The sequence below is a fragment of the Vibrio sp. M250220 genome (assembly GCF_036533795.1).
Lineage (GTDB): Bacteria > Pseudomonadota > Gammaproteobacteria > Enterobacterales > Vibrionaceae > Vibrio.
This window is the reverse complement of record NZ_JATABI010000014.1, coordinates 1-57,671: the sequence shown is the minus strand read 5'-3', so window position 1 is coordinate 57,671 and position 57,671 is coordinate 1. Positions and strand designations below refer to the sequence as shown.

The 57,671-nt window shown below is 44.5% G+C and carries 49 protein-coding genes, 1 tRNA gene and 1 pseudogene; 34 read left to right on the top strand and 17 right to left on the bottom strand.

The window, feature by feature from the left end; genetic code table 11:
* The first annotated feature begins 12 nt into the window (after positions 1-12).
* Positions 13-1,068, top strand: coding sequence for a 3-deoxy-7-phosphoheptulonate synthase AroG (aroG, locus tag QTN94_RS07575; protein WP_331416847.1), 1,056 nt, complete (start codon positions 13-15; stop codon positions 1,066-1,068).
* A gap of 93 nt (positions 1,069-1,161) precedes the next feature.
* On the opposite strand, the gene QTN94_RS07570 is transcribed toward aroG, so the two are convergent.
* The gene (locus QTN94_RS07570; RefSeq protein WP_331427341.1) at positions 1,162-3,189 is read right to left on the bottom strand and encodes an alpha-amylase; all 2,028 of its coding nucleotides are present in this window, start codon (positions 3,187-3,189) and stop codon (positions 1,162-1,164) included.
* A 441-nt stretch (positions 3,190-3,630) separates the two neighbouring features.
* On the opposite strand from QTN94_RS07570, the gene QTN94_RS07565 reads away from it, so the two are divergent.
* Complete coding sequence (locus QTN94_RS07565; protein WP_331427338.1) at positions 3,631-13,800, top strand: retention module-containing protein; 10,170 nt, start codon at positions 3,631-3,633, stop codon at positions 13,798-13,800.
* A gap of 52 nt (positions 13,801-13,852) precedes the next feature.
* Here QTN94_RS07565 and QTN94_RS07560 read toward each other — a convergent pair whose 3' ends face one another.
* Positions 13,853-14,467: a TetR/AcrR family transcriptional regulator gene (locus QTN94_RS07560; RefSeq protein WP_331417979.1), complete on the bottom strand. Its 615-nt coding sequence runs from the start codon at positions 14,465-14,467 to the stop codon at positions 13,853-13,855.
* Positions 14,468-14,600: 133 nt separating this feature from the next.
* On the opposite strand from QTN94_RS07560, the gene QTN94_RS07555 reads away from it, so the two are divergent.
* Both QTN94_RS07555 and QTN94_RS07550 read left to right on the top strand, forming a co-directional pair.
* Complete coding sequence (locus QTN94_RS07555; protein ID WP_331417980.1) at positions 14,601-14,753, top strand: hypothetical protein; 153 nt, start codon at positions 14,601-14,603, stop codon at positions 14,751-14,753.
* A gap of 142 nt (positions 14,754-14,895) precedes the next feature.
* A complete protein-coding gene (locus QTN94_RS07550; protein ID WP_331427337.1) occupies positions 14,896-16,143 on the top strand; it encodes an MDR family MFS transporter in 1,248 nt (415 codons plus the stop codon).
* 30 nt (positions 16,144-16,173) lie between these two features.
* Here QTN94_RS07550 and QTN94_RS07545 read toward each other — a convergent pair whose 3' ends face one another.
* Positions 16,174-17,271 (bottom strand): mechanosensitive ion channel family protein, encoded by a 1,098-nt coding sequence (locus tag QTN94_RS07545; RefSeq protein ID WP_331427336.1) that lies wholly within the window; start codon positions 17,269-17,271, stop codon positions 16,174-16,176.
* A 194-nt stretch (positions 17,272-17,465) separates the two neighbouring features.
* Between QTN94_RS07545 and QTN94_RS07540 the strand changes: the two genes are divergently transcribed.
* Together QTN94_RS07540 and QTN94_RS07535 are read left to right on the top strand one after the other, a co-directional pair.
* The gene (locus QTN94_RS07540) at positions 17,466-18,128 is read left to right on the top strand and encodes a potassium channel family protein (RefSeq protein ID WP_138972707.1); all 663 of its coding nucleotides are present in this window, start codon (positions 17,466-17,468) and stop codon (positions 18,126-18,128) included.
* Complete coding sequence (locus QTN94_RS07535) at positions 18,125-19,492, top strand: TrkH family potassium uptake protein (protein ID WP_138972708.1); 1,368 nt, start codon at positions 18,125-18,127, stop codon at positions 19,490-19,492. The genes QTN94_RS07540 and QTN94_RS07535 overlap by 4 nt, the downstream gene beginning before the upstream one ends.
* 4 nt (positions 19,493-19,496) lie before the next feature.
* Here QTN94_RS07535 and QTN94_RS07530 read toward each other — a convergent pair whose 3' ends face one another.
* The gene (locus QTN94_RS07530; protein ID WP_138972709.1) at positions 19,497-19,937 is read right to left on the bottom strand and encodes a DUF2850 domain-containing protein; all 441 of its coding nucleotides are present in this window, start codon (positions 19,935-19,937) and stop codon (positions 19,497-19,499) included.
* A 379-nt stretch (positions 19,938-20,316) separates the two neighbouring features.
* Between QTN94_RS07530 and ppnP the strand changes: the two genes are divergently transcribed.
* Both ppnP and QTN94_RS07520 read left to right on the top strand, forming a co-directional pair.
* Entirely contained in the window at positions 20,317-20,601 is a 285-nt protein-coding gene (gene ppnP / locus QTN94_RS07525) for a pyrimidine/purine nucleoside phosphorylase (RefSeq protein ID WP_138972710.1), read from the top strand.
* 293 nt (positions 20,602-20,894) lie between these two features.
* Positions 20,895-21,182, top strand: coding sequence for a hypothetical protein (locus tag QTN94_RS07520; protein WP_331427335.1), 288 nt, complete (start codon positions 20,895-20,897; stop codon positions 21,180-21,182).
* On the opposite strand, the gene QTN94_RS07515 is transcribed toward QTN94_RS07520, so the two are convergent.
* Both QTN94_RS07515 and QTN94_RS07510 read right to left on the bottom strand, forming a co-directional pair.
* The gene (locus QTN94_RS07515; protein WP_331427334.1) at positions 21,163-22,338 is read right to left on the bottom strand and encodes a GGDEF domain-containing protein; all 1,176 of its coding nucleotides are present in this window, start codon (positions 22,336-22,338) and stop codon (positions 21,163-21,165) included. The genes QTN94_RS07520 and QTN94_RS07515 overlap by 20 nt on opposite strands.
* Positions 22,339-22,710: 372 nt before the next feature.
* Positions 22,711-23,781 carry a DUF3541 domain-containing protein gene (locus tag QTN94_RS07510; protein ID WP_331417998.1) on the bottom strand — a complete coding sequence of 357 codons (1,071 nt, stop codon included), beginning with the start codon at positions 23,779-23,781 and terminating at the stop codon, positions 22,711-22,713.
* 47 nt (positions 23,782-23,828) lie between these two features.
* On the opposite strand from QTN94_RS07510, the pseudogene QTN94_RS07505 reads away from it, so the two are divergent.
* From QTN94_RS07505 to gntR, 8 genes and pseudogenes are all read left to right on the top strand, one after another.
* Positions 23,829-24,998: pseudogene (locus QTN94_RS07505) on the top strand (diguanylate cyclase); the annotation flags it as partial.
* Between the two features lie 88 nt (positions 24,999-25,086).
* Positions 25,087-25,521 carry an Mpo1 family 2-hydroxy fatty acid dioxygenase gene (locus QTN94_RS07500; protein WP_331417999.1) on the top strand — a complete coding sequence of 145 codons (435 nt, stop codon included), beginning with the start codon at positions 25,087-25,089 and terminating at the stop codon, positions 25,519-25,521.
* 245 nt (positions 25,522-25,766) lie between these two features.
* Positions 25,767-26,783, top strand: coding sequence for a TRAP transporter substrate-binding protein (locus QTN94_RS07495; protein ID WP_331417989.1), 1,017 nt, complete (start codon positions 25,767-25,769; stop codon positions 26,781-26,783).
* Positions 26,784-26,862: 79 nt separating this feature from the next.
* Complete coding sequence (locus QTN94_RS07490) at positions 26,863-27,420, top strand: TRAP transporter small permease subunit (protein WP_331427332.1); 558 nt, start codon at positions 26,863-26,865, stop codon at positions 27,418-27,420.
* On the top strand, positions 27,413-28,729 hold the full coding sequence (locus QTN94_RS07485; RefSeq protein ID WP_331427331.1) for a TRAP transporter large permease: 1,317 nt from the start codon (positions 27,413-27,415) through the stop codon (positions 28,727-28,729). The genes QTN94_RS07490 and QTN94_RS07485 overlap by 8 nt, the downstream gene beginning before the upstream one ends.
* A gap of 73 nt (positions 28,730-28,802) precedes the next feature.
* Positions 28,803-29,303: a gluconokinase gene (locus QTN94_RS07480; protein WP_331417991.1), complete on the top strand. Its 501-nt coding sequence runs from the start codon at positions 28,803-28,805 to the stop codon at positions 29,301-29,303.
* A complete protein-coding gene (gene gndA / locus QTN94_RS07475; protein ID WP_331427330.1) occupies positions 29,300-30,793 on the top strand; it encodes an NADP-dependent phosphogluconate dehydrogenase in 1,494 nt (497 codons plus the stop codon). The genes QTN94_RS07480 and gndA overlap by 4 nt, the downstream gene beginning before the upstream one ends.
* Positions 30,794-30,912: 119 nt before the next feature.
* Complete coding sequence (gene gntR / locus QTN94_RS07470; protein WP_331427329.1) at positions 30,913-31,914, top strand: gluconate operon transcriptional repressor GntR; 1,002 nt, start codon at positions 30,913-30,915, stop codon at positions 31,912-31,914.
* 286 nt (positions 31,915-32,200) lie between these two features.
* Here gntR and QTN94_RS07465 read toward each other — a convergent pair whose 3' ends face one another.
* Entirely contained in the window at positions 32,201-33,724 is a 1,524-nt protein-coding gene (locus tag QTN94_RS07465; RefSeq protein ID WP_138972715.1) for a DUF3612 domain-containing protein, read from the bottom strand.
* Positions 33,725-33,885: 161 nt separating this feature from the next.
* On the opposite strand from QTN94_RS07465, the gene QTN94_RS07460 reads away from it, so the two are divergent.
* The gene (locus tag QTN94_RS07460; RefSeq protein ID WP_138972716.1) at positions 33,886-34,461 is read left to right on the top strand and encodes a hypothetical protein; all 576 of its coding nucleotides are present in this window, start codon (positions 33,886-33,888) and stop codon (positions 34,459-34,461) included.
* Positions 34,462-34,524: 63 nt separating this feature from the next.
* Here QTN94_RS07460 and QTN94_RS07455 read toward each other — a convergent pair whose 3' ends face one another.
* Positions 34,525-35,229 (bottom strand): MaoC family dehydratase, encoded by a 705-nt coding sequence (locus tag QTN94_RS07455; protein WP_138972717.1) that lies wholly within the window; start codon positions 35,227-35,229, stop codon positions 34,525-34,527.
* 316 nt (positions 35,230-35,545) lie between these two features.
* Here QTN94_RS07455 and QTN94_RS07450 point away from each other — a divergent pair.
* Together QTN94_RS07450 and QTN94_RS07445 are read left to right on the top strand one after the other, a co-directional pair.
* Positions 35,546-35,636: transfer RNA gene (locus QTN94_RS07450), tRNA-Ser, on the top strand.
* Between the two features lie 164 nt (positions 35,637-35,800).
* Complete coding sequence (locus tag QTN94_RS07445) at positions 35,801-37,027, top strand: integrase domain-containing protein (RefSeq protein WP_331427328.1); 1,227 nt, start codon at positions 35,801-35,803, stop codon at positions 37,025-37,027.
* 34 nt (positions 37,028-37,061) lie between these two features.
* On the opposite strand, the gene QTN94_RS07440 is transcribed toward QTN94_RS07445, so the two are convergent.
* Complete coding sequence (locus QTN94_RS07440) at positions 37,062-37,301, bottom strand: helix-turn-helix domain-containing protein (protein ID WP_331427327.1); 240 nt, start codon at positions 37,299-37,301, stop codon at positions 37,062-37,064.
* 102 nt (positions 37,302-37,403) lie between these two features.
* On the opposite strand from QTN94_RS07440, the gene QTN94_RS07435 reads away from it, so the two are divergent.
* From QTN94_RS07435 to QTN94_RS07390, 10 genes are all read left to right on the top strand, one after another.
* A complete protein-coding gene (locus QTN94_RS07435) occupies positions 37,404-37,619 on the top strand; it encodes a hypothetical protein (protein WP_331427326.1) in 216 nt (71 codons plus the stop codon).
* Between the two features lie 3 nt (positions 37,620-37,622).
* Positions 37,623-38,198: a hypothetical protein gene (locus QTN94_RS07430; protein ID WP_331427325.1), complete on the top strand. Its 576-nt coding sequence runs from the start codon at positions 37,623-37,625 to the stop codon at positions 38,196-38,198.
* 74 nt (positions 38,199-38,272) lie between these two features.
* Positions 38,273-38,599, top strand: coding sequence for a hypothetical protein (locus tag QTN94_RS07425; protein ID WP_331427324.1), 327 nt, complete (start codon positions 38,273-38,275; stop codon positions 38,597-38,599).
* 136 nt (positions 38,600-38,735) lie between these two features.
* Positions 38,736-39,215: a RadC family protein gene (gene radC, locus QTN94_RS07420; protein WP_331427323.1), complete on the top strand. Its 480-nt coding sequence runs from the start codon at positions 38,736-38,738 to the stop codon at positions 39,213-39,215.
* Complete coding sequence (locus QTN94_RS07415) at positions 39,212-39,646, top strand: DUF2787 family protein (protein ID WP_331427322.1); 435 nt, start codon at positions 39,212-39,214, stop codon at positions 39,644-39,646. Before radC ends, QTN94_RS07415 begins: the two co-directional genes overlap by 4 nt.
* A gap of 28 nt (positions 39,647-39,674) precedes the next feature.
* Positions 39,675-40,370, top strand: coding sequence for a hypothetical protein (locus tag QTN94_RS07410; RefSeq protein WP_331427321.1), 696 nt, complete (start codon positions 39,675-39,677; stop codon positions 40,368-40,370).
* Between the two features lie 109 nt (positions 40,371-40,479).
* Complete coding sequence (locus tag QTN94_RS07405) at positions 40,480-40,974, top strand: DUF2787 domain-containing protein (RefSeq protein WP_331427320.1); 495 nt, start codon at positions 40,480-40,482, stop codon at positions 40,972-40,974.
* Between the two features lie 97 nt (positions 40,975-41,071).
* Complete coding sequence (locus QTN94_RS07400) at positions 41,072-41,317, top strand: hypothetical protein (RefSeq protein ID WP_265689504.1); 246 nt, start codon at positions 41,072-41,074, stop codon at positions 41,315-41,317.
* A 77-nt stretch (positions 41,318-41,394) separates the two neighbouring features.
* Positions 41,395-42,006, top strand: a complete 612-nt coding sequence (locus tag QTN94_RS07395; protein WP_331427319.1) for a hypothetical protein — start codon at positions 41,395-41,397, stop codon at positions 42,004-42,006.
* A 19-nt stretch (positions 42,007-42,025) separates the two neighbouring features.
* The gene (locus tag QTN94_RS07390) at positions 42,026-42,904 is read left to right on the top strand and encodes an LPD25 domain-containing protein (RefSeq protein WP_331427318.1); all 879 of its coding nucleotides are present in this window, start codon (positions 42,026-42,028) and stop codon (positions 42,902-42,904) included.
* Between the two features lie 55 nt (positions 42,905-42,959).
* Here QTN94_RS07390 and QTN94_RS07385 read toward each other — a convergent pair whose 3' ends face one another.
* The 7 genes from QTN94_RS07385 to QTN94_RS07355 all read right to left on the bottom strand — a co-directional run bounded on the left by QTN94_RS07385 (position 42,960) and on the right by QTN94_RS07355 (position 54,513).
* Positions 42,960-44,162 carry a RelA/SpoT domain-containing protein gene (locus QTN94_RS07385; protein WP_331427317.1) on the bottom strand — a complete coding sequence of 401 codons (1,203 nt, stop codon included), beginning with the start codon at positions 44,160-44,162 and terminating at the stop codon, positions 42,960-42,962.
* Positions 44,159-44,626, bottom strand: a complete 468-nt coding sequence (locus tag QTN94_RS07380) for a Panacea domain-containing protein (RefSeq protein ID WP_331427316.1) — start codon at positions 44,624-44,626, stop codon at positions 44,159-44,161. The genes QTN94_RS07385 and QTN94_RS07380 overlap by 4 nt, the downstream gene beginning before the upstream one ends.
* A gap of 167 nt (positions 44,627-44,793) precedes the next feature.
* Positions 44,794-46,677, bottom strand: a complete 1,884-nt coding sequence (locus QTN94_RS07375) for a hypothetical protein (protein ID WP_331427315.1) — start codon at positions 46,675-46,677, stop codon at positions 44,794-44,796.
* Between the two features lie 5 nt (positions 46,678-46,682).
* Entirely contained in the window at positions 46,683-49,901 is a 3,219-nt protein-coding gene (locus tag QTN94_RS07370) for a type I restriction endonuclease subunit R, EcoR124 family (RefSeq protein WP_331427314.1), read from the bottom strand.
* A 9-nt stretch (positions 49,902-49,910) separates the two neighbouring features.
* The gene (locus QTN94_RS07365; protein WP_331427313.1) at positions 49,911-51,155 is read right to left on the bottom strand and encodes a restriction endonuclease subunit S; all 1,245 of its coding nucleotides are present in this window, start codon (positions 51,153-51,155) and stop codon (positions 49,911-49,913) included.
* Between the two features lies 1 nt (position 51,156).
* On the bottom strand, positions 51,157-53,775 hold the full coding sequence (locus QTN94_RS07360) for a type I restriction-modification system subunit M (RefSeq protein WP_331427312.1): 2,619 nt from the start codon (positions 53,773-53,775) through the stop codon (positions 51,157-51,159).
* 453 nt (positions 53,776-54,228) lie between these two features.
* The gene (locus tag QTN94_RS07355; RefSeq protein ID WP_331427311.1) at positions 54,229-54,513 is read right to left on the bottom strand and encodes a hypothetical protein; all 285 of its coding nucleotides are present in this window, start codon (positions 54,511-54,513) and stop codon (positions 54,229-54,231) included.
* Between the two features lie 586 nt (positions 54,514-55,099).
* On the opposite strand from QTN94_RS07355, the gene QTN94_RS20645 reads away from it, so the two are divergent.
* The 5 genes from QTN94_RS20645 (at position 55,100) to QTN94_RS07335 (ending at position 56,581) form a co-directional block, all read left to right on the top strand.
* A complete protein-coding gene (locus QTN94_RS20645) occupies positions 55,100-55,285 on the top strand; it encodes a DUF805 domain-containing protein (protein WP_443088784.1) in 186 nt (61 codons plus the stop codon).
* Between the two features lie 25 nt (positions 55,286-55,310).
* Positions 55,311-55,457 carry a hypothetical protein gene (locus tag QTN94_RS07350; protein ID WP_265689289.1) on the top strand — a complete coding sequence of 49 codons (147 nt, stop codon included), beginning with the start codon at positions 55,311-55,313 and terminating at the stop codon, positions 55,455-55,457.
* 30 nt (positions 55,458-55,487) lie between these two features.
* The gene (locus tag QTN94_RS07345; RefSeq protein ID WP_331427310.1) at positions 55,488-55,763 is read left to right on the top strand and encodes an HU family DNA-binding protein; all 276 of its coding nucleotides are present in this window, start codon (positions 55,488-55,490) and stop codon (positions 55,761-55,763) included.
* A gap of 65 nt (positions 55,764-55,828) precedes the next feature.
* Positions 55,829-56,266, top strand: coding sequence for a regulatory protein RecX (locus tag QTN94_RS07340; RefSeq protein ID WP_331427309.1), 438 nt, complete (start codon positions 55,829-55,831; stop codon positions 56,264-56,266).
* 111 nt (positions 56,267-56,377) lie between these two features.
* The gene (locus QTN94_RS07335; RefSeq protein ID WP_331427308.1) at positions 56,378-56,581 is read left to right on the top strand and encodes a hypothetical protein; all 204 of its coding nucleotides are present in this window, start codon (positions 56,378-56,380) and stop codon (positions 56,579-56,581) included.
* Positions 56,582-56,781: 200 nt separating this feature from the next.
* Here the strand turns inward: QTN94_RS07335 and QTN94_RS07330 are convergent, their stop codons facing one another.
* Positions 56,782-57,513, bottom strand: a complete 732-nt coding sequence (locus tag QTN94_RS07330; RefSeq protein ID WP_331427307.1) for a hypothetical protein — start codon at positions 57,511-57,513, stop codon at positions 56,782-56,784.
* Between the last annotated feature and the right edge of the window lie 158 nt (positions 57,514-57,671).

Here is a 57,671-nt window from a genome sequence, read left to right as displayed (position 1 = left end):
AAGAAGTAAGCAATGTTTCAGACAGATGATGTACGAATTAATAAAGTAAAAGAGTTATTACCGCCAGTTGCGGTTTTAGAGAAGTTTCCAGCGACTGAATCAGCTTCTTCGACCACGTTTCGCTCGCGTGAAGCCATCTCGAATATTCTAAAAGGCGAAGATGATCGCCTGCTGGTTATTATCGGTCCATGTTCAATTCACGATCCTGACGCAGCAATCGAATATGGCAAACGACTCAAAGTTCTTCGTGATGAACTGGGAGATCGTCTAGAAGTCGTGATGCGTGTTTACTTTGAAAAGCCACGTACAACCGTTGGCTGGAAAGGCTTGATTAACGATCCGTACCTAAATGATACCTTTAAAATCAATGATGGTCTGCGTATGGGTCGTAAGCTACTGCTTGATCTTACGGATATGGGCATGCCGACGGCGAGTGAGTTCCTTGATATGATTTCACCGCAATACGTTGCTGACTTAATCAGTTGGGGTGCGATTGGGGCACGTACTACTGAGTCTCAAGTTCACCGTGAGTTGGCTTCGGGTATCTCATGTCCGGTAGGCTTTAAAAATGGTACAGACGGTAACATTAAGATCGCTTCTGATGCGATTCGTTCAGCAAGTGCATCACACCACTTCCTATCTGTAACTAAGTATGGTCATTCAGCGATCATTGAAACAGCAGGCAACCCTGATTGTCATATCATCCTTCGTGGTGGTAAAGAACCGAACTACAGTGCTGAACACGTGAGTGCAATTAAGCAAGAGCTAGCGCAGTCTGGCCTGCCTCAAAAAGTGATGATTGATTTCAGTCACGCAAACAGCTCTAAGCAGTACCAGCGTCAGATGGTCGTGGCAGAAGATGTCGCTAACCAGATTGCTGGTGGTGAAGAAGCGATCTTTGGCGTCATGATCGAGTCGCATCTGGTTGAAGGTCGTCAAGATTTGGTGGAAGGTGAAGAGTTAACCTACGGCCAGTCTATTACCGATGCTTGTATTGGTTGGGAAGATACTGAAAAAGTGCTTCGTCAATTGGCGGATGCGGTCGCAGAGCGCCGTAACAGCAAGTAGCCATTACTGTATAGTGAGAAAAAGCTCCCGTGGGAGCTTTTTTTGTTTGTTGGCTAATCGTTGCCCGCCAACGTCTGGCTTTAGCTCTAATGACTATCGGCCCATATAGGCTACAATCACCTTATCTTCACCTAAGGTTCTTGAAAATACGTAAGCGTTGTCATTCATAATTTGTAGGTGTTTACCCGCGCCGATGGCAGGATGTTTTTGACGGAACTGACCGAGACTCTGCCAATGAGAAAGCAGTTGTTTTCTTTCACTATCTAATTTCCACACCATGTCAGAGCGAGTGCCTTGATGAAAATCATCCGCATAAGGCCCAAGCTCACGGCCCACTTCATCACCATAATAGATCTGTACCGCTCCAGGGCTTAGCAGGAGAGCATTGGCCGCATTGCGCTGCATGTCGAACGATTTGAAGCGGTTAAAGAACAGCTCGGTATCGTGAGAAGACATATAACTTACAGGGGTGAAGTCTGGCGTTGACTGAATCGAGTCTGCGTAGTTTTGGTAAACCTCCTGCATTTGAGAGAAACATGCTGCACCTTTATCAAGTTTTTTCTGCATATCGAAGTTAATCAAAGCATCAAAGCCTTGGTCAGCATAAGGTGAGCGATAGGCCGAATGACCCCATACTTCGCCCATCATCCAAAATGGCAGACCTTGCTGGCCATTCTGTTCTCTCCATGTGGATAAACCGTCACTCGCAGCTTGTTTGAGCTTGAGCCATACGTCACCCTCTACGTGTTTGACCGTGTCGACCCGAAAGCCATCGATTCCAAAGCGCTTCACCCAGTCAGATTGCCACTCTACCAAGTAGTCAGAGACGGTGTAGTTGTCTCTATTCACCACACGTGTATCTGGATTGTTGAGCAACCACTGAGGCGGGCGAACAAACTTGGAAGACTCGGTGCGAAAATCGGGTAAACCCGCTAGATTCATTGTGGTGTCGCTACTTCCGGGTTGAGAGTAACCAGGCAGTCCTGCTCGTACCCAATCAGGGCCCCACCAATTAATCCACTGATCGCTTTGATAATCGATATGATTGTTGTAGCTGTGCCAATTTTGCTCGGGTTGCGGTTTCCACTCTGCCCAACTATCTGGTAGTGCATCGCTGCGGGTAACCTGCAAGTTGTCGAACTGCATGTCTGCTAGAGTGGCATAACCTGAGTGGTTGACGACCGCATCCAGAAGAACCTTGATGCCGCGCTTATGTGCTTCAGAAACCAGAGTGCGCAGATCCTCTTCACTGCCGAAGTTTTGATCTATTTTGGTGAAGTCGCGCGTCCAGTAGCCATGGTAAGCATAGAAGGGAAAACTACCGCTCTCTCCGCCACCGACAAAACCATGCACTTGTTCAACAATTGGCGATAGCCAAATAGCGTCTGTACCTAAGCTCTTGATGTAGTCTAGCTTGCTAATTACCCCCTTGAGGTCACCACCATGGAAAGTACCCACTTCTTGCTGTTGGTCTTTTTGACGTTGGTAGCTGTGATCATTGTCGGTGTCGCCATTGTTAAAGCGGTCGACCATAACAAAGTAGATATTGGCATTGTGGTAGCTAAATTGAGGTGTGTTCTCGGGAGACACGACAGGCTCTAAGAGGACTAAACCGCCACTGCTCTTAGCTGGTTTTAGAGTGACGGTGTTGCTGGATACTGTCACCATTTTCCCGCTTAATGCATCTCTTAGCTGGGTACCTTCTGCAAACGTATCACCAAGGTTAATGGTGACCTCTTTTCCGGAATACTGACGGCACTGAACATCAGGGATCGGTCGATTAAATGTTTTGTCACTTTTTGTCGCCTGTCGAGCGACAGTCAAGGTATTGAGTTCAGGATCTAAGCTAAAGGCATAGTCGCCACTAAAACGAATATTTAGGGGAAGAATGGTGTCCTTTCCGCAGCTTAGAGACAGTGGGCGACGAAATTTCACTTTTTGATTCTCTGGCGCTTTGCATGTTCCTTCTATGCCGGAAATCGTTAGCTGGTAGCTCTCCTTGTTTAAAGATAAAACGACCGGTTCAGAAGCCGAAAGAGGGACATCTCGACTGGTTGTCGTGGTCGACAACGTAAGCGTAGGGCTGGCGAATACAGGAAAACTGCACAGTACAGCAAGCATAATAGTGTTGGGCACAAATGGGCGTTTCACGTTACATCCTTGAGGTCATCGTATTGGTGGCTAAATACTCTAACCTAGCAAGTTGTGCCTAACATCATTCCCATCATCTACGCCCTAAATTCCGAGAGTGGTCACATTATCTTTTACTAGAGGAGGACATTAGTGAGTCATTCTTATTGGGACGCATGTTGGTAAATGGGAGTATGTATTCTCATTTTTGAAACTTTTGTTAATTATTTGCATGAAAAATAACTATCAATCAGCCCGATAGTCTAAATCATGTACCATAACTTACAATTCGCAATATTACTGTTTATAAATGACTCAATTAATCGCTGGAATCAGCTGCGATTTTTGCTATTTTGTTCGAATAAATAAAATGATACCAAGTGTTTCCATCTCCTTGATATTTCATGAGGGAGATGTAGTGAGGAAGCGTTTATGGACGTGGATGTTTTGCGCCAAGCTGCAGTGATTAAAGAAATTTCTGGTGATGTTGTTATTGTTTCTCCGGATGGGAAAGCACGTAAAGCCGAAGTCGGTGACACGGTTGCTAAAAATGAGATAGTGATTACGGCGAATCAGTCGACTATTGTGATGGAGTCGCCAACGGCCGCATATCATCTCGATTCAAATGCCATCGCTATTGAGCCCGATGTGAGTGAATGGGGGGCGGTTCCTATTGCCGGCGAAGTCAATTTTGAGCTGGCTAACCTTAGTGACGGTGCGTTCGATGAAGCGGAACTAGCCGCCATTCAAGAAGCTATTTTAGCTGGCGCGGACCCTACAGAATTACTTGAAGCGACTGCCGCTGGCGGCGGAGCAGGTTCTGCAAACGCAGGTTTTGTGACCATTGATTATAATGGTGCAGAAGTGCTAGCAAGCACCTTCTTCGAAACCTCTGCTTTTGCGTCCAATAACCTTGATGAAACCGATGAAGAGGATAGACCATTAGTTTTTGCTGCTGGCGGGGAAAGCGTAAGCGAATCTTTGGCTGAAGGATCTTTATCTCAAGGTACTTACCCACAAACGATCACAAGCTCAGCTACGATTTTGGCTGGCGACTTACCGCTTGATCCCACTTCGTTTATTCCCAACGCTATTTCGCTAGCATCTCTTTTAAGTGAGTTGAATAGCGATATCACTTCTAACGGACAGCCCGTTACGTTCAGCTACAACGCCAGTGAAAATGAGATTGTTGGCGTTTTAGGTGGCGAAGAAGTACTCCGCATTGATATCGATACCAGCAATCTTGGTAAAGACGTTGTTCTTGAACTTACCACCACGATTTCTCAGTCAATTGACCATGTTCCTTCTGTTGCTGGCGGTCAGGTTGCTTTCGACAATGATCAGATTGTCGTGTCTTTCGAAATTGAAGGTAAAGATAGTGGCGGCAACTCGATTCGAACGCCAATTGATGCTCAGGTCACCATCGGGGATGGTGCCAATGCTGAATTTACTGCGATTGATAGCGCCAATGTTTTTGAAGCGGGTCTGAATGATGGATCGGGTGTTGGGGCAACGAATACGGAATTTGAAGGGACGCTTAATGGTGCCTTAGGGAGCGACAAGGTAACTGAACTGCAGATTGATGTTGATGCGTTTAATGCGGCGCAGCAGGATTCAGCGATCACCTCGCAAGGTCAAACTATTATTCTGGAAGCCGTTGATGGCCAGCCGGGTGTTTATTCAGGTTATATCTTACTTGAAGGTGTGCGAGTTAATGTACTCAAGATCACTATCGGTGATGTGACAAACAGCAATACGACGTTTAGCGCTGGCTATAAAGTTGAACTGTTGGATGTAATTGATCATAGTCAGCAGGGTATGGATTCGATTTCTATTCCATTGCCCGTGTTTGCTATTGATGCGGACAACGATCAGTCTGAGCGTTCACAACTCGTGATCAATATTGGTGATGACCTACAAGTTGTGACCGACGGCAGTTTAAGTGTCACCGAACCGGATCATATCGGCACCGCAGCCAGTAACCAGATTGATGTGATTATTGAGGCTGGGGCGGATAATGGTCAAGTAACGTCGTTTACGTTCGATGGCACAAAGTATGCGCTAGAGAGTGGCAAAACCGAATACAAAGTCACCGATGGTACAGTAAAAATCAGCGCTGACGGTCAGTTATCCTTTATTGCTGACAGCAACCTCAACCACGCAGCGAGTGAGACGATTCAGCACACCATAGTTGTTACCGTCACCGATAAAGACGGCGACACGCTGACCAGCACCGTGGGTCTTGCGATTGCAGACGGTAAAAATCCGCTGATTAACAGCATCACGTCAGTCGATGTGTTTGAGGCGGGGCTGAATGAAGGCTCACAGGTTGGGGGGACGAACACCACCGCCACGGGCACGATTGACTTTACCACAGGCAGTGACAAAGTCGTCGCGATGGGCATTGATGTTCAGACGTTTAATGATTCATCGACACTTAAATCAGCTGGTCAGGATGTGGTGCTTGAAGAAGTTTCTACTGGCGTTTATCGCGGCTACATCACCACAGACGATGGTAAACAAGTCGACGTACTGTCTATTATCCTCGATCAAAATAAACTTGGTGAGTACCGCGTCACCTTGCTTGAGGAAGTCGATCATTCAACCCAAGGGCAAGACAGTCTAGCAGTCAGCATTCCAGTCTATGCTGTCGACAGTGATAACGATCATTCAGCTAACAGCCAGTTAGTGATAAACATTGGCGATGATCTTGCCAAGATTGATGGCTTTGCAGATGGTAGCAAATTTAAAGTCAACGAAGATGATACCGTGACCGGCTCTTCACCAGATCAGCCTGTCATTACTGGTGAGTTTGAAACAACTCAAGGTGCTGACACGGTTGTTAAGTATGAGCTAGTGAACATTGGCGACTCTCAGAATGGCCTGACATCAGGTGGTTTTGACGTCACAATTCAAGATGTCAGCACACCGACGGGTCCAACGGTATATCACGGCGTTGCCAATGGTATTGTGGTCTTCACGCTTGAATTAGCAAGTGACGGCAGCTACACCTATAGCCAAATTAAAGCGCTCGACCATGCTCAGGGTGAAGATAGCTTAACCATCCCATTTGATGTGGTAGCGATTGATCGTGATGGGGATAAATCCCAACCTATTCGCCTACCTATTGAAGTAACCGATGACAAACCAACTTTAACTGGTACCACTGGTGCTACACAAGTCGATGAAGATGACTTATCTGGAGTAGGCTCAGACCAGAATCACAGCACTCACGTCTCTGGTTCATTCACCGTTACTGAAGGCGCGGATAGCGTCGTTAAATATGAACTCGCTGATGCCGATAAGATACTTGAAGATTTAACCAGCGGTGGTGAAGCTCTTACCTGGCGACCGGTTGCTCAAAACGGAACTGAGTTTAGTTATACAGCGCAAACGGCAAGTGGTGATGCGGTATTTACCATTACGTTTAATGCCGCTGACAATAGCTACCGCTTTGAGTTGCTTAAATCACTCGATCACCTTGCGGGGGCTGGAGAAAACAGTCTTCAGATCAATTTCACTATCAAAGCCACTGATTTTGACGGCGATGAGAGTAATGTGATCACTTTGCCTATTCGAGTGGTAGATGATATTCCGACCTTAACGGGACAGGCGCTTACTGCTGAAGAGGGAGAAGGCTGGAGTAGTACGGTCAATATGTTTGCCAATCAGACTGATAAAGGCGCAGACAATGCCACTCTGACCCAGATAGAAGGGACTCAAGACAGTCATGGTGCACAAATCGTATTTGACGATGGAAATGGCAACTACACCAGCGTGGTAGATTTGAAGCCAGGTGCTCAAAGCCTATTTGTATTTGAACAGACTACAGGTTCAGGTGGTCAGGTTAGCCAACGCCATATCGGTTGGTTAGAGGTTAATTCCGATGGTCAAGTCACGTTCGCAGCGGTTAAAGACCTTGAGCACAGCGGAGATGAAATCAACTTTACAGTCAATATCACGGCAACTGACGGTGATAAGGATACGTCAGTGGTGCCCCTGGATATCACCATCACAGACCATGAAGCTGAACCGATAGCGCTTAAGGTGGTCACTTTCGAGGATGCGGGTCGCGACTCGCAAATCAACTATGCCGCGGGCAATGAGGCTGAGTGGGAAAATCTACAGGATAATCAAACTGGTCTGGCTGACTCACCAGCTAAAGTAGCACTATCGGTTGATCTATTTGATAGAGATAACGCAGAGGATATTGGTCAGTTGACCATTGAGAAGGGTCAGCACCGAGGCACGTTCTACTACGAAGAAAATGGCGTGTTCTACAAGTTACAACCCAACGCTTCTGGAGATATTATCTTTGATGGCTCGGTTCTAAAGCAGAGCTTTACGCAAAATGGCGCGCATACGACGGCCACGATTGACAACCTCTACTTTGTTCCAGATCGTAACTTTTCGACGGGTGGCAAAGGCGTTCAAATCAACTATCAGCTGCAAATTGATAATAATGGCAGCAACGACCATACCCTCGATTCAAGCTTCAATATTGAGATTGAAAGTGTAGCGGATATCGCAACTTGGAATGATGCTAATAGCCAGTATCATTACTCGTTAACCGAAGATGGTGACAACGCTACTCTCGAACTTCAAGCGGTAACCCAAGATAAAACTAGACCAGAGACAATAAGCTATGAACTTCGAGCAACAGCAGGCGAGGGTAAGTTCGAGCTTGTCGACAAAAATGGCCACCCACTGAGTCCGGATAGTAACGGCGTTTATCATGTCTCATCGGCAGATATTAAGACCATTCAGGTCAATCCAGTTGATAACTTCTCGGGTACGATTAAGCTGGAAGCCGTCGCAGTGACCACTGAAACTAGAAACCCATTATCAGGTAAAAAGGAGGCACACTCTGCACCACAAGAATTGATCTTCGATGTCGCACCGCAAGCCGACAAAGGTAGCTTCAGCGTTAATCGTATCAATATCTTCGAAGATAATGCAGCCACTCAGGACACGCTTGATCCGACAACTGATCGTGATCCGTTTACCCTTAATGAAGTGATTACCATGTCACCATCGCAAGACAGCGATGGCTCTGAAACGCTTTATGTGCGCATTTCAGGTATCACTGAAGGTGCTGAGTTGGTTTGGGCAGGGAGCGGTGCTAGCCAAATTACAGAAGTGACGGTTAACGGAATTACTTACAAAGAAATCCCATATGACCAGCTTAACAACGTAGAAGTTGTTCCAAAGCTACACAGCAATAATGACTTCAAATTTGATGTCACGGGTGTTGTGAAAGACAGTGCATCTCTGAGTACCGGTACTCAGGTCAGTGAGCAAGTGTTAGGTACTAAAACGGTTAACGTTGAAGTCAAGGGGGTCGTCGACATTCCAAAAGGCGATACGATCGGTTCCGGCTGGACGAATTTCAGTGAGAATGGCGTTGATGGAGTTGAAATCACCATCAAAGAAGATAAAGCGGCCGAACTTAAATTTACGATCCAGTCTGGTGAGCATGCTGACAATGAGCATGACACTTCCGAATCTGTGACGGTTCTACTATCAAACATCCCTCATGGTGTGGTGCTAGAAGACAGCGATGGCACTGTGATTGATTTGAACTTTGTTGGTTATGAAACCGGACCAGATGGTAAACCAGATACGGACAAGCCTATCTACGAAGCGAACATCACAGGCGATGTTAACAAGACTGGCATTGTGATTAAGCCCGTTGCTTCATCAACAGAGAACATCGATTTGAAAGCCACGATCATCGTGACTGAAAACGATGGTCATAGCCGTAGCTTTGAGCAAATTGTGCGCGTCAATGTTGAGCCTGTCATTGATACCAACCTGAATTACAAAAATGAAACCTCAGTTGGCCTTGAGGACTCCGCTATCAGCATCAACTGGTACCCAGAAGGTAAAGATTATCCAGATAGTGATGAGCACTTTACTTCGATTACTATTGGCGGCATTCAGCCTGGTTACACCGTTGAAGTCGCAGGTCAGCCCGTGGCGGTTAACTCCGATGGTACTCTTGTCATAGAGCCTCGACCAGGACAGTCGTTTGTAGACTTTACCACTGAGGCTCTTAAAGACGGCTTTATTAAAATCACGCCACCGAAGGATTCAAGCACAGACTTCGATCTGACGACTAAAGTTGAGATAGAAGAGCGCGATCATGAATACACCAGCGATAATATTGTTGGTGAAGGTGGTCGTGTAACGGCAACGCTTACTGGGTCGGTTCATGTTGAAGTGCGTCCTGTCGTCGAGCCTGAAAACGCTGATAACAGACTGGTTGTGACCAATGAAGCGGGTGATGCTATCCAGACGGCGATTCAGGCTGATAATAAAGGTCTGATTCGATTTACCACTAACAGTGATAATACGAGTACAAATGGCGAGTACGTAGTTAAGTACCATAACACCGACGCTTCATCGAATGAGTTGGTACAAGATGTGATTATCCATCTTACCGATCAAAACGGTCATACTTTGTCTGAGGCTGTTCTTAGCCAACTGGTGGTGACGGGGGCTGCTTATGAAGGTGATGGTCGTTGGGTGATTGTAAATGAAGACAACTTCAGTATTAGCGCACCTCACGGACTGGATTTTCACCCTGACCAGCCAAATCAACCGAATGTCTACAACAAGCTCACCTTAACGGTCTACACTCAGGTTATTGATGAAGGTGAAGACGCCCATGAAAATTCACTGATAGATCGTCGTGAAACATCGTTAGAACTTTCATTCCCAGAATTGATGAATTCAGGCAATGAGGTGGCGGCTTTCATTAAGATTGATGAACATGCAATTATCACCGGAACTGAGGATATTCAGGTCGATTTAGGTCATCAGCTTAACAGCGTCATTACCCTAACTCCTCCTATTGGAAACGAGTCGGCTGATGAAGTGACTATTATTATCGCGGGTAACGTCATGATTGGCGGACAATTCCCAGTGAATATCAGCGGTGCAGAAGTCGATTTCGTCAATGGAAACTATGTGTTCCAGACAAAAGTCTCTGCTGATGGTACGGTCGAGCTGTTTGATGGTCTAATGCTTAACCTGCCAAAAGACTACTCTGGTGACTTCAAGTTGCCAATCACGGTCATCACTAAAGATACCGCATCAGGCGATGAAAAAACGGACTCTGCACAGATTGTTATCAAAGTCGACCCGATAGCCGATGTGGCTGGCGACAAGCCGTCAGTTAGCGTCGAAGTGACTGGTTCACTAGATAGTGCCGGTCAACTTATTGATCAAAATGGTGATGGTATTGCGGACAAAGTTGGCTATGAAGATAGCTACATTCAACTCGATTTTGATCAACAAATCGGCGATACCAACAACGGTGGTGTAGAGGGCGGCAGTGAAGCGTTTAGCTCTATCACTTTAACTCTCGCTCCCCCTGCGGAAGGCGCTTTCTATGAGAAAGTGGTCGCGCTTGATGGCAGTGTATCATTCAAAGAGCTGGGTACTCAGGTTACTTTCTCTCAGAGTGAGATAGCAGCGCATGCGTTAGACAATGTGTTGTTTAAACCAACGCACAACTACCCTACGAGCAACAATGATAACAAGGTAACGATCAATATTACTGGTACCGTGATTGATACAGTGACCTTTAATGAAACTGGGACATCAACGACGACCGATCATACCGACAACTTTTCAACCAGTGTCGAGTTTGAAGTGGTGCCAGTGGTGGATGAAGTGGTTGTAACTGGCCCTGGAGCGCATCCTGATCAATCAATTGAACTGACGGGTACGGAAGATCATCCTATTTCATTGAGCAGTTCAGGAAGCGTTTCTGTTTCACTCACCGACACTGATGGCTCTGAAACATTTGTATCGATTAAGTTTACTAATGTACCGGATGGATTCCTGTTTACAGCGGATCCAGCCAGTGGCTACACGGTGAAAAACAATGGCAATGGAGAGTGGAGTGTCAAATTGCCTGCCGGTAGCGGTGATAGCCTTGATTTATCACATATTTCGGTAGTTCCACCCAAGCATTTCAGTGGTACTGCTGAATTCGGTATCACGGTATTTACTCAAGAATCACTATTGGGTGTCCCAACTGAAGCAAGTAATTTACCGAAGTTTGTAGTGACCGTGCTACCTGAAGGTGACCTTGTTGATACCGATGTGACTGATTCGGTGACGGGAAATGAAGGAACTAATATCGATATCGCTATTAATGCTTCAGTTGTGGATAGGGCTTTGTCTGCCAATGGTGGTGTGATCCATGAAAATGCACCTGAAACTCTTCGCCTCGAAGTGACCAACGTTCCACAAGATGCATCAATTTTGTATCCAGATGGTACGCCAGCGAGTTACAACCCAGCCACAGGTGTTTGGACGCTTGAGGTGAATGCCCAGCAGTTGGATAAGATCATTTTTAATTCTGGTCAGCACAACAGTGATGGGGGCAATGCATTAGGAATCAATGGACCGATTCATATCTCAGTTCAGTCGGTCGACAATGGTGCTTTAGGGCCTAAATCTGAATTTGACGTTGATTTGGTGATTGATCCAGTCAACGACCAGCCAACTTTCGTCAATGTGATTGATCTTGAGACAACAGAAGATGTAGTGGGTGGCCTTGCGATTAACCAGTTTGGTATTGCTGATATAGATGCGACCTATGATGACCCTGATGTCACGTACGAGTTGACGCTACAAGTGAATTCAGGAACGCTAGAGTTCCTGAGTGATGCCAAGGTTAACTTTACCATCGCGGCTGATGGCAGTCTTGTTGCTAGCGGAAAACTAGCTGACATCAATGCAGCGTTGGCTACTGGTAAAGTCATTTTTAAACCTGATGCAGACTTTAACGGGCCGGTTACTGTGACAGCGACTGTGGATGACGGTGGCAATAACGGTACGATTGATCCGGGTGATAGTTCAACGTCTTCAACCAATCAGACAACCTTTGTGATTAACGTTACTGAGGTAAATGATGCGCCTGTGCCAAAAGACTTTGACTTAGGTGATTTGCAAGAAGAAGGCAGCCTGACCATCAGCGTACAAGACTTGATTGATGGCACTTTTGATAAAGAAGGCAACACAATCAGCGTTGAAAGTCTGACCCTCGTCGAAGGTCAGGGTACCTTAGTTCAACAAGGCGATAACTGGGTGTTTGTTGCTGCGAAAGACTACAACGGCCCGGTGAAGATTAGCTACGTGGTTAAAGATGATGGCACGACCGATGGTCAAGCGGATCATCAGACTGGTAGTGCTGAGATCACCTTCGACGTAACTCCGTTTAATGACAAGCCTATGTTGGATATTAATGACATTACCGCGCAGATTAATGAAGATGTAAACCAACAGCTAAGTGGCATCTCAGTCAGTGATGTCGATTATGTTGGTGCTTCTGCTAATGACCTGATGACGGTCACGCTAAGTGTAGATGACGGTACACTTTCTCTCGTTGCTCCTTCTGGTTCGAGTGTTACTGCGACAGGCAACGGTAGCGGTACTCTGACGTTGTTAGGCACGCTCGCTGATCTTAACGCGTTACTTGATAAACCAAGCAGTAATAATGTTGGTGTATTCATTGATGCGAGTTCTGTGTCAGGAAATAGCGTCGATTTGCAAGTCACAGCGAAAGACAGCTGGAACTCTTCAGGTCTTGCGCTAGAGGCTGATCCAAAGAACTACACCATTACCGTTAATCCAGTCGCGGATGCGCCAACACTAACACTTGATAGCAGATATAGCTTCAACAAGCACATTACTGCAACCCAAAGCGCCAGCACGAGCGGAATTGCGATTGTAGGCATTATGGCGGCACTAACCGATACTAGCGAAGCGCTTACATTAGAAGTGAGGGATGTTCCTGCTGGTGCGATGATTGAGAGCGCTACAGGTTCGGTAACTCTGGTCGGAGACGTATGGCATGTCTCATCGCAGGCAATTGATGGCTTGATCATTAAAGATGTGAGTGACGGAGATCATACACTGCAGATCACCGCGGTATCACAGGAGCTTGCGCAAGATGGCAGCGTCATTGATCAGGCTGTATCAAGCAACCACATCGAAATTAATTTGAATGTGGTCAACAATATCAATGACTTAGATATCAACCGTGCATCGGAAACCGTAGCGGTTCGTCTGGATGGCAGTGGCTCAAATAGCACGCTGACGGGCGGTAGTGGTAATGATTTCCTTGAGGGTGGTTCAGGACACGATGTGTTAATTGGTGGAGCCGGTGATGATCACTTAGAAGGTGGTGACGGTGATGACATCCTTTATGGTGGCTTAGGTTCGGATATTCTCGTTGGTGGTACGGGTATGGATACCTTTGTCTGGGATCATATCGATGGTGGTTCACTCGACACCATCAAAGACTTCAAGGTGAGCGAAGGTGATAAGATTGATCTGCGCGAAGTGCTCCCTGAATTGAAGCAAAATACGCTTGATATGGAGAGCCTACTTGAACATCTTGATGTGAAGGTGGATGGTGACAACGTTGAACTCCATATCCATCCATTAGGTACAGGTGCAGAGGGGCAGTCGATTCTGGTTGAGAACCTCGCCCATCAGTTGGATAGCGACTTCGGTGCATTATCACAAGCTGATATGGTCTCATCACTACTGGAACATGTGATGGTTCACAACAACAGCTAACGTTCAACGCCCCTCAATGAGGGGCGTTTTTCTTGTTACTAAAGCGCTAAGATCATTTGGAACCAATCTGATAAGTGGCGACAAAACTTGCAACAGCCATTCTGACTGCCTGTTCAACTTGCTGACAGGTTGGAGGTGGTAAATGGGCGATTAACTGAGGCCAGAAAACGACAGCCTTGATACTTCCAATATACTGTTCAATAGCCGCTGAAACATCCTGTATGTCAAGAACACCCGCATCAATCCCCTGCTGAGCCCAACGTTGTAAGCCATAAGAATCTTCGATTGACTCAAACTTGGCAACCAACACCTTCGATGTATCCTGACAGCGTATACATTCTGCCATCATTAACCGAGCGGTGATTTGAAAGTCTTCATTACTGATATAGCACATCTGCTTGAGCGTATAATCGAGCAACTGTTGGTCAAGCGGGAGTGTAGGCTCAAACTCGACGGTAGTCTGGTCATCAAAGCGACACATCAGCTTATCAACGATGACGTCAAACAGAGCTTCTTTGTTGGGGTAGTACTTGTAGAGGGTGCGTTTAGAAACACCTGCGTGTTTAGAGATCCCCTCCATGCTCGCCTGATCGAACCCTTTGCTAGAAAAAACTACGATCGCAGACTTGATGATATCTTCTTGTTTTATATCACTTCTTTTAATCATTTAGTGACCCTAACAGCTAAAACGTAAACGACAGTGTTTACTTGTGTCTAAAGTATACACCATCGTTTACTTTTTTGGGGGATTGAGTTAAGAAAAATAGAGCAATTCGTTTGGTGGCGGGATAGTTACATCAATGGAATCAAATTTACCTCGACACCCGCTAACCATAACTCTGGTCGGAGAAACCGTTGAAGGCACTGAGCAGATGAAAACAACGTTTTGGTGGCAAAAGCCTCAGTTAGATGTCGCAAACGTTCAGCTAAATACTCAAAAATCATATTATTAACTTCATAATAAATAATGTTTTATTTATTGTTAGCCTGCTGTTTACAGGCTTTTCTATATTCTCGCTATTAAAACTTTTGTTTCCATTTATTATTTGTATACTGATTGAACAATATGAAACAGGTTGGCTTAGGGAGTAGCACATGGAACAAGAGCAGAGTCTATTTGAATGGCAGAGGATCAAGCGTTTTAACTTGCCTGTTTGGACTGTACTGATTGGCGTGCTTATAGCGAGAACAAGCTACTTCATGGCTTGGCCTTTTTTGGTTGTGTTCTTGTATCAGGATTATGACGCTTCAGCGATAGAAGTAGGGACTATGCTAGCGGCTTCCGCCATGATTGGTTCTGTGACGGGAGTGTACACAGGCTATTTGTCGGATAAGTTTGGCCGTAAATGGTTAATGGTCATCGGCTGTGTGTTTGGATTTGGGGCTTATACTGGCATTGCGATGGCTAGTGAGTTATGGCATTTCAGCCTGCTGATGTTGGTAACGGGCGTGATGCGACCAATGATTGATGACTCGGCCAAAGCGGTGATTGGTGACTCGTTATCTGATGGTAAGGATCGAGAGCTGGCCCTCAACCTGCGCTACTTTCTGTTGAATATCGGAGGTGCAGTTGGACCTCTTATTGGGGTGACTCTCGCATTGGCGGAACCGCAAGGCCTGTTTCTGATTACTGGATTCACCCATCTTTTCTATGCACTGTGGATTCTATTTGGTATCGAACGTAAAAGCGCCAAGGTTCATCAGCACACAGACAAAACCTTGCTTCCCAATTTTAGTCAAACGCTAAGAGTTATAGCCCGAGATAAAGTCTTTGTCTTACTACTGATTGCAAACTTGCTACTGATGTTTGTCTACGCTCAGTTGGAGTCTTCAGTGCCACAGGTGATTGTGCGCAGTGGTGTCGAAGGTGCGGCTAGATTGGTCGCAATGCTAATGGTCGTAAACAGTGCGACGATTATTTTGCTCCAGTTTCCATTACTCAAGATGCTAGAACGTGTACCCCTCTTTTCTCGGACCCGAATCGGGATGGTGCTAATTGCAGCTGGACAACTTGCCTTTATTATTTCACCTAACGACTCAACAATCGGTTGGGCTGTGGCATGTTTTATTGTTAGCTTAGGTGAAGTGATCACCTTTCCAACACTCAATGTTCAGATTGACCGATTAGCGCCTGCACACCTTAGGGGCTCATATTTTGGTGCGACAGCGCTCTATTCACTAGGCTTTGCGTTTGGCCCTATCCTCGGTGGATTTATGATTGAATGGTTCGGCGCAGGGTGGTTGTTTGGCCTTTGTTTTGCGATCTGTTTGACGATGATCTGGCTTTACGCCGTCGCTTCAAGAACAGAAGATCGCGTAGAAAGAGAGGTTGCGACACAGTAGCCCGAATTATCGGGCTACTGAAGACGCTAACTACTTGCTAAGTTGTGGCTCTGATTCGCCAGCGTGTTGCGGTTCCAACTGAATCGTTTGGGTTGGAAAGGCGATATCCGCTCCGTTTTGTTGGATGATATCGTAAATTTGCAGCAATACATCTTGCTTTACTTCGTGGTAGCGAATCCAGTTGACTGTTTTGGTGAAGGTGTAGACCAATAAAGTCAGAGATGACGGCGCAAAACCATTGAAGTTGACGATCAACGTCTGCTTAGTATCGATATCGGGATGCTTCTGTAACATCGATTTGATGTCAGCGACGATCTTTTCAACCTTCGCCCCATCTTTATAGCGGATGCCGATGTTCTCATTAATGCGTCGATTGAGCATACGTGATGGGTTCTCAACCACGATATTGCTGAATACAGAATTAGGGACATAAATCGGACGTTTATCAAAGGTACGAATGATGGTCATTCGCCAGCCAATTCTCTCTACCGTTCCTTCGATTTGACGGTCGGGAGAGCGGATCCAGTCGCCAACTTTAAACGGACGATCGAAGTAAATCATCATTCCACCGAAGAAGTTGGAGAGCAAATCTTTTGCTGCCAAACCGACGATCAGGCCACCCACACCACCGAACGTTAACAGACCCGACAGACTGAGGCCAAACGTCTGCATCACGGTTAATGCGCCTATGACGATAAAGAATAGGCGTGACACCTTGGCAACGGCTTGAACGGTGGTTTCGTCGCGCGTTTTTTTGCTGAGTACATACTCTTCGATATTGTTGATCAGACGCATAGTGATCCAAACAAAGATCGCGATGACCAAAATGAGCTTCAAGGTACTTAGCCAATTGAGTTTCGACCCCATGTAATCTTCGAGCACAAATCCTAAGGAAATGGTCGCAGGCCAGCACCAAATGAACGTGCTTATGGGTGTTTTGAGGGCGTGAAGAGTGAGGTCATCCCAATGAAACCGAGTCTTGTTGACCAAAATTTCTAGTCGACTGTAGACAATGCGCCAAGCAATCCATGCGATGAAGCTGCCGATGGTAATAAGTAATACATTGGTGTCCCAGCTTTGCAGCAGAGTCGCCAGTGGTTGTGGCAAATATGTGATTAACTCGTTCATTTTTGACTCAATATCTTTCTGTTGTGGCATAAGTATAAGGGTTTGCCTATACCCAAACTAGTGACATTATGCTCAGAGGTCTATGAATATAAACATGAAAGTTAAAACGATGTCAGAATATCTGATTCAATTTGATAAGCGAACTCGTCAGGAGCACACTGTCAAATCTAGTCATTACGCGAATAAGGTAAACCATGAAATCAGGTGATAAACAATATGCAGTGATTGGCTTAGGTCGATTTGGCCTATCTGTTTGTCAAGAGCTGCAACAATCCGGCGCCGAGGTTTTGGCTATTGATATCGATGAAGATCGAGTTAGGGCCGTTGCGGGTTTTGTCAGTCAAGCTTTAGTGGCGAACTGTGCGATAGAAGAGACGGTTGCCGAGCTAAGATTGAGCGACTACGACATGGTGATGATCGCAATTGGTTCTGACGTAAATGCCAGTATTTTAACGACTCTCGTAGTCAAAGAGGCTGGGGTAAAAACTGTCTGGGTAAAAGCCAATGATAAAAACCATGCGAAGATACTAAGCAAAATAGGTGCAGACCACGTCATTATGCCGGAACGTGATATGGGGATTCGTGTTGCTCGAAAAATGCTTGATAAACGAGTGCTTGAATTTCAAGAGTTGGGCTCCGATCTTGCCATGACCGAAATTGTGGTTGGCTCACGCTTGTTAGGGAAGACGCTAGGGGATCTTGCTTTATGTAAGGAGCAAGGTGTTGAAGTTCTAGGCTTTAAACGTGGACCGAATATCACCAAGGCACCGGATCTCGATCGAACTTTGGAGATTGGTGACCTGATCATTATCGTTGGTCCTAGTGAAACCTTATCGAGAAAGCTGAGTTCATTATGAGTCCGTTCAGTCGAAGGGATCTGTTTTACGCATTAGACCCCGAGAAAAAACAGAGTAAAGGCTCAGAGCCGAGAGTTATTCTGATCAGTTTTTTAAGTGTGTTGATACCCTCTGCGGTGCTGCTCACTCTCCCCGTTTTCTCGGTGAGTGGGCTTTCAATCACGGATGCACTATTTACTGCGACCTCCGCCATTAGTGTGACCGGGCTAGGCGTCGTCGATACGGCTGAGCACTTTACCCATTCAGGTAAAGTCTTGTTAATGCTGTTGATGCAGATAGGTGGCTTAGGCCAGATGACCCTTTCTGCGGTACTACTTTATATGTTTGGAGTGAGGCTGACCTTAAAGCAACAAGCGTTAGCTAAAGATGCATTGGGGCAAGACCGACAAGTTAACCTGAGACTGCTGGTGAAGCGGATCATCATTTTTGCCTGTATTGCCGAATCGATTGGGTTTGCGTTGCTAGCATTTCGTTGGGTGCCTGAACTGGGTTGGGGAGAAGGACTGTTCTATGCGATGTTCCACGCAATCTCGGCGTTCAACAATGCTGGCTTTGCTTTGTTCTCAGATAGCCTAATGAGTTTTGTTGATGACCCTTGGATAATCTTTACGCTTTCAGCGCTATTCATTCTTGGCGGTTTAGGGTTTACGGTGATTGGTGACGTATCTAGCAATTGGAGAGGTGGCTTTCGCACCTTGCAACTGCATACCAAGATAATGCTAGTCGCAACGCCTGCATTACTCTTGGTTGGTACCGTGCTGTTTTGGCTGCTGGAAAAATCGAATCCAGCAACCATGGCGGATTTGACGCCATCAGGTCAATGGCTCGCAGCGTTTTTTCAGTCAGCGAGTTCTCGAACAGCAGGTTTTAACAGTGTCGATTTGGCACACTTTACTCAGCCCGCTTTGCTCATCATGATTATTCTGATGTTGATTGGTGCGGGATCTACTTCTACTGGCGGTGGGATAAAAGTGTCAACGTTTGCAGTGGCGTTCGTGGCGACTTGGGCTTTCCTTCGTCAGAAGAAGCACGTGGTCATGTTTAAGCGTACCGTTGGCTGGCCTGTGGTGACTAAGTCTTTGGCGATTATAGTCGTGAGTGGTGCGATTTTAACCATAGCGATGTTTTTGTTGATGATTACCGAGCAGGCGAGTTTTGACAAAGTCATGTTTGAAACCATCTCGGCGTTTGCAACGGTGGGGCTTACAGCGGGTCTAACGGCTGAATTATCAGAGCCGGGGAAATACATCATGATCGTTGTGATGATAATCGGTCGAATTGGGCCGTTAACGTTGGCCTATATGCTGGCACGCCCTGAACCGACGTTGGTCAAGCATCCCGAGGGTATGGTGTTAACTGGTTAAAAGATTACTTCTCGCTAAAGTGGTCTGAAAGGGCGGAACGGCGATTCTTCGCTGAACCGCCTCCATCCATATCAATGGTGTTCTCATATCCCTCTTTCACGAAACGCTGAGTAGGGCTGTTTGGCTGGAGACGCCTCAGCTGTGGTGAGTTAAACGTGCCCGCAACTTGATAGACAGAGGTTCCTCCCCCCGTACTGACTGTTATCCGCTTGCCATCAAAGTCAAATTGGGTCGCGATAAGTCGGTCATTTCTAAAGACCCCTTGAGCATTTAACGTCAGAACTTCTGTCTGATAAGGTGGCGCTCCTACTTCAATCCATCGCCCGTAGACATGCTTCGGGTGAACATAGTCTTGGTAACTAAAGTAAAGCAGACTCGAGAATCCTAGAGCGAGTAATACAAAAATAGTTGCAGCGACGGTTTTTATGGCAGAACTCTTGATCATAACAGCGGATAATCGCCTTAGGTATTGATTGAAAACAGCACGTGAGCTTGTAAAGGATAGAGCGTAGCATAATTTTGCATTGTTAATCTGTGAACCTCTGTCCAAAAAACAGTGTACGAATTTTCTGCATATTGCTTACAGTCTAGCCCAACGGTGGATAACCACGGAATTAAGTGAGTTAAGTTTGTTTGTACGCCATTACTAGAGATTTGTTTTACCTATGGTTTATTTGTCGATAATTAAACGTACTCTTTGAGCATATGTTAGTGAGGGAGTCCACCGTTATTACTCTCTTCAATCGGTATAGTGGTTGCTGAAATAGGACAATTCATATAAAACAAGGTTTTGCTTCTATGACGGAATATCGACGGAGAATGAAATGATCAAAGCAAACAGCTATTTTGAAGGACAAGTACAGTCACTAGGTTTTTCTCAACAAGACGGAGAGTCGAGCGTTGGGGTAATGGCTCCTGGAGAGTACACCTTTGGTACTGCTGCGGCAGAGCGCATGACAGTTGTGAAGGGTGCGCTTACCGTTAAAAAAGCGGGTGAAGACGAGTGGGTGACTTATGAGGCGGGTTCATCATTCCATGTCGAAAGTGACTCTTCATTTGACCTGAAAGTTTCTGTCTCAACGGCTTATCTATGTGAGTACTTAGGCTAGTTTTTGTTTGCCTGAGGTTATTAGCACAATGACTTCAGGCCCATTCATTTTGACAATCAAATTGCCCCTTGCACTTGATTGCCTTCTTCTCTTTCGTCCAATCTTATTTAAATCAATATCTTACCTAACTTTGCTCGTCTGGTATAAAACTTGCTGATCATTTATAGCGCTTGTTAAGCCAAGTTTTACGTATAATCAATCGGAAATCTCGAATATAACCTCAGTTATTAGCAATTTTATTAATGTAACTATTGGCTATAATTAAACAAGAATAAGCTTGAGAGGAGGTGCTTATGGCTGTTGTACCAAAACACACTGACTCCCATAGTCGTTACGATCCAAGTAAGGAATTGACGGCCGACCAATTGCATCGCTTTGGCAAGGTTGCTCACAAAGCGCAAAAGCGTCGTGAGGAGGAAGTCGAAAGAGGAACGATTGCTGCTACTGCGAGAGCTGCTCGCGAAGCCGCATTTAGACCTATTGTGACACCAAAACGAGATAAACCTAATACGCTCCGCTATGCGGCTTGGTTGATCGTGGTCATGGCGATATCGTTGTGGCTTATGTACATGACCGGTTAAACTTTTTTATTGGTGTTACCTTAGACAAGTCACCGGTGTGTTCGCCATTGTTTTGAAAGTCATTGTCATAGCCACGATAAAATCGGTATTGGTTTTTGCCTTTATGTTTGGCGGCGTACATCGCTTTATCGGCACAACGAGTGAGTTCGGGAAGGTTAGTTGCATCCTGAGGATAGAGCGCCACTCCTGCGCTGACGGTGAGTTCATTAATGCGTTCCGATGCTTGATAGCTGTCAGAGAACACCTGACATATCCTCTTAAGAATACCCTCCAAATCCTTTATTGAGTTTACATCGTAGAGCAGCAGAACAAACTCGTCGCCCGCAAAACGAGCAATGGAATAATCATGTCTGTCGGTTTGACGATCTTTGTTACGGATGTTGTTTTTGAGCCGATTCGCGAGATGTTGTAAGACTCGGTCGCCAACGTCGTGTCCGTAGGTGTCGTTAATCGCTTTAAAGTTGTCGATATCGAGAAACACCATTGCCGTCACCTTGTTGCTGTTCTTTTGTTCTTCTAGTTTGCCAGCGGCCCAACTTTCAAAGCTCCATCGATTAGCAAGTCCAGTGAGTTGATCCAAATAAGCGAGATCTTCAATCCCTTCTTTATAGAGTTCTTGCACATATTTCATCACTTTAGAGTAATAGAAAGCTGCGACATTGCAGAGTACACAGAGCGCAAGCAAGCTCACTACAAAGCGTCCCTGAGAAGCATCGGTAGTGTAAGGGGAAGCCTGTGCGAAAAGTACCGCGAGAGCAGCAACAACACACAGACCTGAGCTCAAAATCGCGCCAGTTTTGAAGTTGTTGACGAAAATAAGCACCGCAACTATAGGATAAAGCCATAGAATCCGATCTGGCACATGTTCACCATAAATCAGTAATAAAGTGGCTTGAAACAATAATATCCCACTCAAAACCACGTCACAGTGGTTGTGGCGTAGGTGCTTGAATAAGTAGTAGAGATTAACTATTAATACAGTGGCTGAGAAAAAATTTACCGAGGCAAAGAAGTAGTCTTGAGTGGTGAGCCTTAACACACCATAGCTAAGCAAGACCACAATGGCAATAATCGAACAGAGTAGCACAAGCTTGCTCTTGCGCGTTGCTCTGATATCCGCCATTTCAGCTATCTGTCGCCCAGCAAATTGTGGCATATAGTCATTATCCTTTACACATAACCCCTCAAGCAAAGTCTAGAAGAAAAAACAAAGTCTGAACGAGCCATGAAATTCGCAAAAATAAGAGTAATCAGTAATTTATATGCCATTCGGTGCTTATTAGTTGTGAGGTGTATTAGTTGTACTGAGTTTTGACGCATATGTAAGCGACTGTATTCATGCGTAAATTATTTATGGCGGTAGATTATTGACGGATTACAGCGTGATTGATTTTTTTGCAATTGTTATGGAATCGCCGATACTTATAATAAATAAATCTATCACTTTCGGAGGTTTTCGTGCGTAATGTCTCGCCTCTGCGCAGGAAGAAAACCAGCCCAAAGAGAAGGGCTGGCGGATTTAAAGTTGTTATTGCGGGATAAGTCCATACGGGAGGGATGTGAAAACGCTAGGTTGGCCCTTCACTGTTGGAGCCTCATTGACCTTCTGCCAATCAAGCAACATGATCGCTAGGACGTTCCGATGTTCCCCGTATGTGATATCGAAATCTCCAGTGACTGAAGGAATCATCCCTTTCTCACTATCTATCGCTTTTTGGATAGCGTAGCGAGTTTTTTCTACGACCGGATCATCTTCGAGTCCGGCGAGTAGAAACGTGATACCGACTTCCGCGATGACGTCTTCTTTCGCTCGAATGAGAATGGTATCGATGTTTTGGCGGAAATAGTCATAAATCCACTGATGCTGCTTTTCACTTACCAAATGTTGATAGTATTCAGAGTCGCCAAAAATAATATGGGTCATACCATAGAGTTTGTTTCCGTACTGCTGGTTGGACAGTTTTTTGTCTTCTACCTCTGGATAGGCTTGCTTAAATGCGGTTGTAAAACTATCGACGACATCTTGCTCACCTAGCTGCCTTAGCCAGTAGACCTGATTGGCTAGCTGTGCGGCCCAAGCCTTAATCATCTCTTGGTCTGTTGCATACTTGCTAAAGTCATAGCGGCGGATAATTGAACGAAGCATATCGTCTTGTTTGTGTTTTAGACCATACTCGTTGGCGCGTGCCATCGAACCCAGTAAATCAACACCAAGGTAGAGATATTCAGGCATGTGTTTTGTGACGTTATAACGCCTCATGCTTCTTTCATCCGTCTCATCAGTGTAGCCAGAAAGGCGCTTTTCAGAGTAAAGTAAGATTTGTTCTGGGGTATGAACTTCTGCTGCGAAACGATTAAGTCGACTTGCGACACGAGCCATATCACTCCAAACCGCGGCCGAATATTTGTCATCGAGCGTTTGACGGTACATCCTTAAGCCGTAGTGCCCTTCTTTAAAGGCTGGGAGGGTATAGAGCTGACTTTCATACGTATTGCGAATAAGATCTGCGGATGCTTCAAAGCTCGCTGTGTTTGCCGATGCGGTCGGTGTATGTATGAGGATTGCACTAAGGCACAAGCCAATCAGCTTTTTATGCATGGTATAACCTATAAAAAATGGTGTTAGGGTATGGTGGCATAATACCAGTCATTGTGGCTAATGGGTTATCTGCTCTGGTTGCATCTAATCCAGAATTTGATTTTTCAGGATGGGATCTTATCGCATCGAGCATTATACGTAAGAGCGACCATGTTCAATTGCTAGGGCTTGCGCCGAATGATGTCGTTAAATTCGTTTATCCGTTGGAAGGAAACGAAGCGGTTTTAGGATTGAATTATCAAACCATTCCCAATCAATGGCGTTCCGTAAAAAAAGCCCAGAAAATCCAAGACATCTTTATCTCTGGCCCCGTCAATTTGGTACAGGGTGGTAAAGCTCTGATCGCACGTGTACCGATTTTTTCCGATCCTCCTTACAACACAAACTACTGGGGTGTGTGCAGTATGGTGATTTCCTTGGACTCACTCTTTTCAGAAGCAGGTGTTGCCTCGTTTGAGCATCGTTACAATCTAGCGATGCGTGGTGTCGATAGCTCAGGATCGGAAGGTGAGGTGTTTTATGGTTTTCAAACGACGTTTGATCAAGCATTCGCCTCAGAGTCTGTGCATTTTCCATACGGTAGCTGGCAGATCGCTGCATCGACGAAAAGTGACTTGCTAAGTGGAGCTAAGTGGTACCGAGTACACGTGGTTAGACTGCTTGGCTATCCGATGATAATTATGCTTATCTTGGCCTTTATTGCTACCTATCGGCTCTATATTGCGGCGAATGATCGTGTCCTGCGTGATGAACTGACACAGCTACCCAATCGTCGCTACTTTATGTATACCTTTGGTGAGCATTTTAACGCGGTGAAAAAGAATGGGGGCGGTGACTCTTTTGCCATTCTTAATATCGATTTAGATAAGTTCAAAGCGATTAACGATACGTTTGGCCATGCGGCAGGGGACAAGGTACTTGTTGCAACTGCCGAGAGGCTGAAAAGCGTGCTCAGAGCCTCAGACATTGTTGCTCGTATGGGCGGCGACGAGTTTCTGGTGTTGCTGCCGAGAGTCGCAAGCACAGAGGATATTGACGTAATCAATATCGAGCTGCAAAAAGCCGTCTGCCATACACCTGTTATCTATGAACAGCATTTAATTAATCTACGAGTGAGTGTTGGATATGCTATCTATGACCCTGAATTTGAAGACATAGAAGAGATGTTTAAACTCGCGGATTCTAGGATGTACGAAGAAAAACGCAGGCAGATATAAAGAGTTCTCACAAAAAGAGATTATACCGCTGCAATGCTGGTAAACCCATGCTATAGAAATAGTAAAGGAGCATTACAGGTATATGAGTATGAAGGACTTGTCTCAGTGGTTAAATGAGTATGGTGAAAGCCATCAGAATCCGATCAACCAAAAAATTCATAAGGTTGCGGTTCCCGGTATTTTTCTTTCTGTTGTTGGATTGATTTGGTCTATTCCACCCATTCAACTATTTGGTATGACACTTAACTGGGTGTGGCTTGCTGCATTGCCTGTCATGGTGTTTTATTTCAGGTTATCGTTAAGTGTATTCATAATGATGCTCGGTTTTACCCTAGCTTGTATTTCGTTGATTTGGTCATTAGAAGTGTTACAGCTCTCGGTGTTGTTTGTCTCTTTAGTGCTGTTTGCGGTTCTGTGGCTTTTTCAATTTATCGGCCATAAGATCGAGGGTAAGAAACCCTCATTCTTCGAAGACGTTCAGTTTTTGCTTATCGGCCCGGTGTGGGTGTTTAGAAAACACTGAGATCTGATCGATATCCCTATCTATTCACTTGCCCATTACATGTGGGCAAGTTCGCATTTATTCTTTTCATTATTCATTTCTCCTCATTGTTGTTAACAATTGTGACCATAGTCATGGTAAACGGTTGCTTGTTACCGGTAACATTAGTAAAAGTTACCGGTAACATAAAAATTACATCCGGTAGTAAACCAAAAGTCATATAGGCTTGCCTGGACAACTGAAACAAATAAAGGATACCCCTCATTATGAAAGCAATGACGAAAACTCTGCTTGCCACTGCCATTACCGGTCTATTCTCTGTCTCTGCATTCGCGGCAGATTTTAACCTTAAGATTCAGTCGTCAGATCCTTCTGGTGACCTGAACTACAAGGTTCAACAGAATTGGGCGGAACGTGTAGAAAAAATGTCTAACGGCCGTATTGAAATTGATTTGCTGCCAGTAGGTTCAGTGGTAAAGCACACTGAGACTTTAGGTGCTATCAAAATGGGTATCCTTGATGGCCAAGTGACTGCGACTGGCTATTTTTCTGGTAAAGATCCAGCATTTGGTTTGATTGGTAACATGGTTGGTGCGTGGTCTGATACGACTCAGTTGCTTCAATACATGAACTACGGTGGTGGTAACGAGCTAATGACAGAGCTTTACGCTCCGTATGGTGTTAAGTTTGTTGGTGCATCGACCACAGGCGTAGAATCTTTTATCTCTAAGAAGCCAATTGATGGTGTTGATGATCTGAAAGGTCTCAAGCTACGTGCTCCGGAAGGACTTGTGCAGCAGGTATTTGCCGCAGCAGGCGCGACTCCGGTAAACCTACCTGGATCGGAAGTATTTACCGGACTAAGCAAGGGCGTTATTGATGCCGCGGACTACACGGTATTTTCAACGAACCAGAAAGCGGGTATGAATGATATCGCAACGCATCCTGTTCAACCTGGCTTCCACTCATTGCCACTGATTGATATCTCTATCTCACAAAAGAAATGGGACAAGATGCCAGCGGATCTACAAACTATCTTACAAACATCAGTGCGTGATTTCTCTTACGACATGACAACGCAACTGAAAATGGCAGACCAGATTGCGGTTAAAGAAGCGCAGGCAAATCCAAATATTACGATCCACAACTGGTCTGACGAAGAGCGTAAGAAATTCCGTGAGATCGCTAAGACTCAATGGAAAGTATTTGCTGAACGTTCACCGAATGCACAGAAGGTATATGACTCAGTGACGTCTTTCTTAGAGTCTAATGGCCTACTGTAATCATCAGTTTTAAAGCTAACCTTCCTGTTTAGCTTCTCTCTGGAGGGCTTGTGCCCTCCAATTTTTTGGAACATTTGTTATGACTGATAAAACGCCGCATACACCACCTCAAGCGGAAGAGCAGCCGCGAAATATACTTGATCGCGCCATTATAAAAATCAGTAATCTGCTCAGTTGGTTCTTTATCGCCACCGTTCTGATCTCCTTCTATGAAGTGGTCATGCGCTATGCGTTTGATGCTCCAACTACTTGGGTTCACGAAACCGCCTCTTTTATCGGTGGGTCACTCTTTATCGTTGGAGGTATTTATGCCTTTGCTGCTAACAAACATGTACGAGTCGTATTGATCTATGATGCGGTGTCATCGCGTACGCGAAAATACCTCAATATTGTCCATCATGTTGTTGGGTTAGCGTTTGCAGGAATGCTTGCCTACGCGGCATATTCACTAGCCAATGAAGCCTGGTTTACTCCATGGGGCGAACTGCGGTTAGAAACATCGGGTTCTGTCTTGAACGCCCCTTATCCCGCGTTACTTAAAGGCATCATCTTTGTTGTCTTATGTATTCTTGTTGTCCAGTTTGTATTGCACCTGATCCAAGAAATCATGGGGCTAAGGAACAATGATAATGGTTGATTTATCTTCGATAGGCATTGCTTGGGGCAGTGCTCTAATGCTGGCAATGATGATTGGCTTACTGCTGACAGGAATGCAGTTGGCTTTTGTTACTGGCTTTGTTGCCATCTTTTTCACTCTGTTTTGGTTTGGTCCTGACGCCTTGCCTCTGATTGCAAGCCGTACGTACAGTTTCGCATCTGGATATGTATTTCTTGCAGTGCCGATGTTCGTATTGATGGCTGCACTACTGGATCGATCAGGTATTGCAAAAGATCTGTTTGATGCAATGAAATCGGTGGGTCGTAAGGTCAGGGGTGGTGTCGCCGTACAGACGCTTATGGTTGCGGTACTTTTGGCATCGATGTCTGGTGTGATTGGTGGTGAGACCGTGTTACTGGGCATCCTAGCTTTACCTCAAATGCTGCGTCTAGGTTATGACCGTAAATTAGCCATAGGAACGACTTGTGCTGGTGGCGCTCTTGGTACCATGCTTCCGCCTAGCATTGTATTGATTATCTACGGTATGACAGCAAGCGTATCGATTGGCGACCTGTTTAAAGCTTCGTTTCTTCCTGCGTTTATTCTCGCTGGTTGCTACATCGCATATGTACTCATTCGTTGTAAGATCAATCCTGCTTTAGCGCCTATCCCAAGCGATAGTGATGAAACAGAGGAACCACAGGTCAGCTACTTCAAAGCGTTGTTCTTCCCGTTACTGTCGGTAGCCGTAGTATTGGGTAGTATCTACACGGGTGTCGCTTCGGTTACAGAAGCTTCGGCTCTGGGCGTCGTTGGTATCATGATCTCAGCGATTATCCGTGGTGAAATGAATTACACCATGTTGAAGGAAAGCGCGATTGCGACGATGAGAACCTGCGGGATGATCATGTGGATAGGCATTGGCGCCAGCGCACTTGTCGGTATCTACAACCTGATGGGCGGCATCAACTTTGTTGAAGAAGTGATTCTAAGCCTAAGTGGTGGTAGCGCAATTGGTACGCTTCTGATCATGATGGTGATTCTGCTCGTACTCGGCATGTTCCTTGACTGGGTTGGCGTAGCGTTGCTGACAATGCCTATTTTTGTGCCGATTATTACCGGTTTAGGTTTTGATCCAGTTTGGTTTGGTGTGGTGTTCTGTCTCAACATGCAGGTTTCATTTTTGTCACCACCGTTTGGTCCCGCGGCGTTTTATCTAAAATCTGTTGCGCCTAAAGACATTAGTCTTGGTGAAATATTCAGTTCGCTATTGCCATTTATCGGCCTTCAGATCTTGGTGTTAGGACTTGTGATTGTCTTCCCTGAATTAGCGATGTGGTGGAAATAGCCACTAAACGGTATAGAAATTTAGAACTTCACAGCCTTCGGTAAGTTAAGAAGGCTAAGGCTAGTATTGTCCGATGAAAGCAAAAAAAATCTTAGTAATGGGCGTGTCGGGTTGCGGCAAAAGCCTGATTGGCAGCGAGTTAGCCAAATCGTTACAGTTACCTTTTTACGATGGCGATGATTTTCATCCTCAGGCTAACGTGGAAAAAATGCGTCAGGGTATTCCCCTTGATGATGAAGACCGTATCGGCTGGCTTCACACTCTGAATAAACTGTACCGCGACAATGAATGTGCCGTTGTGGCTTGCTCCGCGTTAAAACCAGAGTATCGCGATATTTTACGTAGTGAGAACTCATCACTTGTGATTGTCTATCTGAAAGGAGACTTTGACACCATATGGGCTCGCCACAAAAATCGCGCTAACCACTACTTCAATGGTGAGGCCATGTTGCGCAGCCAGTTTGATACTTTGGTTGAGCCGACTAATGATGAAGCGCTGCATATCGATATTTCTCAATCAGTAGAGCAAGTCGTACAACAAGCATTAAACGCAATTGAGGCGAAAACGGTATGAGCAACGCAAATATCGCAATGATCGGATTAGGAGTGATGGGCAAAAGCCTTGCCTTAAACCTTATCGACCATGGTTTTTCAGTGGTTGGATTTGATATCGATCCGACAAATCAAGCTAGGGCAAAAAGTGAAGCAGAGCGATTGTCACAGCAACCCAAAAAGGGTCGTTATTTGGCCGCTATGGACTTAGGTGAGCTACTGGCCAATCTCGCATCCCCTCGCGTTATTGCACTGTCTGTTCCAGCCGGTTCCATCGTCGATTCGGTGATTGTGGATTTGTTAAACGCAGGATTAAGCCGCGAAGATATTGTTGTCGATACAGGCAACAGCTTATGGACGGACAGCGAACGTCGTGAGGTTGAGTATCAAGGTAAGCTACGCTTTTTCAGTACCGCAGTGTCTGGCGGTGAGATTGGCGCCAGATTTGGTCCCTCATTAATGGCGAGTGGGGACGAGGAAGCATGGTTGCAAATCGAACTGATGTGGCAAGCGATAGCAGCGAAAGTGGATAGCAATGGCATCCCTGTGGGTCAATTTGAAGCTGGAGAGCCTTGCGCGGCTTATCTTGGCCGAGCGGGCGCGGGTCATTATGTGAAAATGGTTCACAATGGCATTGAATATGCGGATATGCAGTTAATCTGCGAAGCGTACCACTTTATGTCTAGTGTGCTGTCCATGTCCGCGCAACAGATTGGTCAAGTCTTTGCTCAGTGGAATCAAGGCGTTCTTAATAGCTACCTGATGGAAATCAGTGCGGACATACTGCAAACTCTTGACCCCGTCACCGGAAAGCCTTTTGTTGAAATTGTCTTAGATAAGGCGGGCCAGAAAGGGACGGGTTTATGGACGGCGGTCAACTCTCTTCAACATGGTGCGCCAGCACCTACGATCGCGCAAGCCGTTTTCGCCCGAGCTCAAAGCAGCCAGAAATCGATGCGTACGAAGGCGGCAAATTGTTTGAGTTCGGATATTGAGCCTGTCGTGGGGCTAGAACAGCAACAGACCATCAGTGAATTGCATGATGCTGTATATTGCGCCAAGTTGACCGTTTACGCGCAAGGGTTTGATTTGCTAAAAGTGACCTCCGATAGGGAAGGGTGGCAGCTCGACTTTGCCAATATTGCCAAAATCTGGCGTGCAGGATGTATCATTCGAGCTGTCTTTCTGCAACACATCACGCAGGCTTATAGGGCTACGCCTGATTTGGACAATCTTCTTTTCGCGGAGCACTTTGCCACTGAGCTTAAATCCCGTTCTTATGGTTGGAGATCAAGCATTGCTAAGTCGGCGATGACGGGTGTCCCGATGGCGGGGATAAGTTCTGCATTAAGTTATTTTGATGCTTTACGTTGCGATGTTCTACCGGCCAATTTACTCCAGGCACAACGCGACTATTTTGGAGCGCACAGTTACTCGCGTATAGATGAAGATGAGGCGGCGAAGTACCATTTGAACTGGCATTTAGAGCCAAGAAATCAAGTTAGGGTATGAAATAAGAGCGTTCACCAAATTGTGAACGCTTTTTTGTTACCTGTAACAATAAAATAATATCCGATGAAAGGTACTATGTTACCAGTAACACAAACAGGAAAATGCATAGAAACTCAGTTATGGCTAATAAGAAGAAAAGACCGACCTTACAAGATATCGCAGATCGAGTAGGGGTAACTAAAATGACAGTCAGCCGCTGTCTACGCGACCCATCACAGGTTTCCGAAGCTATAAAAGATAAAATAAATCAGGCGGTTGAAGAGCTGGGCTATATTCCCAATCGAGCACCAGACATTCTTTCAAACGCTAAGTCCAATGCCATCGGTGTGTTGGTTCCATCTTTAACGAACCAAGTCTTTGCCGAAGTGATAAGAGGTATTGAGTCGGTAACAACTCCTGCTGGTTATCAGACCATGATTGCTCACTATGGATATAGCACGGATTTAGAAGAGCGAAGCATCGAATCTCTGCTGTCATACAACGTTGACGCCATTATTTTGTCTGAAAATGTGCATACCGAGAAAGCACGAAAGATGCTGCAAACGGCCTCTATCCCAATCATTGAAATCATGGACAGCTATTCTCCACGTATTGAACAGGCGGTTGGATTTGATAACGCTCAGGCATCCAAATCAATGACAGAAGCGATTCTGGCCAAAGGTAGGAAGCACATCGCCTATTTTGCTGCTCGTATGGATGAGCGTACGCGTTTGAAAATGGATGGCTATCATCAGGCGATGTCTGAGGCGGGCTTGGAAACCGTTAGCTTGCAGACGGAAGATGCATCCTCTTTTACTCTGGGGGCGAAGCTTCTTGGAGAGTTGGTAGAGCAGTACCCACAAGTCGATGGGATTGTCTGTACGAATGATGATTTAGCGATTGGTGCACTATACGAATGTCAGAGGCGCGGTATTCTCGTTCCACAACAGATGGCGATTGCGGGTTTCCACGGTCATGATATCAGTCAAGCGATGATACCTAAGCTCGCGACAGTGATAACGCCACGTGAACAAATCGGTCATGTCGCTGCGACGCAAATCATTGAGAGATTGAAAGGCAAAGAACAATGGCAGGAGAGCATTGATCTTGGTTACCGGATAGAACTTGGTGAAAGCATATAATTGCAAAATGCAAATGTTAGATTTTGCATTTTGCTCATAATTGCATCTTGAAAATCTATTATGCGCTTAGTTTTTATGAATTAGGTTAAGAATTAAGCAAAAACAAGCAAATATTGGCTTAGTGAAAGTTGGCACGCTTTCTGCTTTATGTAGTTTGACCCTTCTTAAGCCGAGGGTCACCTAGCCAACTGACGTTGTTAGTGAACCTATCTTGTTCACACTTATATATAGCCAATCACCCATATTGTGATTGGCTTTTTTTCTTTTTGAACGCCGTAAATCGAAACTATTCAGCCTCTTGGCACCCACTGTAGCAACTCGGTTTTCTAGGGCACACTGCGCCTCTTGAACAGATCACTCGCGCGTCCGACTCAATACCTCTTTCGATCCAGTTAATATTGAGAATCTTTGCGATAGTCGTAAATTCCTTTCGTATATGGCGTGGTATCGCAGCGCTTCCCCCGTTTCCGACACATAGAGCTTTAAGCTCTTCGGCAATCTCAAGTGAGTTTCCTCCCTGCGCATCAATCGCAGGATTGAGATCGATACCGGCACAAAGCACGCGGTTGTTGCCTGCGGGATCGGTCATATTTACCGACTCACAACAGTAAATTCTTGGCTCGTCACCGACATTCAGAATTGAGATCTGAGCAGAGCTTCCCTGTTGTGGTTCTGATAATTTCCTAAACACCGCCCAGTGCTGACATGGATCGTTAACTTTGCGCATGTTCCCCCAAGGAAGAGGGATCCCGTTGCCTCGGTAGACTGCTTTAAGCTTATTTTGACCATAGGCATCAAAATAGTGCCAGTGAGGGTAAGGAGAAACGACGGTCATTCGTCTCATCGCAACGGAAGGGGAAACGCCCGCTTTTAAGTGTACGTCGATTTCGTACCCGCTGCGGTCCAGTAACTGCCTAAATGGAACCTTAGGGCACAGTAGTGCGCCGGCGAAGAAGCTTGACTCAAAGTCTCGCCAAGCTTGCAAAATGTCCTGTGAGTTAAGTTCAGACGTTGTACTTGATTGGTTGCTCTCTTCCCAACTATTGGCATGGCCAACAGAGAGTACGCTCTTGAGTCCCTCTTTGCTGTGTAAAACACAGTGCCCAATATAAACGGCGAGGTCGTACTTAAGGCGAGTAGGGTACAGCTTTAAAATTTCATTGAGGAAGATGGTACCTGGTGGTTCAAAGAACGAGGTAACCACTTGTTTAGCGCTGACACCCAGCTCGTCAACGACGTCTTGTGGTGGTCGTGAAATCCAGCGGATAGTCAACCCAAGGCTACGAGCGATATCCATGAGATCTTCGGCAGAGAGGTTAAGTCGTTTCAGGCCCACTTCCTCTGCTGCTCTTTCAAGATCAGGGAAATGGTTCTGATTGCTCTCTTGGTGTGCCCGAATCAGTAAATGCGCAAACTGGCGGCCAGTAATACCAGTTTGTGAAAGCATCTCAGGGATAGCTATCTGTAAAATATCGTTTGAAAACAGGAAGCTTGGCTCGAGTGCCATACCGCTGATCCCACCTCGGTTTCCTTTGTCTGGTGTGATATCCGCTTGTTCGGGTTCATCGTCAAGAAACCAAGTCGGATCTTTTTGAAAAACTTCGGCGATCACTTCCAACATATCGATACTAGGGACCCGTTTTCCACGTTCGATCATCGATAAGTAAGAAACCGATGGCGCATACTCGGGATTAACCCTTATGCAACGAGCAGAGAGATCTTCCATAGTTAAGTGGTTGCGTTTCCTAAGATTTCTTATCTTAGTACCTAGAAAATGAGACTGGCGGATCAAGCTTTTTGACACTGGCATTTTGTAAAATTCACACTGTAAAATTTTTGTTGTGAAATTGTAGTAAAAAATTCACTAGTATAGAAAGTAAGCAAAGTCACAAATTCACATATAAACAGAATGGGATTTGAAATATTTGCGCAAGGACAAATAAGTTGTGAAATATCCGCGAGGGAAACACTATGAACATGCTGACAATCGATAAGACTGAAATCCAAGAACAAAATATGCCATTTATCGCTGAAGCAGTCTTCGCGGTAGAGACGATAGACGCTAGCCAAGCAATGGAAAAACAACAAAACGCTAAGCAGTTGCTTGACCGTTTGTTCCCACTAGAGAACGGTTCACATAAAGACGTAACAGCTTACGTAATCGACTACCGTCATGTAATGGCGTACTTCAAAGACGGCAGCCACAGCGGTCTAAAACACTCTAAGCACTTTGTGGCTTACACTGGTGAAAAAGAAGACCCAGCATCAATCCTGTTTAGAGATGGCACAGGTAGCCACGTAGAAGTAACTTTTGGCAATCATAAAGGCACAGGCTGCGTAGAGCTTATCGATATTGAAGATATCCAGCTTGAGACTTGCACCATGTTTCCTACGGCTATGACTGAGATTGCAGCTATGCGCCACTGGATCAGCGTGGTTAAAGGCGACGAAAAAGGTAAACCTAGTGCATGTACTGAGCAGAAAGAGTACACAGCAAAAAATGGTGACGATTACCAACTAGAGCGTTGCTACACAATGACTCGATAACCACAAGCATTACAACGAAAAAAGGATACCTTTCGGTATCCTTTTTTTGTGTTTATCTTGGCGTTAAAAATGAAGTTGTATAACGGATGTTACAACCGCACCTGGGCGACGAACACCTTCAATTTCAACTTTAATTTCACGCTCGATTTCTAACCCTTTACGGATAGGCGTTACTTTAGACAACGTACTAACCGCACGTACGCGGTTATCCGATTTCACCGGGTATGGGAAACGAACCTGATTAAGACCGATGTTGACGACCATCTTAGCCGTTGGGAACAAGTTGTTCTCTGGATCGACACTATCAGTCAACTTAGGCAATAAAGCCAGAGTAAGGAAACCGTGCGCAATTGTAGTCTTGAACGGTGACTCCGTAGCAGCACGTTCTGGATCGGTATGGATCCACTGCATATCTTCGGTCACTTGACCAAACTGGTTAATTCTCTCTTGCGAGATATCCAGCCAGTCGCCAGTATGAATAACTTCACCAATCTTAGACTGTAACTCAAGGTACACTTTTTGAGCTTCGGGCTTTAACTCGATTGTTTGTGGAGTCTGAGTAGTTGGCGTTTCTAGCGGATGGCGTAACTCGTCGTTAACTGCGGGAATGTGAAAATCACGCAGACGAGTAAACAGGTGGCGGTTATGAGCCTTATTAACAATTTCACCCCAGTATTCACGTACAGTAGGAGACATCCACTGCATAAACTCAGAATGCTGCTTAGAAATTGATTCACCACGATGTTTAAATAAGTCAGCGACTTTCATAAAAACCTCAGAAATAGATCATGTTACTCGGTTAATTCCGTAATTTTGAAACAGTTCACACTATTGTGCAACGACTTTCGGGCGTACAGTTGTTGTCTGAAAGTGGTATTTTTTATTTAAAACATTAACTTATAAATAAAACACTATTTTATTGCAAAACTAACAATAGAGCTTTTATCCCATCGATTCCGCCCTTTGGGCTGGCTTTCTGTTGAACACGCCTTCAAAAACTGTTTAGTTTCTCAGCAGTTAAACCATAGTGAGTGAATTAATACTTTACAAGTAGCAGGGCTATACCTAATATACGCCACGCAACGGAGAGATGGCTGAGTGGTTGAAAGCACCGGTCTTGAAAACCGGCATACGTTAATAGCGTATCTAGGGTTCAAATCCCTATCTCTCCGCCAAACACATGAAGAAAGACGTCTTAGGACGTCTTTTTTTATGCCTAAGTTACCGTATTACGTGGTTTGGCTGTCGCTTAACGGCTGATAGCACAGCGACATAACGTGGTGGTAAAGGTACACCCTTGGGTACATTGTCCGTATGTTCAATTTAACGGTGTACCATCATGGCAAAACAAGTTAAACCCCTTACTGAAACCCAACTTAAAAGCGCAAAGCCTAAAAATAAAGAATACATCCTTTCTGATGGAAATGGCCTTCGTCTTAGAGTGAAACCGAACGGCACTAAAACTTGGCTGTTCAACTATACCCACCCTGTACTCTCTAAGCGTGTTAACCTCACGCTTGGCACCTATCCAATGACCTCTCTTAAAGCGGTGCGAGAAAAAACTCGTGAAGCTCGTGGTCTTATCGAGCAAGGTATCGATCCTAAAACTTACCGTGACAAACAGGTACTAAAAGAGAAAATGCGTCTCAATATGACGTTGAAAAATATCACCTTAGAATGGCTTGATGTAAAAAAGAGCAGCGTCACTGAAGATCATGCTGATGATATTTATCGATCTCTTGAGTTACACCTTTTGCCTACACTTGGTGAAGTGCCTATCTCTGAACTCTCCCCACAACTAATGATTCAAGCGCTCAAGCCTCTAGAAAAACAAGGGAAGCTTGAGGTGCTACGCCGAGTATGCCAACGCATAAACGAAATCATGAAGTTTGCTCGCAATAATGGCTATATTGAGGTGAATTGTTTAACTGATATCAAAGAGGCTTTTAAAAAGCCAAATGCTGAAAATATGAAGACACTGCCACCAGAAGCATTACCGGAGTTAATGTCAGCTTTATCAAGGGCTCGTATCTTTAGCACGACTCGCTGTTTGATCTTATGGCAGCTCCACACCATGGTTCGCCCTTCTGAAGCAGCAGGAGCAAGATGGGATGAAATTGACTGGGCTAAAAAGCTATGGCGTATCCCTGCACAAAGAATGAAAAAGAAACGCGAGCATTGCGTTCCTTTATCAACGCAAGTGTTAGCTTTACTCAATGAAATGAAAGCAATCAGCGGATATGGTGTCAGTGAATTTATCTTTGCTTCCCATAAAGATGAATCACGCCCATGCTGTAATGCTAGCGTGAACATGGCTCTTAAGCGTATGGGATTCAAAGGCCGATTGGTATCTCATGGTTTACGCTCATTGGCGAGCACTACCCTCAATGAACAACCTCAGTTTACGGGCGATCTAGTCGAAGCAGCTTTAGCGCATGCAGATAAGGATAAAGTGAGGGCGGCGTACAATCGTAGTCAATACGTAGAGCAACGACGAGAAATGATGCAGTGGTGGAGCGATCATATCGACAGAGCAGCCAATAGGTTTTGTATTTTGCTTACTTAACAAAACCATGAGTCATCAAGTGATGTTGATGACTCTATTCATCAATATCATCAAAAAATACGTTAACATCGACGCCAAGTATTTCTGCGAGATCTTTTAGCATCTCATCGGTTATTCGAATCATTCCAGCTTCAGCCTTCGCCAGCTTACTCCTTGTCATCTCAATTCCTTTTAAGCTACACATACGATCAACGTCTTGTTGAGATAAGTGCTTACTCAACCGGACATATCGAATTTTCCGACCGGTTATGTTTTTAAATGTTGTTTTGCTCATAAATGATACTGCACCTGTTGCGGTGCAATTAAGATATAAGTAATATAGTGCATCGTGTGCACCCATATGGGTGCTTGTTGTATTGATTAGGAGAGTGAGGCTGTGAAAAATATTGTGTTCATATTCTGCACTACCATCTTGATAGGGTGCAGTGATAATAAAGCAAGCGAAGTTGGTCCTGTACCTCCAACAGAGAGCGCTGTCGATGTATGTGAAAACCAAGGTTGTACATTGGATACGCCGATTAGCACTGTAAGCTTAACGGTCTCTAGTGCGCCTATCATTCTGACGACTAATGCGTCTATTACTTTGGAGTAATCAATGAAATCAATGTTAATACCCACCTTACTATTAAGTGTCGTTGCTTGGTCTAGTCAAGCTAGCGTTGTGTTGAAATCAAGTGACGCTGGAACACTATTAGTTAACGAACAAGAAGTAGGCATTAAGCAACACGTTTATGATGCAAACGATACTTTGCTTTCCAATCTTACTATCTTGAGTCAAGACGGTTCAGAAATGAGCGCAATAGTTTCTTTCAATGGGCTTGCTGGTTTATTTCAAATCAGAGCTTACGGTTATCATCAAAGCTCCGGTCCAGGTTATGGTGCGAGCTATATAGTTGATGCGTCTTGCGATGTTATAGGTATTCAGGAAGGCAGTTTTTTAGACCTTGGTTATATCGCCTATAAAGATTCAAATGATGAGGGTGCGTTATATACAGCTAGCCTCATCGAGAAAGCACCTGTGAGTGGGTATGTGGGTTACCCTCTATCACCAGAGACCGATTGCAGCGGTAATGAACCACTCAGTGGTTTAAGAGTCACGCCAGATTCTAACTTGTCATTACAACTGAATGATTTCTTTGATGGGTTAGCTTTTCCACTGAAGATTAAATAGTCGTACCCGAGTTCGGTCAAACAACTGATTTGGTTATAGAGTCTAAATGATTAAAGATAAGGAATTAGTGAGTAATGAGTGGTAAGAAGTACACTGTTGATGAATTAGAAGGGAAAATATCTTTATTGATTAGTAGAAGAACTTCATTCGAAATAATAAGCACATCTGGGCAAATGACTGAAATTTGCTCAAAATTAGAAAAAGCCATAGAACAGCAAAATTTATCTTGTCGAATCTACACAAGAAACCGCTCGGTAGTAGCTGGAGGAATGGCTTGGACTGGAGCTGGGTTACTTTCTCTAGCAGCCATTGCAGCGCATAACCTAGCCACATTCAGCCCTGACTATGAAATAGGAAAAGCTGTAGTTGATAATAAAATCTACGTGGACTTTAAAAAATAAATTTCAAACGACCAAGGTGAATAATTATCAAAAAATCATAGATCTATATTACCTAGGTACATATCCCACCTTAATCGCCCGTATCGCTCTCATGCGCTGCGGGCTTTTTTGTGTCTGTCACTTAGGAGATAAACTTATGCCTACTCATTTACCCATTGCAACCTATGAGTTTCCTGCGCCTATTACGGCCTTGCAAGTACTCGAAAAAGCCGCCGATATCTTAGCCCAAAGCTTTGAAGTCGGTGATACCTATACCAAGCCCGATGAGGTCAAACAATATCTGAGCTGCAAGCTGGCGCATTATGAGCGTGAAGTCTTTGCCGTGATGTTTTTGGATAACCAACATCAATTGATTGAATTCGAAGAATTGTTCCATGGCACGGTCGATGCCGCCTCTATTTATCCACGTGAAGTGGTGAAAGCCGCACTTAAACACAATGCCTCAGCAGTCATTTTTTCACACAATCACCCGTCTAGTGTCGCTGAGCCATCTCAATCCGATAGGAAGATAACCCGCCGTCTCGTTGATGCTTTAGCCTTAATTGACGTTCGTGTACTGGACCACATTGTGATTGGCAAAGAAAGCGTGTCCTTTGCAGAGCGAGGGTGGCTATGAAAACGTTAATGGGACTTCAGCTCAATGTCCCCATGTCTTTGACTGAGTGTTTACACCGTTTGGTTGAACAGCTATCACTGCCTTGCAGGGCGCACCGCATCAGTCTTAACTTTCGTCACACACCGTATTACGCCACTCGAACGGGACCTAAGCCTGTAGAAGTGCGTTTAGAAAAAGTAGAAGGGAGTTGGCGCTTGGTGTTTCTCGCAAGCTTTGCTTACGCCAGTGAGGATAATGAGTGTGTGTCTCCTGAGTATTACTTTAACACCAAGTGTGGATGGTATTACCAAATGAATGGGGATGAAGATATTTTAACTCAAGCGGTTATCCAAACCACACTGGATGAGTGGTCTCGCCAATGGTGCCGAGATTATTTGAGTGGGCGCTTTGATGATATCTCGGCTCAAGGCATTCGCGCTAACTCCCTTTAACCCTGACTTCGAACAAAAAGGAGGCAAAATGTCGTATGACATTGTGTATGAACAATTGGCATTGAGAGTGCCAGAATCCATTGTAACCGAGCAACTGCGTCAATTCTTCACTGAGAGGCTAGGTATCAACACCGATGAGCTTAGCGAACATCAACGTCGGCAGCGCTTGTATGAACGTTACCAATGCTTATTGAGGAGTGATGACCTTATTATGCTTCACATGTTGATAGGTTGCAGCAATCTCTTTGACCCAGACTCGAATAAGCGGTGTCGTGATTGGCAGTTTTGCGGTATTGATACGCCTCATAACCTGCTTGTTAAATACGGCTGTGACTGGTCGGCGCAAGCGCAGTCGGGTGGATTAAAACTCAATGGACGTGATACCAAAGCCGAAGGGTGGATACGTGCTGTACGTCAGATATTAGACCTGGCTCGTGATTATCGAGTGATGCCGCATTGTCACCGCCTTTCGGTTTGGCTACGAGCGCCGAGAGAAGCAAATGAGCGGGATGCGTATGAAGTGCTGACTGCCCACCTACGGGACTTAAATGCAGTATGGCAAGACCGTGCACGTGGTGATGAAGAGGGTTTTGATGTCTCCATCACGCCAAGCTCTGCGTTTGAAATGTGGCTCTTTCAGCAGTTAGTGACTCGTTACCAAGGCAAGTGCTGGCTCAATGGCTCCGCACCGCCTTACCATGCAGTGAAAAAGCACGCTCTCTAACCCTTATAGTCACCTCGGTCAATGGCCGCTTTATTATGAGTCGTTCTGGCTCGAACTAAACCATTCTATTTTAAATTCCATTATCTTACTGCCTTTAGGAGGGTGCATTATGTCTAAACAACTGTTAATCCGAAGCCAAATAGGGTTTCTTACCACCAACATCAAAGCGTCATTGCTGCCTGTCTCAGAGGCACTGACACAATCTATTGTGACAACGCTAGCACACCAGCTTACGTTAGGTGATGAGCTTGCTGATTCACTAATTGATGCTGATGGTATTATCTTTAATTTTCGAGATGCCAGTTATAGCGCTGAGCAAGGTGGTTTTCATCCGGTTGAAATCTGTCTCAACAAACACAGTGATGGCGTATGGCATTACAGCTACATCACTGACTTTGCTTATATCGGTAATCACTACCCTGAATTAGAGCGAGGACTCGATTTTGATTTTAGCCGAGGTGAATGGTTTGCCCACCACCAGCAAGGTTGGGCACCCATTAAAGAGGACAGTGCCGCCAAAGAGTTGTATCAGCTTTGGGAGCATAACTTTCTGGCGTACATGGCGATGGACGCGTATGACCACATCACAGTGAGTCGCCAATGACAAAGCATCACCCATTTCCATCTATCTACCTTCAATAAGGCCATCTCTTTTCGAGGTGGCCTTTTTTATACCCACTCAACAAAACAAGGAGACACATATGTCTTGGTATCAAACCGTCGGTAAAGCGGTCGCAGCAACAGCAAGTGTTGCAGGTGTCATCACGGCTGCGCCTGTCTTTGGCGCCATCGGCACCATCAGTGCAGCCGGTTTTGCGGTGTCAACCGCGATTGGCACTTCAGCCGCTCTGATAGATAAAGCACTGGAAGAAGACAAGCCAGAGTTGCCTGACTATCCAACCCATGATCATCCGTTAATCACTCACGAGCGCTACGACGAGGAGTAAGTTCCATTCATTCTTAATGTTCACTCAAGCCACAGCCTAATCGGTTGTGGCTTTTTTTATTGTATAGGAGCACAGTCATGCCCCCATCCAATATTGAAGCAGTCTTCTTATTGTTAGCTCAGCTTCCAACTCGTTACCCCAAATCCTTAGAGAGTCTGTGTGATGTTTCAGACGTGCTTGGGATAGGGAAATCCCCCGATACGATTCGACGATGGTTAAACATCCTCGTGGATTTAGGTTACGCCGAAAAAACGCAGCAAGAGGGCAAAGACTGTTTTAAACGCGCCACACCACTGCCGTGGGTCACTGCGCAATACGACAGTCTAATGTTAACGCTCATCGCTCGTTACTTTACTTGCCTGTTACCGGAAAGTACCAAATTGCAATACCAAGCCTTGTTTGAGCAAAGTGAGATGAACGCCCAAGAGAGTGATACGTATCGGCAGTGGTTACGTTGCATTGAAGTGGATTTACCTACCGAACATACACGTTACTATTCATCACTCTCCGTCATTAAACTCGCTCTCATCCAGAATCAACCCCTTCGTTTTACCCTCATCGGGCAATGCCTTAATGCTGCTCCCACCAAGCTATGCCTAAGTCCCCATGGCTTGAACGTGTTCTACCTCGACAACCAACAACTCAAACAAACGCCAATGCTCAGCGTGTTGTCAGTTTCACCTCTATAACGAAAAAGGAATACCAATCATGGCAGAAAAAACCATTCAACCGCTCACCGTTTATGTTCATTGGTCAGAATCCAGAGTCTTTGATTCTGAGACTGAGTATGATTTTGCTGACTTTGAAGCCAAGGCATTAGACGTCGCCAAGACCAATCCATTAGGGGGATACGATAAAACCAAAGTGACCGTCACCTTTGATAATGACCACCAGCACGAATGTCGCTTAGATTTAGGCTGTGGTGGTAATGACCACGGTTTTGCGGAGCACTGTTTAAGTACGCTCAACTACTACCATATACACAAAGATGAAGCAGATAAGCGATGGCTGCATGATAAGCACCACCAGCAGCTCATCCGATTCATTAGGACGTACGCACTAGACTATACGCTCGTAGACCTTGGTCGTATGCAGATTAAGCAGGTCGAAGAGCAAGCTAAAGCGGAGGAGGCGGCGAAAGAAGTAGCCAAACAACAGGATCGGGAGAGAGCGTGGCGTGAGCACCAACAAGCGGAAGAGGCGTTTCAAAACGCTCTGGAAGTACCGATATGGGCTAAGGGCGTGATTGTTGCGACTCTCACCGACTATGATGCAGAAATCAGTGAGCCGTATGCAGGCGAGTTTCATACCAAAACGTTGAAGACCATCATACTTGCATGGTCGAAGCACAACAGGCATCTGTTTTCGGAAATGCGTAAAGCGAGTCTCAATCACCCCGAGACGGTATTTCTTAATGACAAAGAGAAAAGTGTGGAGCATCGAGAGCGGTTTTCAATGGGAGAAGGCTACTATCTGACCGACACCAAGTATCTACGCTATGGCTGGAAGATAAAGAAAATCAGCTTTTACCGAACAGAAAACAAAGCGCGATACGTGCCATTAGGTGAGCTGGCGATACCTGAATAAACAAAGAGAGGCGAACAATCCGCCTCTCTCAGGAGTACATTTTATTTTTTGTTAGCTACCTTTGCATCGCTTCTTGAAGCAAGACAATAAACGAAGCACAATCACCTAAATAATTAGGATAAGCTTCTGAGAGCTGCCCCATATTCTTCGTGGATATGAGTAGGGCATTGATCCCAGAATGACTACTGGTCACCTTTTCCGCAGCGTTATAAACAGAAATAGCCTTGCTGTAATCGCTGAACTCCTCACTGAAGATAAGCTTCAATGAGTTCTCATCAATGATTAACAAAACATGTTCGGTAGCATCATCGCAACAGGTCTCTATTTTTTCAGACAAGATCCTAAAAGTCTTAAGTCTACCTAGCGCATTAATCTCATCATTTAGCTCACGTAGTCGTATTGAACATTGATTTATCTCTTCTTTGCCTAACTCTATAGCGCCTTCGGCATCTGCAATATAGCGACTCATGATCGAGAGTAGTTCTTCCCATTTGATCTGTAGATCGTCCTTATCCTCGTTGGCACTATGAGAATGCGTTTTGATTTTTGTTCCTTCCACGATATCCACTATCTCGACAGTGGTAGCCCAAAGATGCTGAAGCCTAGTCCGCAATTGAGCTTCTATGTTAAAGCTCTTGCCACTCGTATGATCATATCGATAGATCACATGTAAGCTTCTGTAACCACAGTCATTTGGCTTAGGATTAGAAATATAATTATCAATATCTTTAATTCTCACTCGACCTACTTTCTCAACAGTACCTTGTAATTGAGATACTGCCTGCTCTAGTGAGAGTAAATCCGGGAATATCGCTCGGCACCCACCAATATCATTCATATTAGTGACACATGTTGCGTTCGCTGTGTGGCCGTCAAGTGATTTACGTTGAAGCTTATCGATGATAGTGTCTAAACGCTTCAACCGAGTGACAGGCTTAACATCGATACCAAGTTCACGACAACAACGCCCAACAAGATAGGCAATAGTATTGAGTGGCTTTTCATGAGCAGCGCGAAACTGTTGGATAGTCGTGGTGGCAGATTTTAGATCCCCTTCTTTTTTCCGAAGCCGTCTACCTGCTTTTTTCACTCCATTATTGGTATATGAAAAGTCTTCAGCAGCACTTTCATCGACAGTTCGTTCAAGGAAATCTTGAAAGTTCAGCTCGTAGTCGTCATGGAAGGTCTTGGAAGCTTGTTCAGCCGATAGTGTGTCGTCAATGAAGAAACTGACGACACTTTTTTCTTTATCACTCACAGACTGGTAGTACGTCCTGACTGTTTGATTTGCACGTAATGGGATTGGATCAAATGGTCTGGGATCACTTTTTGATGTGTGCCATCCCATACCTGATGCCATGGGCTACCATCTCGGTGTGTTAAGTCTACCAACTGTGGCCCACTTAAGTCGCCCAATTTAGACACAACATCCTTCACGATCGATTCGCTTTCAGCATCGAGAACGACATCGCCATGCTCAGTAATGACGTTTGAACCGTACGATTTAAAACGGAAATACACAGATGGCACAACTGGACCAAACTTCCATGCAAATACGTCATCAACCACTAGAGGACGTTGAAAATGCGCTAGAGATAAGCCGTGGCACACGTAAGTAAGTTTCTGTAGCTGCAAATTGGAGAAACATTTACCTTGCTCTTTCGCGTGCTTAAGCAAGCTCAATGCAACATCCACAGCGCTGTAGGTATGATAAGTTTTCATTTTATTTATCCAATTTCATCTAAAAGGTTTACATTTTTCAGCCGATGCAACAAAAATAGTGTAAACCATAGCTGTATTTTAAGACAGTGATTTTATTTGAAGTTTTAGATGCTCATTCGTAAAGATTAGCAACCAGTTCGGTAAGTTTACTCACCATATCATTGAAGCTAAGCGTTATATGACGTCGAAATCCTCTTCCTTGCGCGCTGTATAATAACAGCATCATGGCTGGTGAAATGATTTAAGCTTGAAAGTTTGGTGAATATCGGGCTATTCGTTAACTGGAGTTCATCGGCATAGACATTGAGTGCATTGAGTAACCAACCTCCAAGCGCAACGACACCACCGCCTTTAATTCCCACTAGCTCCATTCCAGCCCCCGCAGCCACCGAAGGAAATCCTGATATGTTGAGTCGCGACATTCGGGCTTTATTGCTTTCAATTCTCGTTACCTCATCCTTAAGCGCTCTCAATTTATGGAATCGCTCACTTTCATCCATATTGGCGAACTGGTTAACGATACTAGGTAAAGAGCGAATCAGGCTATTTGAAAGCGCAGAATCAAGTTCAAGAATATCCATATCGTTATCAATAGCGAATATCTCATGAAGTAACATACCCAATTCAGATTCATGAATCTGCTTCGAGTCAGTACGAACACCATTGTAAAACCCACTAATCACCTGACACGCTGATACTTCGGAATATTGTTCTCCGTCAAAAGGAAAGTGATGTGCATTCAAGCCTTGAGCATATTCATACGCCATAGCCGCTGTTGATAATTCAAGATAAATATCTCGCCCTCTCAGCTCAAAACCTTTAGCGGCAATGCTGGAGAGCCCAAGTCGATGCGTAGACACCGCCCCCTCCCTATTGACCATATATTCACCGTATTGCCACTGCTGTGAGAGTGTTTGAACGAGACTTTGTATTGAGGGGCTTTCAATACGAGAGCATTGATGAAGAAAGTGGTATTGCTCATCACTTGAAAAGGTTGTACCAATGATCCCTGATTTACCCTGGATACCTCGAATGGTTGAGGCCGCGAGCCGCCTTGAGAAAATGATAGAATTCGGATCAACCATAACGATATCAGACAGCAACTCTTGAGAATATCGTTCAAGGTTTTGTGGTGCAACAAACAACAACCGCCCACGAGCTACTAGCTCTCGAAACTCATGCTTACCCAACCGAAACATCTTATAAAAATATTCAGCGTCCTTATCAAGTGGTAGTGCAATGATGACCTGTTCATATAAAGTTAAGTAAACCCTCAAGTTTTGACGAGGGAAGACAGAGGCATCCACAAAGCAGCGAGACTTTTGCTCTTCAAACTTGGATAAAAGAAATGGACTTTTCTGGTCAAGCTCATCTCCACTAAAAACCGATTGTCGATTTTGAATCCAAAAGTCTTCATCCTCTTCATATCTCGTGAGCAAAGGCTTAGAAAACTGCTTTTGCATTAAGCCACTGGCTGTCAGTATTAAATTGTTGCGAGTATTAGGTTCGTGCTCAACTTTTCCCGGAAAGTCAGGCATTGTAAGGTCGACATGAAAAACAAAATCATAACCTTGATAGCCTAAAGCCTCACAAATTAGCTGCACCTCTTCTTGTTCACTACGAGTCAGCTCTGATTTGAAGGTCAGGTTAAACTCGTTTGTGTTGAATAGGAAATCCACATGAAATGGGTGATACTTTTTAGGAATATGCAACACGAACAAATTCATGGTTTCATCGATAGTCATGGGCTGCCCATGAGTGAGTGTTTTTTCTAGCTTGCTGCGCGACTCTATTAAACGAAACTCTTGCGCTATTTCACCCACAATCTTCGCTGGTGGTATACCAACGGTATGATACTTATCATAATGCTCCCTGAGTTCATTAAGAAGTGCATCATTGTTCTCCACATCCAATATAACCGCATACAGCTTCTCACCATCGGTAAAAAGCCCTTGATGAGAATACTGGTGGGTATCAAAACGAAATCGCTCATAATCATGTCTGATCGCATCCATAAGGGGGATACTGAAAGGAAATGCTTTAGCACTCATCCCATTTAATTCTCACTTAAGAATACATCAGTTTGCCCAAAGATAAACTCTTGAAGGTATTTATCAATGCGCATGTTCAGTTTGAACGGGGGGATCACCGAGCCTTCAAGACGCTCAAAGAAGACTTTTGCTTTAGTTCTATCGACCGTTGATTTCAGTGTATCAAAGCGACCAAAACGGTTAATGCTCTGCTCATTCACATCCCCGCCCATCAACTGGAGAAGTAAATCCCTATCTAAACCAAGAGCCTCAACAATAGCGGCTATTCGTAACTGTTCCTTCTGATTTTGATAGTCGTTGATGTAGTCTCTAAAAGTATGACCTTCAATTAACTGTGCATCTCCACGCTGCAAATCGTGCAGAAAGAGCTTGGCATACTTTTGTTCGCTTTGGCTCAGTGACGCAAATGACTTATGTAACTCATTGAGTGTAGTTTCAACGCTAGTAGAGTCTTGGTGCTGATTAAGCTCTTTTAGATATTTATCAAAGCGACTATTCATGTAGTCGGCATCGATTTTACCCGTGTCTATTTCAGTTAGATAACCACTGATATCAAAAGGGACATCACCACCTGAACCTTCACCATTGCCGTCCCCTTTGCCAGCAAGCTCTTTATAACGCTGAACTAAACTCATGTAAGTGAGTTCATCGACAGCCAGAGTGACCTCGCGCTCAACACCATTCTCGCCTTCTAATGAGTCAGTGTAGGTAGACTGCTCCCAATTCAGACCTTGTACTTTGGCAGCTTCTAGGTGCTTGTTAAAGGTATTAAATAATTCGGTGAACTTAGCACAGAGCTCTACGTCGTCTGGCAGCGTTTCAAAATTTTCAATACCAGCACTAGCGAACAGCTCAGAGATATCCGCTGACACCCCATTCATAAGTTCAATGTTACTTGCCAACCTATCAACAAACAGCCCAATAGGTTTGTCGCCGGAGTAGAGTTTGACAGCATCATTAATGTGCTGCTCCATGGTATGTGGATAGCGATAATAACGAACAATGCCATGAGGTTTGTCGGGACCAAACAAACGATTAGTACGCGAGAAAGCCTGAATAATATTCTGGTACTTAATCACTTTATCTAAGTACAAAGTATTCAACCACTTGGAATCAAAGCCAGTCAGCATTTGATCGACCACGATTAGTAGGTCTAGCTGCTTTGAAGGCTCTTTGTGAATATTCTTGTATTGCTCTTTATGGGCAAGCCGCGCGGCGATATCTTTTTTAAAGGCCGAATGGCGGGCAAAATCAAACTCTAGGCCATAGCGGGCGTTATAATCGGCCATAATCTCTTCTAGACCATCACCTTTAAATGTAGGGCCACGGTCACCACTACCATCGTTCTCAATGTTAGGGTCAAATAGGGCCGATATTTTTAGTTCAGGTTTTTCTGCTTTTAAACGGCGATAATAATCAATCGCTTCAGCGATACTATTCGTGGCTAAAATGGCGTGAAATTTACTGCCTTGGCTCAGTACATCCCATTTATCCAAGATGTCAGCGACGACTTTTTCTTGGTGAGCCTCCGTCAAATATTGGCTTTTAGGAACATAGTCTTCAATACCTTTATGATATTTACCTGCGGCGTCTTTATAACCCGCCATCGGCACATCATTCATAAAGTGATTAAACTTTTTCTTTTTGGCAGGCTCTGCCATCGCATCCGTAACCGAGTTGGCCTTGGCTTGTTGTAAGGCGATCTCTTGTCTTAGTTCGCCGTCCTTGAAGGTAGACACTTTGTAAGGGTCAAAACCCAACACGTTTCCATCACGGATACCATCGGCAATGCTATAGCGGTGCAACTCGTTACCAAACACGTCAGTAGTCGTATTACTATTGACTTGGTTTTCTTCATGAATGGGCGTGCCCGTAAAACCAAAGAAGAGGGCTTTAGGGAAGGTTTTTTTCACCCTGACCAACATACCATCTTTATTTTCTTCGCCTGCACTCATCGTCGAGCGGTGTGCCTCGTCGATAATAAAGACCAAGCGCTTAGATCGAATTTTTTCAATATCAGCCGAGTTTGTTGCTACTCCCTCATCACCCGCTTCTTCAAAGATATTGCTCATTTTTTGAATGGAACTAACAATCAAAGTATCAGCAGGTTTAGTGCTCTTTAGTTTGGTCACCAGTACATGGGTATTCTCAGTGGCTTGTACCACTTCTCCATCACTGGCAAACCCTTGATATTCGATTAGAGACTGAGTACCAAGCTCGATACGGTCCATTAAGAAAATTACTTTATCGGCGTCTTTTGATTGAGCAATCAACTGCGCTGACTTAAAGCTGGTCATGGTTTTACCAGAGCCTGTGGTATGCCATACATAACCACCTAGTCTGTCTTTATTGTTTACACCACCTAACTGCTTCCAATTGGTTTTAGCTACTCGATCCGATATCGCATTCGCAGCGTAATACTGATAGCTACGCATGACTTTAAGGACCCCATCGGTATCATCAGCGACGGTATAAAAACCTATCAACTGATGTGCCATCGGGATAGATAGCAACGTAGAGGCAATATCCTTCCAGTGGTTCACAGGCTCGTTATTATAATCGGCCCAACTGAATTGATAGTCAGGGTTAAACTTGCCATCTAGTCCGGGGTTAGCAAAGTATTTAGCCTCATCAGGCTCCATGGCAACAAAGACTTGGATGAGCGAAAAAAGGCCGCTAAAAATACCTTCTTTAGAGTACTTTTCAATTTGGTTGACCGCTTGACTGACCGGAATTCCACTGCGCTTTAGTTCAATATGAATAACGGGCATACCGTTTATTAGCAACAGTACATCGCCACGACGATCGTTACGTAACGGGCTACCTCGTTCGAACTTGGGTTGCTGCACAATTTGGTAACGGCTTTGACCCGCTGCGATCTCTTGGCGATCATAAATTTTCAAACTGACTTCTTTGCCATAGTGCAGCGAGTCATTAGGATTGTCTCGTTTAATCGCGACCGTTTTACCATTAATTAAACCGTTGAGTTTGAGCGGCGTTTTCAACTCTTTGATCTGCTCAATAATCTGCTGCATTTCAGTGGTAGTCAGCGGCACATCGTTTAAGCGATCTTGTTGGCGATTGTTTTCAAACAAAATGTCTGCCCAGTTTTGCAGTAACTCGGCCTCAGTTTTGTTTTTGAGTATTTCTGGCTCCCACCCTTTTTGGGTGAGAACCTCAATAAAAGCCTGCTCAAATTGCGCTTCAGTTTTAAAAATGGTCATGGTCATTCCTTAAACAAACATTTTGCTCAAGCAAGCCTGCTTGATGTTAGTGAGCTTGGTGATCTGTTGTTGGTGTTGGTTGATCAGCGTATCAAGTTTTTGGAAGTAGTTACCGATAGCTGTTTGTTCTTCTTTCTTAGGCATTGCAAACAATAAAGCATCTAAGTCGCTATTTCTTATGTGAACAACAGATTTACCCTGTGCTTTACTAGCTAACTCCTTCTGAGGATATCCGTTGGATATCACCAAAGCTAAAAATACGGGATTGATTTTATCGTTTGGATAAATGATATTCAGGTCACCACCGAGAATTACGCCTGATTCACAAACGGCTGATGCTCTAGCTATATCCTCAGGAGATTCACCAGAGGCTGGTACTATGACTTCGTTACCAACACTTTTAAGGGATTTAGATTTTTCTATTGCGAAGGTATCAACCTGAGAAATTACGGTTTGATAATTTGTATACAGTCGGCCATATAAAATTATTGGTGTTCCAGACTCAGATAAATCACTCTTTGAATAGCCTTGGCCTTTGGTGAATCTCGCATATCCTCCTAGAGTAACTTCCTCCCACTCCCCACTAAACCCCTTAAAACGGATTTCCGGAACGGTTTCGCCTTGCTTGGGGAACATTTTTTCCAGCATGGCTTTTTTGATGTTACTAAGCTTGTCATGCTTTTGTTGATGCTGGTTAATTAGGCCATCGAGCTTTTGGAATGTATTGCCTATTTTGGTTTGTTCTGGCCTGCTAGGTAACGACAACCGAATTCGCTGTAATGATTCTTGATTGATATTTGAATTAGCAGAGCTGGTAGAACTTGCAAGTATTTGTTTTCTACACTTGGTAGTTGAATACGCAAACCGATTAAAACTCACATCCATTTCGATACTTGGTCGAAAGCGAATGATAAACCCAGAAAAAGTTGTATTTATCATAGATCTAGATACCACAGCGGCTTCGCCGACCCCTTCAGGTTTTACCGAAGAGCGAATAAATAAAACATCCCCTTCATCTAGGTTATAGTCTTTTCTTTGATTTTCTGTGCTGAAAGCAAGACCTAAATTTTTACAACTAACTTCATTTTTCCCGAAAACATCCTGCAAATTAACGAATGGATACCCATGCCCCATAGCAGATTTGTCAAAATTCATTCCGTTTTTTAGAGTTCCAATCCCTCCTAGGCTTCTCTCCTCCCACTCCCCATTAAACCCTTTAAAACGGATTTCTGGTACATTCTTATCCACAGTCATCTTATTCGCCTTTCAATAAGCTAGTCAGTTCGGCTAAACCCTGCATATCAAATTCGTTACCAGTGAGCCCGTCCATCATTTCCGCTAATTCATCTTCGGTGGTTTTGATGTCACTCGCGACTTGCGAATAAGTTACAGCGTATTTATCCGCAAGGGCTTGTACCTTATTAGTAAGCTGGGTAATCAAACTGCTTGGCATTGCAGCGAGCTCGTTGCTCAATGGTGTGATCCATTTTAGATGCAGCAGGTGATTCACTTGCTCGTCGCTTAATCCCTCAATGGTGGTCTTGGTTTTAAGATGCAGTTTAGTTGCTGCCTCTTTCACTGCTTTTTTTAGAGCCTTTTCTTCGTTGATAAGTTTGTTAGCACGAATAATTTTGGCCTTGTAGCTTTCTTCATGTACAAGACTGTCTTCTGTGAACTTAACGTTACTGTCTTTCTGCTCTTTCAAAAACGCCTTAGCTGCTTTTGCTACTTCAGCATTGACAAAGGCATCTTTGCTTTCTTTGACCGTAGCAAGCTCTTTATCATCTTCACTTAGCGATTCTAAAATATCTTCAAGTGAACTTGAGATTTCAGCCAAACGATTCTCTTGTTTAGCCAGTGCTGCTAGATCGTCGCTTAGGTGAGTTTTTTGCACTAAATCAAAAGGCAAAATGTGACCTTTCCATGGAGTCGCTTTGTCTTGTACTTCCGTATCTTTACCGTTTGTCTTTTTGATAACGATATTTGGGTCAACTTGCTTAGTCGCGTCAAAACCTTCAGTTTGCATCATTTCTAAATCGGCGCTAATGATTTGCCATTGGTTGTTTAGAAGCTGATAGGCTTGATATTTGTCGATTAAAGCAATAGGACTTAGGCGGTTAAAAAGTTCAACACTTAGTGAAGCCTCTTGTTGATTGCGTTTAACCCCTTCCCAACCTTTAATGAGTTTGGTATTTAAGTCGTCATCAAACCCTGCAAAAGCCTGTTCATAACCCGCTATAAACTCTACCACCTGTGGATGACGGCTAATATTTGTATTGACTGAGTCTTTAGCAATAGCCAGCTCACTGTACGCAGAAGATTTAGCCGTAAACAAAGAACCACGTAGCTGTGGTAAAGCAAGCCAGTATGCATTGAGTTCATCTATCTCACTGTTAGGGATGCCGCCTAACATGGTGGCGTGTAAATCCCAGCTTTCAGCCGCCGCTGAAGAGTCCACATAGCGTGGTATGTTTAAGTTGTAGCCATTGCTGCGCAAAGTTTCTTTACTCACGACTTGTGAGAATTTATCGATACTTTCACGATTGATAACAACATCAACAATACGTTTAATATCACTCGCTTGTAGCTTGTTGTTTTTGCCTTCTTTAATAAAGTGCTTAGACGCATCAACAACCAAGACATCGGTATTCTGGCGCTTTTGCTTCAGTACTAAAATCACGGTTGGAATACCCGTACCAAAGAAGATATTACCCGGCAAACCAATAATGGCATCGATGTGGTTCTGCTCAATAAGCTGCTTGCGGATCTCCCCCTCTTCACCACCACGGAACAACACCCCGTGAGGTAATACAATGGTCATAATACCATCGGGCTTTAGGTGATAGAGATCGTGCAATAGAAAGGCAAAATCGGCTTTAGTTTTTGGAGCTAGACCAAAACGCGAATAACGAGGATCGCTATCTTTATAGCTAGGGTCCCATTGCTGTGAATACGGCGGGTTAGAGACAACGGCATCCACGTATAAAGCATCGTAAGTGCCTTGTGGGTCGTTCTCATCAAAGTATGGCCAATCGTCTTCTAGAGTATCGCCATTGCGGGTTTTAATATTGCTGGCTTTAATACCACGCATGATCAGATTCATACGGGTAAGGTTATAGGTGTTCGCTTTTAACTCTTGGGCATAATAGGTAATGCTGTCTTTGTTTTTAGCGTACTTTTCAACAGCCTCACCGATATTGATAAGGAGTGAGCCAGAGCCAGACGTTGGGTCGTAAATCTCAATGGTGTCTTTATTTTTTAGTTCATGAGCAATGATGTGCGACATGAGAACCGAGACCTCATGAGGCGTATAAAACTCTCCGGCTTTTTTACCCGCATTAGCCGCAAACTTTTCAATCAAGTACTCGTAGATGTAACCCAGAACGTCATAGCCTTGCTGACCGTTCATAGGGATACTTTTGATTAAATGCAGCAAGTCGCTGATAGCTTTAGTTCGCTTACCCGCACTTTCGCCAAGTTTGCTTAACCCTGTTTCTAGGGTAGTAAAGATGCCTTCAAACAACTTTTTGTAAGTAGGGGAAATCAAACGACTAAAAGCAGAAAGCGCATCACGCACGTTTGACTCGTCAAAGTCGGACGTTGGAGCAACCCACGTTGAAAACAGATTTTCGTAAGCAATAAAATAGCCAAGGTTATCTTGAATGTACTTGACTGTTTCAGCATCTTCTTCTGTTAGCGCTTTGATTTCATCAGACGTCATCCCTTCTTTGGTGACAAACTGCACCTGTTGATCGCTGAGGTACTTATAAAAGATGAAACCTAAGATGTAGTCTTTGTATTCGTTTGCTTCGATCTTTGAACGCATCTGGTTCGCTGATTCCCAGATTTTTGCCGCTAATTGTTGCTTATTCATATTCTGCTCAATTCATTTCAACTATTGACCGACATGGTGAAAACAGTCGGCACATGTTCTTAATATTGTGTTTTGGGACTCAGTTAAACCTGAGCTTCTCGCTCTTGTATCTACGCTTTGAGAGCTTCACTCTTAAACGCCAAAATCCACCGACTTTGAAGCCGATGAGAGCCTATCTTCGCTCGCCAATTCTACTGATGGTTTTTATGGTGAGAGAATATTGGAAAATTGTCTGGTAGACAATGATGCTTGTGAAGGTTGTCTCTGTCAGTCGATGATTTTATCAAATGGATAAATCTGAAACGGAGGGAGCGACTCACTATCGGGACTGCGTGTCTAAACAGATATTCGAGATATGTCGAAGCAAAACCGTATTCATGGTTCAAATCAGTTCCGAATGCTTTAACTGTTTAGTTCCAAATGCCTACTAAATCATGCTCATTAGCATAAGAGTCATTCATCCTTGAGAGCACAACCAGTAATCGCAGAAACAGAGGTAACAAAAGCAATGAGGATCTGTTCATCAGAAAGGGGGCTAAAAATAGGGAAATCCGTAGCATTGCCTGCTGGGCCTGCGCCTAATTCAGAAATACGAACCACATTTAAGTAGCGCCCCTCTGGCGTATTGGCCCAATCTCTTTCGAGCTCTCTGCGCTGAACCCAAGCTCGCTTATAGCCACCAGCCGCTTGTTGCCATTCGATATACAATTGACCTTTGCCATCTTTTTTAATTTGCATGAAATGCCTCTATCGTTTGTTACTACTCATCAAGAATCTTTAAAACAAGGTTTACCTTTCTCGTCATACCAACGTTTCTATTCTGCGATAATTGCTTCTGATAAGCCTTCTATTCCTAGCATGGTTGGGGGGCGTGATTAAGTCATCTTCCACTTGTTGAGATTCGTGTACCACTAGGTGGTTGAGCTCAACGGTTTTATAACTCAAAGTCAGTCCTAGTGAATGATTTAAATCTGGTGCTTAATACTAACCCAGCACTGGCTTTTTCATCTATGATAAAAATATCAAACCCATTGAATAGATATCACGTTTTTCGCGATAGGCTTTTTCTTCCTAAGGCAACAAATACACGATAAGGTTATTGTATTTAGCATCGGGTTAAAGGTGAAATAAGGAAAGGACTACGTTGTGGTAGAGTACCTAAACGCACTCAAATACAGTTTTTTGCTTCAAGGACGTTTGACACGGCGAGGGTTTTGGCGTTTTTTGTTTATCCATACTGCCATCACCTTACTATTAGCGTACGGCGTTGCTGTCCACTGGTTGAGTGACATGACTCTTTTAAGTTATACCGTAATGACCTTACCTGCTACCTGCTACCTTCTCATCTTCCTGTCGGCGTCTTCATGATTCTGGTTATTCTTTGAGGTGGGTGATGATTGGATTCATTCCTATACTTGGAACATTCTTCTTGCTTTATGGTCTGTTAAAACAAGGACAACCTTATCACAATCGCTTTGGGCCCAACCCTAGAGTGTGGAAAGATAACTGACATCGCTTGTCTCGTAAGGAGCATCATGACTAAGAACACGAAAACCAAAAAATACGTAGAAAGCAATCCCACACTGAAACGTGTCAAAGGGGATGTTGCTGCCCATCAAGCACGTAAAAAAATTGAACAGTGGAAAGAGCAACGAGAATTTGATAAACAGTTCGAGCTTTAAATCAAATATAACCTAAGGAAAATACATCAAATGAATAAAACGCAACTGACAGAGCTCATCTCCGCTCAAGCAGATATCACCAAAAAGCAAGCGAGTGAAGCTCTGGACGCTATCACTCAAGGGATTACACAATCCTTAGCACAAGGTGAAGAAGTCGCTCTTATTGGCTTTGGGACATTTAAAATCACTGAGCGCGGTGCACGTACAGGACGCAACCCAAGCACAGGTGAAACCATTCAAATTGCCGCCAGCAAATCGCCAAGCTTTAAAGCTGGCAAAGCATTGAAAGATGCCTGCAATTCATAATTGTAAACCTATCATGTGGAAGGTGTTTGCTTTCTGCATGATTCACTTTTACTGAGCATAACACTATGAATAATATTGAACTGTATGACTTTGCTATCGCCTTGCTCGCAAAACGGGATTACCCTTCGGGTGAGTTAAGACGACGCTTAAAACGTGAGGCGAGCAATGAGGAAAGTGTGGAGGGCGTGATGGAGCGATTGTTGTCACATCATTACGTAGATGACCATCGCCTGATTGAACGAGAGCTCAATAAGCAAATCAATAAAGGTTATGGTCCTAACCGGATAAAGCAAGAGCTCAGACAAAAGGGACTCGACTCCCTTTTGGTTGAACAAGCCATCGAAGACTTAGATGTGGATTGGTTTGAGTTGTGTTTGAAAGTAAAAGAAAAAAAGTTTGCCGATGATGCTCCGCAAGATGCAAAAGAAAAGGCCAAGGTTGTGCGTTATTTACAGTACCGAGGCCATTCCATGAACGTGATTATGGATGTGTTAAATGGATAGCGTCGTAATCAAAGCCGAGGTGTAACTCCAATTTTTCCAATCCTGCCTTGGTTGAACTCTTTATCTTTGATAGATTGTTCATCTTCACCCCTTCATCCAGAGGTTGTATTAATGCATAAACGAATATCGACACTTTTCTCTATATTGACACGTAAATCTGATGCAAGAGTATCGCCAGCAGAAGACGAGCTATTGAACATTGTCGCTCGTGATATCGTTGTGATTAAGTTTATGGTGACAGGTCTGTATCTGTGGTTATTAGCTGAACACTTGCTTTTCCCTTTGATGGAAGCGTTTGGAACTAATCCGTATTAATCATTTATAAAAAGCTAAAGCAGCAAAGCTAGTTTCGCCAACTCATTAGTCAGACGTGCCCGAACTCAAGTCTAAACACCAAAACAATCAACGTTATTGTCTCAATCAAATTGTCGCCCCTTGCTTCTTCGTTGTTCGCAACACAACTCGATTGCGATGCCGTCTAACAGAAATACCTCAGAAACGGACTCCTTGCTGAACTACTCCGTAGCCGTGTCTTCATCTTGTTGGTAAATCAAGTGCTTGTATTTATCATTTAACTTTTTGATTTCGACTATTTCAATTTCAGGGAAAGTCGACTGTAGATGAGAAAGTAACGTTGTTTTTTGATCAAGCGTCGAAGTAAAAACAGTCCCTATATAGTCAAGTGTTTCTCGCTTAGGGCTTCCAAATGACAGCACCGAGTCATGAGTTAGATTAAACACGACACTGCGATCATCTATAAGCACATAAGACTTATAAACGGTTGGTTTAAAATTGGTCATCCCAAATGACATCAGTGCAAATGCCCCCGCACCCACTAAGGCTAACGGGCCAAGTAACAAAACCGCAATAATACACACCGCAATCCCCACCCAAGCAAAGCCGCGCACGATTTTATACGCCACCTCTGGGATCATATCTTGCTCTGTGTAATGAATACCCAATGAGGTTAAGTGATAACAGCGATGCTTATCCGGGAAAAAAAGGTATCTAGATACAAAAGTCATTATTAAACTAAATGAGGAAAACAACCAAAAGCCGGGTTGATGAATTGCATCGTCTTCTACGATTAATAAGAATAAGGGAAACAGCGACCCAGCCAATATCGCCACTCCCCACCGCCATAGATACTCGTATTTTCCGCCCCATCCTTTGTGCACCCAAGAGTAGGCTATCTCAGCGTTATAAAGTTGTTCTTTAAGGGACTCGATGTCTTGTTTACTATTCATTCGTCGATTCTCACTTCAATAAGACGAGTGCCAAATTCTTTTGGCGCAGGCTCTACGGTTAAATCACCTTGTTTTTTACCTGACGCTATATAGCCCAGTTGTTGATGTTTTGAGGCTTGCCAGTTAAACGGCATGCTAACCAGTACCGTGATGGTATC

Coding starts and splice junctions, on each gene's coding strand:
- ppnP (WP_138972710.1), top strand. CDS start 20,317: ATGATCAAAGCAAACAGCTATTTTGAAGGACAAGTACAGTCACTAGGT.
- QTN94_RS07365 (WP_331427313.1), bottom strand. CDS start 51,155: ATGACTGTGGATAAGAATGTACCAGAAATCCGTTTTAAAGGGTTTAAT.
- QTN94_RS07405 (WP_331427320.1), top strand. CDS start 40,480: ATGTCTAAACAACTGTTAATCCGAAGCCAAATAGGGTTTCTTACCACC.
- aroG (WP_331416847.1), top strand. CDS start 13: ATGTTTCAGACAGATGATGTACGAATTAATAAAGTAAAAGAGTTATTA.
- QTN94_RS07535 (WP_138972708.1), top strand. CDS start 18,125: ATGAGTCCGTTCAGTCGAAGGGATCTGTTTTACGCATTAGACCCCGAG.
- QTN94_RS07445 (WP_331427328.1), top strand. CDS start 35,801: ATGGCAAAACAAGTTAAACCCCTTACTGAAACCCAACTTAAAAGCGCA.
- QTN94_RS07390 (WP_331427318.1), top strand. CDS start 42,026: ATGGCAGAAAAAACCATTCAACCGCTCACCGTTTATGTTCATTGGTCA.
- QTN94_RS07370 (WP_331427314.1), bottom strand. CDS start 49,901: ATGACCATTTTTAAAACTGAAGCGCAATTTGAGCAGGCTTTTATTGAG.
- QTN94_RS07560 (WP_331417979.1), bottom strand. CDS start 14,467: ATGATTAAAAGAAGTGATATAAAACAAGAAGATATCATCAAGTCTGCG.
- QTN94_RS07570 (WP_331427341.1), bottom strand. CDS start 3,189: ATGCTTGCTGTACTGTGCAGTTTTCCTGTATTCGCCAGCCCTACGCTT.
- QTN94_RS07495 (WP_331417989.1), top strand. CDS start 25,767: ATGAAAGCAATGACGAAAACTCTGCTTGCCACTGCCATTACCGGTCTA.
- QTN94_RS07565 (WP_331427338.1), top strand. CDS start 3,631: ATGGACGTGGATGTTTTGCGCCAAGCTGCAGTGATTAAAGAAATTTCT.
- QTN94_RS07455 (WP_138972717.1), bottom strand. CDS start 35,229: ATGAAAGTCGCTGACTTATTTAAACATCGTGGTGAATCAATTTCTAAG.
- QTN94_RS07425 (WP_331427324.1), top strand. CDS start 38,273: ATGAGTGGTAAGAAGTACACTGTTGATGAATTAGAAGGGAAAATATCT.
- QTN94_RS07410 (WP_331427321.1), top strand. CDS start 39,675: ATGTCGTATGACATTGTGTATGAACAATTGGCATTGAGAGTGCCAGAA.
- QTN94_RS07415 (WP_331427322.1), top strand. CDS start 39,212: ATGAAAACGTTAATGGGACTTCAGCTCAATGTCCCCATGTCTTTGACT.
- QTN94_RS07395 (WP_331427319.1), top strand. CDS start 41,395: ATGCCCCCATCCAATATTGAAGCAGTCTTCTTATTGTTAGCTCAGCTT.
- QTN94_RS07430 (WP_331427325.1), top strand. CDS start 37,623: ATGAAATCAATGTTAATACCCACCTTACTATTAAGTGTCGTTGCTTGG.
- QTN94_RS07490 (WP_331427332.1), top strand. CDS start 26,863: ATGACTGATAAAACGCCGCATACACCACCTCAAGCGGAAGAGCAGCCG.
- QTN94_RS07380 (WP_331427316.1), bottom strand. CDS start 44,626: ATGAAAACTTATCATACCTACAGCGCTGTGGATGTTGCATTGAGCTTG.
- QTN94_RS07500 (WP_331417999.1), top strand. CDS start 25,087: ATGAAGGACTTGTCTCAGTGGTTAAATGAGTATGGTGAAAGCCATCAG.
- QTN94_RS07510 (WP_331417998.1), bottom strand. CDS start 23,781: ATGCATAAAAAGCTGATTGGCTTGTGCCTTAGTGCAATCCTCATACAT.
- QTN94_RS07335 (WP_331427308.1), top strand. CDS start 56,378: ATGCATAAACGAATATCGACACTTTTCTCTATATTGACACGTAAATCT.
- QTN94_RS07540 (WP_138972707.1), top strand. CDS start 17,466: ATGAAATCAGGTGATAAACAATATGCAGTGATTGGCTTAGGTCGATTT.
- QTN94_RS07440 (WP_331427327.1), bottom strand. CDS start 37,301: ATGAGCAAAACAACATTTAAAAACATAACCGGTCGGAAAATTCGATAT.
- gntR (WP_331427329.1), top strand. CDS start 30,913: ATGGCTAATAAGAAGAAAAGACCGACCTTACAAGATATCGCAGATCGA.
- QTN94_RS07520 (WP_331427335.1), top strand. CDS start 20,895: ATGGCTGTTGTACCAAAACACACTGACTCCCATAGTCGTTACGATCCA.
- QTN94_RS07340 (WP_331427309.1), top strand. CDS start 55,829: ATGAATAATATTGAACTGTATGACTTTGCTATCGCCTTGCTCGCAAAA.
- QTN94_RS07550 (WP_331427337.1), top strand. CDS start 14,896: ATGGAACAAGAGCAGAGTCTATTTGAATGGCAGAGGATCAAGCGTTTT.
- QTN94_RS07375 (WP_331427315.1), bottom strand. CDS start 46,677: ATGAGTGCTAAAGCATTTCCTTTCAGTATCCCCCTTATGGATGCGATC.
- QTN94_RS07460 (WP_138972716.1), top strand. CDS start 33,886: ATGAACATGCTGACAATCGATAAGACTGAAATCCAAGAACAAAATATG.
- QTN94_RS07515 (WP_331427334.1), bottom strand. CDS start 22,338: ATGCCACAATTTGCTGGGCGACAGATAGCTGAAATGGCGGATATCAGA.
- gndA (WP_331427330.1), top strand. CDS start 29,300: ATGAGCAACGCAAATATCGCAATGATCGGATTAGGAGTGATGGGCAAA.
- radC (WP_331427323.1), top strand. CDS start 38,736: ATGCCTACTCATTTACCCATTGCAACCTATGAGTTTCCTGCGCCTATT.
- QTN94_RS07480 (WP_331417991.1), top strand. CDS start 28,803: ATGAAAGCAAAAAAAATCTTAGTAATGGGCGTGTCGGGTTGCGGCAAA.
- QTN94_RS07350 (WP_265689289.1), top strand. CDS start 55,311: ATGACTAAGAACACGAAAACCAAAAAATACGTAGAAAGCAATCCCACA.
- QTN94_RS07530 (WP_138972709.1), bottom strand. CDS start 19,937: ATGATCAAGAGTTCTGCCATAAAAACCGTCGCTGCAACTATTTTTGTA.
- QTN94_RS07355 (WP_331427311.1), bottom strand. CDS start 54,513: ATGCAAATTAAAAAAGATGGCAAAGGTCAATTGTATATCGAATGGCAA.
- QTN94_RS07360 (WP_331427312.1), bottom strand. CDS start 53,775: ATGAATAAGCAACAATTAGCGGCAAAAATCTGGGAATCAGCGAACCAG.
- QTN94_RS07465 (WP_138972715.1), bottom strand. CDS start 33,724: ATGCCAGTGTCAAAAAGCTTGATCCGCCAGTCTCATTTTCTAGGTACT.
- QTN94_RS07400 (WP_265689504.1), top strand. CDS start 41,072: ATGTCTTGGTATCAAACCGTCGGTAAAGCGGTCGCAGCAACAGCAAGT.
- QTN94_RS07485 (WP_331427331.1), top strand. CDS start 27,413: ATGGTTGATTTATCTTCGATAGGCATTGCTTGGGGCAGTGCTCTAATG.
- QTN94_RS07545 (WP_331427336.1), bottom strand. CDS start 17,271: ATGAACGAGTTAATCACATATTTGCCACAACCACTGGCGACTCTGCTG.
- QTN94_RS07345 (WP_331427310.1), top strand. CDS start 55,488: ATGAATAAAACGCAACTGACAGAGCTCATCTCCGCTCAAGCAGATATC.
- QTN94_RS07555 (WP_331417980.1), top strand. CDS start 14,601: ATGGAATCAAATTTACCTCGACACCCGCTAACCATAACTCTGGTCGGA.
- QTN94_RS07330 (WP_331427307.1), bottom strand. CDS start 57,513: ATGAATAGTAAACAAGACATCGAGTCCCTTAAAGAACAACTTTATAAC.